This is a genomic window from Flavobacterium urumqiense (genome assembly GCF_900108015.1).
Classification (GTDB): Bacteria; Bacteroidota; Bacteroidia; order Flavobacteriales; family Flavobacteriaceae; genus Flavobacterium; species Flavobacterium urumqiense.
On record NZ_FNVP01000011.1, the window covers coordinates 1 to 57,671 of the forward strand.

46 protein-coding genes (1 of these 46 running past the window's edge) are annotated in these 57,671 nt (G+C 33.4%); 32 read left to right on the top strand and 14 right to left on the bottom strand.

Going from position 1 to position 57,671, the window contains the following annotated elements:
* Positions 1 to 183: 183 nt before the first annotated feature.
* The gene (locus C4S35_RS12495) at positions 184 to 462 is read right to left on the bottom strand and encodes a transposase (RefSeq protein ID WP_104000495.1); all 279 of its coding nucleotides are present in this window, start codon (positions 460 to 462) and stop codon (positions 184 to 186) included.
* A 94-nt stretch (positions 463 to 556) separates the two neighbouring features.
* Complete coding sequence (locus C4S35_RS12500; RefSeq protein WP_104000496.1) at positions 557 to 6,946, bottom strand: PAS domain S-box protein; 6,390 nt, start codon at positions 6,944 to 6,946, stop codon at positions 557 to 559.
* 176 nt (positions 6,947 to 7,122) lie between these two features.
* On the opposite strand from C4S35_RS12500, the gene C4S35_RS12505 reads away from it, so the two are divergent.
* The 5 genes from C4S35_RS12505 to C4S35_RS12525 all read left to right on the top strand — a co-directional run bounded on the left by C4S35_RS12505 (position 7,123) and on the right by C4S35_RS12525 (position 13,474).
* Entirely contained in the window at positions 7,123 to 8,436 is a 1,314-nt protein-coding gene (locus C4S35_RS12505; RefSeq protein WP_104000497.1) for a TolC family protein, read from the top strand.
* 4 nt (positions 8,437 to 8,440) lie between these two features.
* Entirely contained in the window at positions 8,441 to 9,523 is a 1,083-nt protein-coding gene (locus tag C4S35_RS12510; protein WP_104000498.1) for an efflux RND transporter periplasmic adaptor subunit, read from the top strand.
* Between the two features lie 180 nt (positions 9,524 to 9,703).
* Entirely contained in the window at positions 9,704 to 12,895 is a 3,192-nt protein-coding gene (locus tag C4S35_RS12515; protein WP_104000499.1) for an efflux RND transporter permease subunit, read from the top strand.
* 76 nt (positions 12,896 to 12,971) lie between these two features.
* Complete coding sequence (locus C4S35_RS12520) at positions 12,972 to 13,277, top strand: hypothetical protein (protein WP_104000500.1); 306 nt, start codon at positions 12,972 to 12,974, stop codon at positions 13,275 to 13,277.
* An 11-nt stretch (positions 13,278 to 13,288) separates the two neighbouring features.
* The gene (locus tag C4S35_RS12525; protein WP_104000501.1) at positions 13,289 to 13,474 is read left to right on the top strand and encodes a YgaP family membrane protein; all 186 of its coding nucleotides are present in this window, start codon (positions 13,289 to 13,291) and stop codon (positions 13,472 to 13,474) included.
* A 101-nt stretch (positions 13,475 to 13,575) separates the two neighbouring features.
* Here C4S35_RS12525 and C4S35_RS12530 read toward each other — a convergent pair whose 3' ends face one another.
* On the bottom strand, positions 13,576 to 15,729 hold the full coding sequence (locus C4S35_RS12530; protein ID WP_104000502.1) for a catalase: 2,154 nt from the start codon (positions 15,727 to 15,729) through the stop codon (positions 13,576 to 13,578).
* 790 nt (positions 15,730 to 16,519) lie between these two features.
* Between C4S35_RS12530 and C4S35_RS12535 the strand changes: the two genes are divergently transcribed.
* The 14 genes from C4S35_RS12535 (at position 16,520) to C4S35_RS12600 (ending at position 29,062) form a co-directional block, all read left to right on the top strand.
* Entirely contained in the window at positions 16,520 to 16,975 is a 456-nt protein-coding gene (locus C4S35_RS12535; protein WP_104000503.1) for a MarR family winged helix-turn-helix transcriptional regulator, read from the top strand.
* Positions 16,976 to 16,983: 8 nt separating this feature from the next.
* The gene (locus tag C4S35_RS12540; protein WP_104000504.1) at positions 16,984 to 17,616 is read left to right on the top strand and encodes an NAD(P)H-dependent oxidoreductase; all 633 of its coding nucleotides are present in this window, start codon (positions 16,984 to 16,986) and stop codon (positions 17,614 to 17,616) included.
* A 46-nt stretch (positions 17,617 to 17,662) separates the two neighbouring features.
* Positions 17,663 to 18,229, top strand: a complete 567-nt coding sequence (locus C4S35_RS12545; protein WP_104000505.1) for a YceI family protein — start codon at positions 17,663 to 17,665, stop codon at positions 18,227 to 18,229.
* 318 nt (positions 18,230 to 18,547) lie between these two features.
* Positions 18,548 to 19,948 carry an anthranilate synthase component I family protein gene (locus tag C4S35_RS12550; protein ID WP_104000506.1) on the top strand — a complete coding sequence of 467 codons (1,401 nt, stop codon included), beginning with the start codon at positions 18,548 to 18,550 and terminating at the stop codon, positions 19,946 to 19,948.
* A gap of 94 nt (positions 19,949 to 20,042) precedes the next feature.
* Positions 20,043 to 20,609 (top strand): anthranilate synthase component II, encoded by a 567-nt coding sequence (locus tag C4S35_RS12555; RefSeq protein ID WP_104000507.1) that lies wholly within the window; start codon positions 20,043 to 20,045, stop codon positions 20,607 to 20,609.
* A 103-nt stretch (positions 20,610 to 20,712) separates the two neighbouring features.
* The gene (gene trpD, locus C4S35_RS12560) at positions 20,713 to 21,699 is read left to right on the top strand and encodes an anthranilate phosphoribosyltransferase (protein WP_104000508.1); all 987 of its coding nucleotides are present in this window, start codon (positions 20,713 to 20,715) and stop codon (positions 21,697 to 21,699) included.
* A gap of 106 nt (positions 21,700 to 21,805) precedes the next feature.
* Entirely contained in the window at positions 21,806 to 22,594 is a 789-nt protein-coding gene (gene trpC / locus C4S35_RS12565) for an indole-3-glycerol phosphate synthase TrpC (protein WP_104000509.1), read from the top strand.
* Positions 22,595 to 22,900: 306 nt separating this feature from the next.
* Entirely contained in the window at positions 22,901 to 23,245 is a 345-nt protein-coding gene (locus tag C4S35_RS12570; RefSeq protein ID WP_104000510.1) for a hypothetical protein, read from the top strand.
* A 39-nt stretch (positions 23,246 to 23,284) separates the two neighbouring features.
* The gene (locus C4S35_RS12575; RefSeq protein WP_104000511.1) at positions 23,285 to 23,926 is read left to right on the top strand and encodes a phosphoribosylanthranilate isomerase; all 642 of its coding nucleotides are present in this window, start codon (positions 23,285 to 23,287) and stop codon (positions 23,924 to 23,926) included.
* 20 nt (positions 23,927 to 23,946) lie between these two features.
* A complete protein-coding gene (trpB, locus tag C4S35_RS12580; RefSeq protein WP_104000512.1) occupies positions 23,947 to 25,128 on the top strand; it encodes a tryptophan synthase subunit beta in 1,182 nt (393 codons plus the stop codon).
* Between the two features lie 236 nt (positions 25,129 to 25,364).
* On the top strand, positions 25,365 to 25,685 hold the full coding sequence (locus C4S35_RS12585) for a gamma-glutamylcyclotransferase family protein (RefSeq protein ID WP_104000513.1): 321 nt from the start codon (positions 25,365 to 25,367) through the stop codon (positions 25,683 to 25,685).
* 67 nt (positions 25,686 to 25,752) lie between these two features.
* Complete coding sequence (trpA, locus tag C4S35_RS12590) at positions 25,753 to 26,514, top strand: tryptophan synthase subunit alpha (protein WP_104000514.1); 762 nt, start codon at positions 25,753 to 25,755, stop codon at positions 26,512 to 26,514.
* 348 nt (positions 26,515 to 26,862) lie between these two features.
* On the top strand, positions 26,863 to 27,540 hold the full coding sequence (locus tag C4S35_RS12595) for a M949_0222 family glutamic-type intramembrane endopeptidase (RefSeq protein WP_104000515.1): 678 nt from the start codon (positions 26,863 to 26,865) through the stop codon (positions 27,538 to 27,540).
* Between the two features lie 331 nt (positions 27,541 to 27,871).
* Entirely contained in the window at positions 27,872 to 29,062 is a 1,191-nt protein-coding gene (locus C4S35_RS12600) for a BaiN/RdsA family NAD(P)/FAD-dependent oxidoreductase (RefSeq protein ID WP_104000516.1), read from the top strand.
* Positions 29,063 to 29,369: 307 nt separating this feature from the next.
* Here the strand turns inward: C4S35_RS12600 and C4S35_RS12605 are convergent, their stop codons facing one another.
* Together C4S35_RS12605 and C4S35_RS12610 are read right to left on the bottom strand one after the other, a co-directional pair.
* Positions 29,370 to 31,112 (bottom strand): adenylate/guanylate cyclase domain-containing protein, encoded by a 1,743-nt coding sequence (locus C4S35_RS12605; protein WP_244175277.1) that lies wholly within the window; start codon positions 31,110 to 31,112, stop codon positions 29,370 to 29,372.
* 86 nt (positions 31,113 to 31,198) lie between these two features.
* A complete protein-coding gene (locus C4S35_RS12610) occupies positions 31,199 to 31,597 on the bottom strand; it encodes a hypothetical protein (protein ID WP_104000518.1) in 399 nt (132 codons plus the stop codon).
* A 174-nt stretch (positions 31,598 to 31,771) separates the two neighbouring features.
* Here C4S35_RS12610 and C4S35_RS12615 point away from each other — a divergent pair, with 174 nt between their 5' ends.
* The 8 genes from C4S35_RS12615 (at position 31,772) to C4S35_RS12650 (ending at position 43,144) form a co-directional block, all read left to right on the top strand.
* On the top strand, positions 31,772 to 32,659 hold the full coding sequence (locus tag C4S35_RS12615) for a YitT family protein (RefSeq protein WP_104000519.1): 888 nt from the start codon (positions 31,772 to 31,774) through the stop codon (positions 32,657 to 32,659).
* An 89-nt stretch (positions 32,660 to 32,748) separates the two neighbouring features.
* Positions 32,749 to 33,348, top strand: a complete 600-nt coding sequence (locus C4S35_RS12620) for an HD domain-containing protein (protein WP_104000520.1) — start codon at positions 32,749 to 32,751, stop codon at positions 33,346 to 33,348.
* Positions 33,349 to 33,659: 311 nt separating this feature from the next.
* Positions 33,660 to 35,435, top strand: coding sequence for an AMP-dependent synthetase/ligase (locus tag C4S35_RS12625; RefSeq protein ID WP_104000521.1), 1,776 nt, complete (start codon positions 33,660 to 33,662; stop codon positions 35,433 to 35,435).
* A gap of 22 nt (positions 35,436 to 35,457) precedes the next feature.
* Entirely contained in the window at positions 35,458 to 36,543 is a 1,086-nt protein-coding gene (locus C4S35_RS12630; RefSeq protein WP_104000522.1) for a proline iminopeptidase-family hydrolase, read from the top strand.
* A 596-nt stretch (positions 36,544 to 37,139) separates the two neighbouring features.
* Positions 37,140 to 37,631, top strand: coding sequence for a MarR family winged helix-turn-helix transcriptional regulator (locus C4S35_RS12635; RefSeq protein ID WP_104000523.1), 492 nt, complete (start codon positions 37,140 to 37,142; stop codon positions 37,629 to 37,631).
* 62 nt (positions 37,632 to 37,693) lie between these two features.
* Positions 37,694 to 40,084: a 3-hydroxyacyl-CoA dehydrogenase/enoyl-CoA hydratase family protein gene (locus tag C4S35_RS12640; RefSeq protein ID WP_104000524.1), complete on the top strand. Its 2,391-nt coding sequence runs from the start codon at positions 37,694 to 37,696 to the stop codon at positions 40,082 to 40,084.
* Between the two features lie 4 nt (positions 40,085 to 40,088).
* The gene (locus tag C4S35_RS12645) at positions 40,089 to 41,270 is read left to right on the top strand and encodes an acetyl-CoA C-acyltransferase (RefSeq protein ID WP_104000525.1); all 1,182 of its coding nucleotides are present in this window, start codon (positions 40,089 to 40,091) and stop codon (positions 41,268 to 41,270) included.
* Positions 41,271 to 41,338: 68 nt separating this feature from the next.
* Positions 41,339 to 43,144 carry an acyl-CoA dehydrogenase family protein gene (locus tag C4S35_RS12650; RefSeq protein WP_104000526.1) on the top strand — a complete coding sequence of 602 codons (1,806 nt, stop codon included), beginning with the start codon at positions 41,339 to 41,341 and terminating at the stop codon, positions 43,142 to 43,144.
* A gap of 117 nt (positions 43,145 to 43,261) precedes the next feature.
* Here C4S35_RS12650 and C4S35_RS12655 read toward each other — a convergent pair whose 3' ends face one another.
* Both C4S35_RS12655 and C4S35_RS12660 read right to left on the bottom strand, forming a co-directional pair.
* Positions 43,262 to 43,441 (bottom strand): DUF4251 domain-containing protein, encoded by a 180-nt coding sequence (locus C4S35_RS12655; protein WP_104000527.1) that lies wholly within the window; start codon positions 43,439 to 43,441, stop codon positions 43,262 to 43,264.
* A 380-nt stretch (positions 43,442 to 43,821) separates the two neighbouring features.
* Positions 43,822 to 44,736, bottom strand: coding sequence for a YihY/virulence factor BrkB family protein (locus tag C4S35_RS12660; protein WP_104000528.1), 915 nt, complete (start codon positions 44,734 to 44,736; stop codon positions 43,822 to 43,824).
* 305 nt (positions 44,737 to 45,041) lie between these two features.
* Here C4S35_RS12660 and C4S35_RS12665 point away from each other — a divergent pair, with 305 nt between their 5' ends.
* Complete coding sequence (locus tag C4S35_RS12665; RefSeq protein WP_104000529.1) at positions 45,042 to 45,569, top strand: superoxide dismutase family protein; 528 nt, start codon at positions 45,042 to 45,044, stop codon at positions 45,567 to 45,569.
* A gap of 672 nt (positions 45,570 to 46,241) precedes the next feature.
* Positions 46,242 to 47,444, top strand: a complete 1,203-nt coding sequence (locus C4S35_RS12670; RefSeq protein WP_104000530.1) for an LETM1-related biofilm-associated protein — start codon at positions 46,242 to 46,244, stop codon at positions 47,442 to 47,444.
* Between the two features lie 32 nt (positions 47,445 to 47,476).
* Here C4S35_RS12670 and can read toward each other — a convergent pair whose 3' ends face one another.
* The 3 genes from can to C4S35_RS12690 all read right to left on the bottom strand — a co-directional run bounded on the left by can (position 47,477) and on the right by C4S35_RS12690 (position 50,833).
* The gene (gene can / locus C4S35_RS12675; protein WP_104000531.1) at positions 47,477 to 48,112 is read right to left on the bottom strand and encodes a carbonate dehydratase; all 636 of its coding nucleotides are present in this window, start codon (positions 48,110 to 48,112) and stop codon (positions 47,477 to 47,479) included.
* 97 nt (positions 48,113 to 48,209) lie between these two features.
* Positions 48,210 to 49,865 carry a SulP family inorganic anion transporter gene (locus C4S35_RS12680; protein WP_104000532.1) on the bottom strand — a complete coding sequence of 552 codons (1,656 nt, stop codon included), beginning with the start codon at positions 49,863 to 49,865 and terminating at the stop codon, positions 48,210 to 48,212.
* A 488-nt stretch (positions 49,866 to 50,353) separates the two neighbouring features.
* Positions 50,354 to 50,833: a Dps family protein gene (locus tag C4S35_RS12690; protein WP_104000534.1), complete on the bottom strand. Its 480-nt coding sequence runs from the start codon at positions 50,831 to 50,833 to the stop codon at positions 50,354 to 50,356.
* Between the two features lie 95 nt (positions 50,834 to 50,928).
* Between C4S35_RS12690 and C4S35_RS12695 the strand changes: the two genes are divergently transcribed.
* Positions 50,929 to 51,870, top strand: a complete 942-nt coding sequence (locus C4S35_RS12695) for a LysR substrate-binding domain-containing protein (protein WP_104000535.1) — start codon at positions 50,929 to 50,931, stop codon at positions 51,868 to 51,870.
* Positions 51,871 to 51,903: 33 nt separating this feature from the next.
* Here C4S35_RS12695 and C4S35_RS12700 read toward each other — a convergent pair whose 3' ends face one another.
* Together C4S35_RS12700 and mnmC2 are read right to left on the bottom strand one after the other, a co-directional pair.
* On the bottom strand, positions 51,904 to 52,101 hold the full coding sequence (locus tag C4S35_RS12700) for a hypothetical protein (protein ID WP_104000536.1): 198 nt from the start codon (positions 52,099 to 52,101) through the stop codon (positions 51,904 to 51,906).
* A 143-nt stretch (positions 52,102 to 52,244) separates the two neighbouring features.
* The gene (gene mnmC2, locus C4S35_RS12705) at positions 52,245 to 52,907 is read right to left on the bottom strand and encodes a tRNA (5-methylaminomethyl-2-thiouridine)(34)-methyltransferase MnmC2 (RefSeq protein ID WP_104000537.1); all 663 of its coding nucleotides are present in this window, start codon (positions 52,905 to 52,907) and stop codon (positions 52,245 to 52,247) included.
* A gap of 305 nt (positions 52,908 to 53,212) precedes the next feature.
* On the opposite strand from mnmC2, the gene C4S35_RS12710 reads away from it, so the two are divergent.
* Positions 53,213 to 54,280 (top strand): branched-chain amino acid aminotransferase, encoded by a 1,068-nt coding sequence (locus C4S35_RS12710; RefSeq protein WP_104000538.1) that lies wholly within the window; start codon positions 53,213 to 53,215, stop codon positions 54,278 to 54,280.
* A 141-nt stretch (positions 54,281 to 54,421) separates the two neighbouring features.
* On the opposite strand, the gene C4S35_RS12715 is transcribed toward C4S35_RS12710, so the two are convergent.
* Both C4S35_RS12715 and C4S35_RS12725 read right to left on the bottom strand, forming a co-directional pair.
* On the bottom strand, positions 54,422 to 54,808 hold the full coding sequence (locus C4S35_RS12715; RefSeq protein WP_104000539.1) for a pyrophosphohydrolase domain-containing protein: 387 nt from the start codon (positions 54,806 to 54,808) through the stop codon (positions 54,422 to 54,424).
* A gap of 335 nt (positions 54,809 to 55,143) precedes the next feature.
* Positions 55,144 to 57,180 carry a dipeptidyl-peptidase 3 family protein gene (locus tag C4S35_RS12725; RefSeq protein WP_104000540.1) on the bottom strand — a complete coding sequence of 679 codons (2,037 nt, stop codon included), beginning with the start codon at positions 57,178 to 57,180 and terminating at the stop codon, positions 55,144 to 55,146.
* A 314-nt stretch (positions 57,181 to 57,494) separates the two neighbouring features.
* Between C4S35_RS12725 and C4S35_RS12730 the strand changes: the two genes are divergently transcribed.
* Positions 57,495 to 57,671, top strand: the 5' end (the start) of a protein-coding gene (locus C4S35_RS12730) for an SRPBCC family protein (RefSeq protein ID WP_104000541.1). Its footprint extends 1,077 nt past the window's final position; only the first 177 of its 1,254 coding nucleotides appear in the window; it begins with the start codon at positions 57,495 to 57,497; its stop codon lies off the right edge, out of view.

A 57,671-nucleotide genomic window follows, 5' to 3' on the forward strand; every position in this document is an offset into this window, starting at 1 on the left:
AGCCATAAAATGGAGTATTAAAATACTGTTGGTCTAGTAATTGCATTATTTTCAAGTTCTCTAAACTTTCCTGTTTTGCTTTATAATAAAGACCGCCACGATGAATTTCTAATAATCGACATTGTTTGACAATGCTCAATTTATTTTGGGTATCGACCATTTTCAATCGCTCACTGATCGATACTAACCCAGACTTTTTTTTAAAAAGTCATTCTCCAAAGTCAACTGACCGATTCGAGCATAGAGTTTCTCTGTTGGAATTTCATCTTTGGCAACGACCGTTTTTTCTGCAGAAAAAACCGCAGAAAGATTCCGTATGGCTTCCGCCTTCCACATTGAAATTTGATTGGGCAGCAACTCGTATTTTTTTGCTAATACCTCGATGGTATCTTTCTCTTTTAAGGCTTCCAAAACAACTTTGGCTTTGAAGTCTTTTCCGAAGGTTCTTCTTGTTCTTGACATATTAGTGCTAATTTAAGGTTTTTATTCCTATCTAAATTAGTTGGGATATATTGTCCGAATTTTGGGGGTCAGCATAAAACAAAATTTAAATAAATTATTTAAATAACCATTTGTGCAATAACTTTTCTAAATCAACTTGAATAATTGGTTTTGGCAAATAATCATTCATTCCAACTTTTAGACATTTTTCTTTGTCACCTGTCATAATTCCGGCTGTAATTGCAATTATTGGAATATCTTCAGAATCTTTTAATTTCCTGATTTCGTCAGTCGCTTCATATCCATTTTTATTAGGCATTTGAATATCCATTAAAATAATATCAGGCTTCTCTTTTTTATATTGCTCAACAGCTTCGTTGCCGTTTTTCGCTTCAAAAATAATACAATTTAAAATTATTTTTTTGATCAGCGTTTTTGCTAAAAGCATATTAATCTTATTATCCTCAACAATTAAAACCTTTTTGTTACTTAGGATTTCTGAGGAAGTAAGGGCAAAACTATCTTCTGCAAGAATTACTTCTAAATTTAAAATTTTTTTATGTTTAGATTTTTTAAATTTAATTTCAAAGAAAAAATCGCTACCATAACCGTACTTGCTGATTAATTGCAATTTACTATCCATTAGTGCTAACAACTGATTAGAAATAGCGAGGCCTAATCCTGTACCCCCAAATTTTCGATTTGTGGAATTATCTTCTTGTACGAAAGAATTAAATATTTTTTCAGTATTAATTACTCTAATTCCAATACCGGTATCTTTTACAGAAAATCTTAAATTTGATAAATTATTCGTTGAATTGGCTACCTCAGTGATATCCAGTCGTATTTCACCAAAATGGGTAAACTTTAATGCATTACTCAATAAGTTTACCAATATTTGTTTTAATCTGACAGAATCGCCTAGTATATATTGAGGTACTTTTCCATCAATATTTAGTAACAAATCTATCTTTTTTAAAGTGGCTTGGTATTTGAATAAATCAACAACTTGACGAGCCAATTTACGCAAATTAATTTCCTCAATATCTAATTCTAATTTTCCAGATTCAATTTTAGAAAAATCCAAAACATCATTTACGATATGCATAAGTGAAGTAGCCGATTCATTAATAGTGGTCATATATTCCGCTTGAATTTTTTTAAGATCGGATTTCATCAACAAATGGGTAAATCCAATAATTCCATTTAATGGAGTTCTAATTTCGTGACTCATATTTGCCAGAAAATCCGTCTTCGCTCTATTTGCAGCTTCCGCTTGTTCTTTGGATTTCAGTAATTCAATTTCTAATAATTTACGTGTTGTTATATTCATGAAACTAATCACAATTTCAGTAATAGCACCTTTTTTATCCAAAACAGGAAAGCCGTTGCATAATAACCAGATAACATTCTGTTTTAAGGGTCTGTTTACACCAATAGTTACGTTTTTAAAAGCTTTTTTATCAGCAATAATTTGGTTAACGGGGTATTTTTCAACAGGCATTGCCGTAAAATCTTCATTCAAAAAGGACCAGGCAGGATCAAAAGCTTTTTTCCCTTTCATTTTATCAACATCCAATCCAAACAATTCAGCTGCGATACTATTACTGATAATTATTGATGTATCAGTCGCATGAACAACAATACCAGCCTCAAGGTTATTCAATAATCCTCGATAGTGTTCTTCACTTTTAAACAATGCTAAATCATTTTTTTTAGATTCACTAATATCTCTGGAAAGACATATAAAATGAATTCCATGATCTTCACTTTCTTTCATAGGAGCAATAGAAAGTTCAAACCAACGTATTCCATTCGGCAATTCCAAGGTATATTGCCTTCCATTTGAAAATCCTTTTACTGAAGCTTCATGTAATGCCGACATAATTAAATTTGAGGCCGCAGCGGGTAGTACTTCGGTAAAGGTTTTTCCCAAAAATGCATCTGGAGGCATCGCGTAAAAATCATTATTGGGGGAATGATAATTATAAATATGACCTTCAGCATCTACTTCAAATAACATATCAGGTATTGCCTCAAATACACTTTCGAGTTTTTCATGCATTTTCAGCAAATCCTCTTCCGCTTTTTTTAGGTTCGTAACATCTAACATTGAACCAATAAAACGGATTGGTTTTCCTGATTCATCTCGTACAATTGCTGCACGTTCATAGAAAAAACCATAACTTCCATCTCTTTTTTGAAAACGAAATTCATCTGTCCAGAAAATTGAATTTCCTAAATAGGCCTCTTCAATATTTTTTATAACTCTTTCGCTATCCATTGGATGAAGTCTGGATCTCCAAATAATTTTGTATTCATCGATTGAAAAATCATCGTCATCATCATAGGTATTTATAAGCTCCTTAAACACTTTATTGTGCCAACTTTTACCGGTTATGAAATCCAACTCAAATATTGCATCGTTCGTAGCCAATGAAATCATTTCGAATCGATCGTTTGCAACTTTAGTTTTTTCTTCTGCTCTTTTACGCTCTGTAATATCTAGCATAGATCCAATGTAGCGAATTGGTTTTCCTGACTCATCTCTAATAATGGCGGCACGATCATAAAAATCACCGTACGTTCCATCCGCTTTTTGAAAACGAAATTCATCTGACCATGCTGTGGCAGACCCTCTGTATGTTTCCTCTAACTTTTTGATAACGCGATCTCTGTCGTCAGGATGAAGCTTAGATCTCCACATGGCTTTGGAATCACTTTTATTGCGCTCATTATGATTACCAAAATTAAAAAGTTCTACAAATGTTTTATTGTTCCAACTCCATCCAGTCCGTAAATCAACTTCATATATGGCGTCGTTTGTTGCAATGGAGATTCGCTCAAATCGCTCACTAGCAATTTTAATAATTTCTTCGGCTTTTTTTCGCTCAGTAAGATCAATTCCCATTCCTAAAAGGCATTTTTTGCCTTCGTACTCTAATACTAATGAATTAATATAATAGGGAATTTTGTTATTATTTTTGGTCAAAAATTCAACTTCAATACCGAGTGAATTTGTTTTAAAAACACTTTTTATTCTTAATTTAACTTTTTGTTTTTCTTTTTCATCATAGAAATCTAAAGGATGCATTTGAGCGATTTCATTATGATCGTATCCTGTAACTTCTTCAAAGTGCTTATTCCATTTTACAAATTTCCCTGATTTATCATAGAGATAAAAGACACCCGGCAAATTATTGATTATGGTTTCTGAAAGCTGTTTTTCTTTTAAAATTAAACTTTCAGTAATTTTACGCTCTGTAATATCTGTAACAGTCCCAATGTAACCTATCGTCTCATTTTTAGAATTTTTTTCAGGAATAGCTTGTCCCATAACCCAAGCAATCGATCCATCATCATGAACAAAACGATATTCTGACAAGGAAATTTCTTGCAGAAAAGTTGCTTTTTCCCAATCATTAAAAAGTAATTTTTTATCATCATTATGAACAGCAGCAAGCCAACCGTTTCCCAAAGCCTCCTCAAAAGATAAACCCGAAATTTGACACCAACGGGGATTAACATAGGTGGTGAACCCATTTATATCAGCACGAAAAATTCCTACCGGAGATACTTCCGTAAGCGTATGATATCGCTCTTGACTTTCCAAAACGGCCTCCTCTGCCTTTTTGCGTAAAGCTTCTTTTTCAAAATTCTCTAACGCAAAAGCTACATCACTTGTTGCTTCTTCTAACAGTGCAATTTCTTCGGAATCAAAAAAGTTTTTTTCACTGGCATAAAAAGAAAAAATTCCAATAACCTTTCCGAACTTTTTTATTGGCACCGCAATTAACGAAAAGTAACCTCGTTCTAAAGCTTCTTTTTTCCAAAGCAACATCATTGGGTCATTCTCAATATCATTACATACCACATATCTGGCTTCCCTAACGGCAATCCCACAAGGACCTTTACCCTGCGAAACATCTTCTGTTGAAATCATTTTTATTTTAGCAAGATACCCCCTATCTTCGCCTACAATCATTCTTGGAACTACTTTTTTAGTATTTTCATCTACTAAGCCAATCCAAGCTAACTTAAATTTCCCTAATTCAACCGCTATTGTACAGGCCTCTTTAAAAAGAATTTGTTCATCAGTTGTACGAACAATCATTTGGTTTATCTGGCTAATAAATAAATAGAGTCGATTTGCTTTAATAAGTTTTTTTTCGGCCACAACCCTTTCGGTGATATCGGTAATTATTCCGTGACAAATTACAGTTCCTTCTGATTCTACTTCTGGTAAAGAATTAACATCATGCCAGACCAATCCTTTTATTGGATGCAGATAACGGTATTGAACTTTAAGTGGAACTAATTTAGATTTCGTTATTTTAATACTTTCCATCACATGACCAATATCATCTTGATGAATCAATGCGAAAATGGCATTTGAATCATTTTTAATGTCTTCATAAGTGAAACCGTAAATTTCTTCAATCGCATCACTAGCATAAGGATAACTCAATGAGTCGTCTTTATTTTGACGCATGGAATAAATTAAACCAGGTGAAGTAGCGGCAATTTTAATAAACTTATCTCTTTCTTCTCTTAAGATTTCAATGGCTTCTTTTTGTTCAGTGACCTCTCTTAAATTAGAAACAATGCCATTCACGCTGCTATTATCCAATAGGTTATTTATAACGCCTTCCAGCCAAATATAATGCCCTCTTTTATGTTGGACCCGAAATAAAACTGGATTTGGAACTTCAGGATTTTCAAATGTTTTTTGAATTGCCTTATCAATGTAATCTATATAATCTGGATGAAAATAGTCTTTATTAGAAATTTTTTTTAATTCTTCATTTGAATATCCGGTTATTCGCAACGAAGAGGGACTTCGAAATAAAGTCTTTAAATTTTTATCAAGTACACTAATAATTCCTTCATTGTTTTCAACTAATGCTCGAAAACGTTTTTCGCTTTGTTCAATTTTTTCCTCAGATCGCTTCTTATCTGATATATCCCTGAAAAAAATTGATAATCCATCATAAGAAGGGTAAATATGGTTTTCAAACCATCTGTCATTTGGTGCATAATACTCTTCTAAATTAATATATTGCTGCGTTTCTATTGCATGATAATATGCTTCAAAGAACGGGTGATTCACCTTCTCTGGAAATTCAGTCCAAATGTGTTTCCCTATCATTTCCTCCGGTTTTCGATTAAAAATCTCACCCGCTTTTTTATTCATGTACGTATAACACCAATTATTGTCCAATGCTACAAAAGCATCGGAGATGCGATCAAAGGTTTTGGTAAGTAAATCTTTTGTTTTTTTACTTTCTGTTATATCTTTTACAAATCCTAGAAAACGATTCTCGGAAAGTTGCACAGCCTCAACAGACCACCATTTAATCTCTCCATTTTTATGAATTGCTTTGATTTGTTTTTTTGCTATTCCATTATCTAAAAGATTCTGGAACTCTTTGAAATAATCTTCAACAGAATCTAACGTTGATAAATCCCCAAACTTCATTGTTAAGAGCTCCTCTTTTGAATATCCCGTCAATATAGTTGCACCGTGGTTAGCTTCTAAATAATTTCCTTTTTCATCCAAGACAAAAACTCCATCCGGTGCACATTCAATATAATTTTTAAATTTAGTATTACTTTCTTCATCAATCGCTTTTAGTCTATAATCAACTACTGCTTGCTCTTTCGCTTTAACCGCTACTTCAATTTGTTTTTTTAAAGTAAAATCTTGCGTATTACCCCTAATACCAAATACAATTCCATTATCATCTATTAGCGGAAAAATAGTTTGGTTCAACCACTTTACTTTTTTATTAAAAAAAGTGGCACTTTGTTCTATTTCAAAAGGTTTTTTATCAATGATTAATTGCGTTATTTTATTTTGAAATAACGTTTTATCTTCTTTAATAAAATTATTTAAATATTCTTGGAATAAATTTTGATATTTCTTTTTTTCAATTTCAAAAATAGCATACAATTCATTAGACCAAATTATTTCTTTTGTTCTAAAATTGAATTCCCAAGTGCCCATTTTTGCATTTTTTTGCACAAGGTTTACTAATTTTTTACTTTTAATTAATTTTTCTTGGGTATTTATTGTCTCTGAAACATCTCTTCCAATTGCATAAATATTTTCGGAAGACATACTGTTTGCAGTCCATTGAATAGTTACAAATTCACCATTCTTTTTTAGGAATCTATTCTCATAACTTATTGAATTCTGTCCCTGTGATAACCGCGCAATTTCCTGCGTGGTTTTATCGAAATCTTCTGTATGAATAAAGAAATTGAGTGGTGTAGTAAGTAATTCCTTTTCAGAGTAACCGAATTTTTTTATAAACTCTGGGTTTATTTCTTTGAAATAGCCATCAGTGCTTATTGTACACAACAGATCATTTGACTCCTTAATAAAAAACTTAAAACTAGCGAATGCCTCTTCTTTTTTTTGTAATCGAATTATTTCTAATTCTTGTTTTTCTGTTTTTTTGAGTAATTCATCATACGTTGGTTTAGCCTTATTTATACTCATAAAATTGTCAATAAATTTGTTGTACACGCTAAATATAATAAAATAAAACAAGAAATTGAATTAGGTGCATTATTATAAAAAAACATTTAAATCTTCAATATTATTCAACTGTGACTTTTGTTACTGTGTAAGGATTTATCACCTAATATCTTTGCTGTATTAATTAAAGAAAAATTATGAAGAAAATAAATTTAATACTGATCTTAGGAGCATTTTTGATTTCTACTTTAGGATTTGGTCAAGACACGTTGACTATTTCTAAAAAGGATATTTGGAAAAAGGCTTCTGATAAAAACCTGCTTATCAAAATAGCTAATCAGGACTTCAAATCGGCACAAGCAGATTACAGACAATCTAATTCGTTATTCCTACCAAGTATTTCGGCATCGCATACAGCTATTTCAACAACAAATCCTTTGATGGCTTTTGGTTCCAAATTGAATCAGGAAATTTTAACGCAATCGGATTTTAATCCAGACTTATTGAATAATCCAGCAAGAACGAAAAATTTCGCTACTAAAATTGAAATTTTACAACCGTTAATCAACGTAGATGGATATTACGGAAGACAAGCTGCAAAAGCAAAAATGCAGGCTTTTCAACTGCAAACGGAGCGCACCAAAGAATATTTGGAACTGGAAGTCAGTAAAGCTTTCATGGAATTGCAATTGGGTTATAAATCGGAAAAAGTTCTGGAAAAAGCCAATACGACTGCTACAGCCAATTTGAAATTGATAGAGAACTATTTTAAGCAAGGAATTCTTCAAAAAACAGATTTGCTTTCGGTTCAGGTTCGTGTAAATGAAATTAAAAATCACTTGCAATACGCCAAAAGTAATGTGCAAAACGCTTCGGATTATTTGGGGTTTCTTTTAAATGAAGATACAGCAAATAAAGTATATAAACCGATTGAAGAATTGGAAAATGCAATTGTTATTGAAACGTTCAACACGACACTTTCCAGTAATAGAAAAGACATTCAAGCAATAGATAAATCATCTGAAGCTTATGCAAAAATGGTACAATCAAGCAAAATGAATTTCTTACCAAGGTTAAATGCTTTTGGAAGTTATGAATTGTATGATAATAAACTTTTTGGAACCAATGCCAAAGGATATTTGATCGGAGCGCAATTGTCATTGAATGTTTTTGACGGTTATAAATCAATTGGAAAAATGGAGAAAGCGAAAGCGGATTTCCAAAAATCAGAAATGGAAAACCAACAATATAAATCCAAAAGCCAATTGGAATTAAGCAAAACCAACCGCCAGTTAAAAGATGCTGAAAACAAAGTAAATCTTTCCAAATTAGCATTAGAACAATCACAAGAAGCTTACAGAATCCGAAGCAATCGTTTTACGCAAGGACTGGAAAAAACGACTGATTTATTGCAAGCAGAAACCCAAATGTCTCAGAAAGAACTAGAATTCCTGCAAGCTGTTTTCGAATATAATTTTACTCAAGAATATTTACAATTTTTAACTAAATAAACACATGAAAAAAATATTTATCCCAATACTGACTGTAGCCCTGATCCTTTTAACTTCCTGTAACGGAGAAAAGAAAGAGGCTCCTGCCAAAGAACTTGCCATTGCCGTGAAAGTAAGCGGGATTTCGTCCAATGACAACAGTCCATTTGTAACGGCAAGCGGAAAAATTGAAGCCGAAAACAGTGCCAATCTCAGCACTAGAATGATGGGGTATGTCACCAAAATTCATGTACAGGTAGGACAAAAAGTAGGTGCCGGACAATTATTAGTCAGCATCAACAATACTGATTTGCAAGCCAAAAAAGCACAAGTCGATGCCAGTATTCATCAAGCGACTGCTGGTTACAGCAACGCTAAAAAAGATTACAATCGTTTTGTAAATTTATTCAAACAACAAAGTGCCTCTCAAAAAGAACTCGACGATATTACAGCACGTTACGAAATGGCGAAAGCAGGATTGGAAGGAGCCAGACAAATGCGAAACGAGATTTTAGCTCAGTTTTCGTATTCGAATATTACAGCTCCGTTCTCGGGAGTGGTGACCAATACTTTCGTAAAAGAAGGTGATATGGCGAATCCCGGAATGCCTCTAGTAAGTTTGGAAGGCGCTTCAAAATTACAAGTAACGGCGATGGTTTCTGAAAATGATATTGTAAGTATAAAAAAAGGAATGACTGTCAATGTTTTGGTAAAATCATCTAATGTCACACTGACCGGAAAAGTTAGCGAAGTGAGTATTTCGGCTGCGAATACTGGAGGCCAATATTTGGTGAAGGTAAATTTAGATAAAACAGATGCATCAGTTTTATCAGGAATGTTTGTAAATGTGCAATTTCCTGTTGCAAACAAAACTCAAACGGTTGAAACTAATAGAATTTTAGTGCCCGAAAATGCTTTGGTAAAACAAGGACAACTAAGCGGGATCTACACGATTGCAACTGGAAACATTGCCATTTTAAGATGGTTACGAATTGGGAAAACGTTTGGCAATCAAGTAGAAGTTTTATCTGGTTTATCCGCTAATGAGCAATACATTGTTTCAGCAGATGGAAAGTTGTATAACGGAGCTTTGGTTCGTGTTCAGTAATAAAGTTTAAGGTTTAAGGTTTAAACCAAAAAACTGAAAATCTATAAAATAAATGTCATTGTTAATTCCGCGTGAGGGATTGAGGCGGCATCCTTTTGTAAAGCGCAGCGGAACAAAAGATACAGCCGAAAGCCCGACCCGACCTTTTTGGGAGGGTCACGCCCAAATAAATAAAAGAAAATGCAAGAAGGTATTTCAGGTAAAATAGCCCAATTTTTTATTAACTCAAAACTGACCATTTTGCTGATGGTGGGTTTGATGATTATTGGAGTTTATAGTTCGTTTCTGATTCCGAGGGAAGAAGAACCGCAGATTAATGTTCCGATGGCCGATGTAATGGTGGGTTATCCGGGAGCGAGTCCTACTGAGGTGGAAAGTCGTGTGGCCAAACCATTGGAGAAAATTATTTCGAATATTAAAGGAGTGGAACACGTGCATACGATGGCGATGAACGGTCAGGCGATGCTGATTGTGCAGTTTTATGTAGGTCAGGATGTGGAGCGTTCATATGTTAAATTGTACGACGAATTAGCGAAACACGAAGATATGTTTCCGAAAGGAGTATATAAACCGATGGTGAAAACACGTTCTATTGATGATGTTCCTATGTTGGGAATTACGCTTTGGAGTGCTAAACAAGATAATTTTCAGCTGCGCCAAATAACCGAAGAAGTAACATCGGAGATTGAAAAAATAAAAGATGTGGCGATTACCAAAGAAATTGGTGGCAGCAATCGCGAACTGAAAATAATTCTCGACAAGGATAAAATGGCCGAAAATGGCGTGGATGCTTTGGGAATTATGCAAATGATACAAGCCAATAACGGAAGTTCACAATCAGGGAGTTTTGTACAAAATGACCAGGAATATTTGATTACTACAGGTCAGTTTTTATCGAATGCCGAAGATGTAGAAAATTTAGTGGTTGGTGTAAATAAAAACATGCCAGTATATCTGAAACAAGTGGCGAAAGTGCAAGACGGACCGGCTACGCCCAGAAGTTATGTGTCTTTTGGCTATGGCAAAGCCAATGAAAAATTCAAAACGGCAAAATCAGAATATCCTGCCGTCACTATATCAGTTGGTAAAGTTAAAGGGGCAGATGCAATGAAAATTTCGGAGAAAATAATTGCGAAAGTAGAACAGCTAAAGAAAAATTTAATCCCGACTGATGTTCATGTTGAAATCACCCGTAATTATGGGGAAACAGCCTCGGATAAAGTAGGCGAATTATTGTTGCATTTGGGAGTGGCGATAGTAGCAGTAACTATTTTGGTGATGTTAGCCATGGGATGGCGCGGTGGATTGGTCGTGTTTTTCTCGGTTCCATTGACATTTGCACTTACCTTGTTTGCTTATTATTTATTGGACTATACGTTGAATAGGATTACCCTTTTCGCTTTGGTTTTTGTTGTGGGAATTGTGGTCGATGACAGCATTATCATTGCCGAAAACATGCATCGACACTTCAAGATGAAGCGACTGCCCTTTAAACAAGCGGCTATTTATGCGATAAATGAGGTGGGAAATCCAACGATTTTAGCAACATTTACTGTTATTGCGGCTATTTTGCCAATGGCTTTCGTATCCGGAATGATGGGACCATATATGAGTCCGATGCCAATTGGTGCTTCGATTGCAATGATTTTGTCTTTGTTTGTGGCTTTGACTGTAACGCCTTATTTGGGATATCATTTGCTTCAGGAAAAAGACGATCAAAAACACAAAGAATCTGAAGGATTAGAAACCAGTCGTATTTATAAATTGTACAACAAACTGGAACGACCATTCTTAGAAAGCAGTACAAAAAGAAGAATACTACTTGCCGTTACTGTTGTGTTATTGTTTGGTTCTGTTTTGATGTTTTTCACGAAATCAGTAGTGGTAAAAATGTTGCCCTTTGATAACAAAAATGAATTTCAAGTCGTGATTGACATGCCCGAAGGAACAACATTGGAGCGAACTGCAGCGGTTACCAAAGAAATTGCTCAGTATTTATCCACCAGAGCAGAAGTAGTCAATTATCAGAATTATATTGGAACCTCTGCTCCTATTACATTCAACGGATTGGTACGTCATTATGATTTGCGTGGCGGAAGCAACATGGCGGACATTCAGGTGAATTTATTGCACAAAGAAAACCGTGATATACAAAGTCATGCAATTGCCAAAGCGATGCGTCCTGCCATCCAGAAAATTGCTAAGAAATATGGCGCAAACGTGAAATTAATTGAAGTACCACCAGGACCGCCTGTATTGTCAACCTTGGTTGCTGAGATTTATGGTCCAAATTATAAAGACCAGATAAAAGTAGCCCAACAGGTGAAAACTATTTTGGAAACTACTTCGGATGTTGTGGATATTGACTGGATGGTTGAAGACAATCAAACGGAGTATAAACTAGAAGTGGATAAAGAAAAAGCGATGCTGAATGGAATTGCTCCGCAGCAAGTGGTTGGGAATTTGACGTATTTACTCAAAGAATATCCAATTTCTAATTTGTATGATGAAAATTCGAATGATAATGTGGGAATTGTTCTTTCGCTTGACGATAAAGACAAAACGAGTTTACAGGACATTCAAAACCTAAAAATTAAAGGAAGCCAGGGAAATATGATTCCCGTAAGTGATTTGGTAAAAGTAAAAACGGATACATTACAAAAAACCATTTACAGAAAAGACCAGAAACGTGTGGTTTATGTAACAGCTGATATGGCTGGAGCATTAGAAAGTCCGGTATATGCGATTTTAGGAATGAGTGAAAAATTGACTAAAATGAAAGTCCCAAAAGGATACAAAGTCAATGAATTGTACATGGAGCAACCCACGGATGAAAGTGATTTTACTGTAAAATGGGATGGGGAATGGCAAATTACTTTGGAAGTATTCCGTGATTTAGGAGTTGCCTTTATGGTGGCCATCGTAATCATTTATATGTTGATTGTGGGCTGGTTCCAAAACTTTAAAACACCAATTGTGATGATGCTCGCTATTCCGCTATCCTTAATCGGGATTGTGTTTGGTCACTGGTTGTTAGGTGCTTATTTTACAGCTACTTCTTTCATTGGAATGATTGCATTAGCTGGTGTTATGGTAAGAAACTCGGTTTTACTGATTGACTTTATAGAAATCCGACTGAATGATGGTGTCGCATTAAAACAAGCGATAATCGAGGCTGGAGCTGTGAGAACCTCTCCTATTCTATTGACAACTGGTGCGGTGGTTATTGGAGCTTCCATCATATTATTTGATCCTTTGTTTCAGGGATTGGCTATTTCCTTGGTGTTTGGAGCAATAGTTTCCACTATTCTAACATTGATTGTGGTACCATTGATTTATTATATAACGGAGAGAAAGAAATGGGAAAAATAAAAAATGGTGCAACGTTTAAGGTTTAAAGTTGTAAAATCGGAACCTTAAATTTAAAAATTTTAAACAAAAAACAAACATGAAACTACTGATTATTACCGCAGTCATATCATTTGAAAAAGACATCAAACAAATGCTGAAACAAGCCCATGTAAAAACCTTCACCTACAAAGAAGTTAAAGGCTTTAATGATATTTCTGAAGAAGCAATTGAAAGCAATTGGTTTTCAACAGAATTAAATGAAACTGAATCGATATTATTTTATGCTTTCGTAAAAAAAGAGAATATAAATGCACTATTTGATTTGTTTACTGAATTCAATGAAAAGCTAAAAACGTCATCCAAAATACATGTTGCCGTTCTAAATATCGAAAAATCAAATTAAAATAAAGAATTATGAAAAACAGAATTGTAAGAGCCGTAGCCGGCAGTTTTATATTAATCAGTTTACTTTTGGCAATCTATGTCAACCAAAATTGGTTATGGTTTACCGCTTTTGTAGGAGCCAATTTATTACAGTCTTCTATTACCAAATGGTGTTTGATGGAACAAATACTCAATAAGTTGGGGGTAAAAGATTAATAATACACTTTAAATTTAAAATATAGAAAAACCGAAATGTAAGTTTCGGTTTTTCTGTATATAAATAATTTTTTTTTAATGGGAACCAAATCAAACTGCATTTATAATTCTGTTTCACGATTCCAGAAACGGTGATTTCCCATAGCATCTATAAATTCTTTTGTAAAATTTTTATCGTTAGTTTTTGAATTAATAATAATTCCATATTCTTCATTTTTATCTACTTTATCATCGATATGGGTTTTACCCAATATTTCAATTTCATCAGCACCTATGACTTTGCAATGCTTGTAAGCTTCATTGATAAATTCGATAGCTTCAACATTGGAATTTAAAAAACCAGCATTTTTTCCGCCGGGAATATATACAGCATCAAATAAAACAGAAGCGGCAATTAAGAAACTCTGATCAACCGCAAGTTCATTCCCTTCGCTAGTTTTTATAGTCCCTAAATGCGGTGCTATAATTTTTGCAGTGGCGCCCGCTTTTTCTAATGCGGTTTTCATTGCATTAATTGATGCTTGATGAACTCCTTCTGAGCATAAAAACGCCACTTGTCTTGTCGCAATTGTTTTAGACAATGTTTTGTTTTTAATCATACTCAATGCATCCGATGATTTCACACTTTGGGTAACTTTTTTTGGCTCATATTTTTGTTTGTCAGCATTCGCTCCAACACCATGATTTATTGGTTTCTCCGGGCTGCTCGGAACTTTAAGTCCCAGGCCTTGGGCAACTTTATCAGCTAATGTTTCATCAATTTGCGATAATAAACCTAACATTCGGGTTTTTATGGCAATGGTTTCTAATTTGCCCAGTTCAAAACGCAATGCTTTTATGATATGATTTTTTTCAACTTGCGTTTGGCTGTTAAAGAACAAGGTTGCCTGGCTAAAATGATCCGAAAAACTCTCGCTGCGGTCCCGTACTTTGTGAGCATCAATCCTTTCGTTGAAACTGGTAAAACCACCTTCATCAATTTTTGCCTGAAAAGGACAACCTCCACCAAGAGAATTGGGGTGATAGCTTACCCGACCTACATTAATTTCCTGACGCATGTGACCATCACGCTGATTATTGAACATAGGTGCAATAGTTCTGTTGATAGGAATTTCATGAAAATTAGGGCTTCCTAAACGTGATAATTGGGTATCGGTATAAGAAAATAAACGGCCTTGTAATAAAGGATCGTTTGTAAAATCGATTCCTGGCACAATATGACCCGGGTGAAAAGCGACTTGCTCCGTTTCTGCAAAAAAGTTGTCTGGATTGCGGTTGAGGACCATTTTTCCAATTAGGGTAACCGGAACTAATTCTTCAGGAACTATTTTAGTTGGGTCTAATAAATCAAATTCGAATTTATGTTCATCGGCTTCGGGAATAATTTGAACGCCTAATTCCCATTCCGGATAATTTCCATTTTCGATGGCTTCCCATAAATCCTGACGATGAAAATCCGAATTTTTTCCAGATATTCTTTGGGCTTCATCCCAAACTACGGCATGCGTTCCTAATTTTGGTTTCCAATGAAATTTCACAAAATGGGATTCATTTTTGGCATTTATAAAACGAAAAGTATGCACACCAAAACCTTCCATCATGCGCAAACTTCTTGGGATTGCCCGGTCTGACATTACCCACATAATAGTATGCATGGTTTCTGGCATCAAGGAAATAAAATCCCAAAAAGTATCGTGAGCAGAAGCCGCTTGTGGCATTTCGTTATTCGGTTCCGGTTTTACGGCATGAATTAAATCTGGGAATTTTATGGCATCCTGAATAAAAAACACAGGCACATTATTTCCAACTAGATCATAATTGCCTTGCTCTGTATAAAATTTAACTGCAAATCCTCTGATATCACGTGCTAAATCCGTAGAACCTCTTGATCCTGCAACAGTTGAAAAACGGGCGAAAACGGGCGTTTTAAGACTAGGATCCTGAAGGAATTCTGCTTTAGTATATTTCTCCATAGACTCATAAACCTGAAAATAACCATGCGCAGCTGAACCTCTTGCATGCACAATTCTTTCCGGAATTCTTTCATGATCAAAATGGGTTATTTTTTCTCTTAAGATAAAATCTTCCAATAACGAAGGTCCGCGTTCGCCTGCTTTAAGGGAATTAGTATCATCATTGATTTTTAAACCTTGGTCGGTTGTCATAAACTGATTAGTACCATCGGATTTATTTAATTTCAAATCCTGCTGTTTCTGATTTTCAGAATCATCTACGTTTTTTTTGGTGTTTTTCATTTTAATAGTTTATTGGTTTTTACACTTTCTAACTTTCAATAAATTTACATATAAAAGATAAAAAAAAATTACATAATTCTATTTTAAATTTATAACATTATTGAAATTTAAAATTGTAATAGTTTTATTTACAATAACTTATGTTTTTTATTTAGATTTTAAAATCCTTTTCTCAAGGAAAATTTAATGCCGAAAATAGTACTGCACTTCACAATAGAAATTACTTTGGCAACAAATGTTTTTAGATAAGAAATGAACTAAAAAACTGTGTCAATTTCATCGCATTGACTACCTCAGCAGTATTATTAAAATAGAAATAAACCTCTTTAATTATTTTGCATTTTTAATTAATATGAAATTACTATTTTTTAAGAAGATGTTGCATTTTATTATGGAATCAATTCCTTAGTTAATAAAAAGTAGACGGTTTTACCCGCTTTATTTAGCCGCATTTTCGTCTCAACATTCTGAAAAAATTCACTTATTTAGAAGTACTATTTTTTTTGAATTTAAAATCCCTGTTTTTACTTCCAAAATATTTACGATATCTATTATGACTTTTGTTATATGAACAGATTCGTACTTTGTAACCTGAATACTGGAATCTCAAAAATAAATCTAATTTTATATTTGTAACTAACAGTCAAGGAGCTGATTTACAGATTTAAAGCCTGAAAATTTAAATACTTTACAGTTTTACAAAGTTATTTTTTTGTTAAAACATATAACATTTGTATATACAAATAAAAAACATGTTACATTTGTATCGACAAATGAGATACGTAAAGGCATGAAAATTGAAGATGAAATAAAAAGTACGATTGCATTGGACATTTCAAAAAAAATTATTTTGAATGTTTTGTATACACAAAATGTAATTATTGATAATTTTAATGATATACTGAAACCGTATGATATATCTGGCGAACAATATAATGTTTTACGAATATTGAGAGGTCAGAAAGGCAGTCCTGCAAATATGTTTGTTATTCAAGAACGTATGTTGGCAAGAACGAGTAATACTACTCGATTGGTAGATAAATTATTACTAAAAAATCTTGTTACCAGAAATGTTTGCCCTGAAAACAGAAGAAAAATTGAAGTTTTAATTACACAAAAAGGCTTAGATGTTCTCAACGAATTAGATCCTAAAGTAATTGAACACGAAGAATTTTTTTCTAACAATTTGAGTTCACAAGAAGCTGAACAATTAAATAGTTTATTAGAAAAATACAGAAATAAATAACGATCATTATGAGTACATTTTTAGAACACCAAAACTGGCGTTACGCCACCAAAAAATTCGATACAACAAAAAAAATAACAACTGAAGATTTAACTGTATTAAAAGAAGCAATTCGTTTAAGTACCTCTTCCTACGGTTTACAGCCTTATAAAATTATTATTGTTGAAAATCCAGAATTAAGAGCGCAATTGCAGCCAGCGGCTTGGGGACAATCTCAAATTGTTGAGGCTTCTCACCTAATTATTTTTGCAAATGAAACTAACATTGGTGATGAAGCAATTGACAGTTTTTTGAAAAACGTAAGTGAAACAAGAAACACACCTGTTGAAGCATTGTCTGGTTATGGTGACTTTATGAAATCTAAAATTTCAACATTGCCTGCAGAAGAAAAAAATATTTGGACAGCTAAACAAACCTACTTAGCTTTGGGGAACTTGATGAATGCAGCCGCCGAACTGAAAATTGACGTTACTCCGATGGAAGGTTTTCTTCCCGCTCAAGTTAATGAAATTTTAGGATTAGACGAATTAGGTCTTAATGCTTGTCTAATAGCAACTTTAGGTTACAGGCATGCAGAAGATGCTACACAACATTACAAAAAAGTTAGAAAATCGAACGAAGACTTATTTATTACATTATAATTACTAATTCAAAATCAAATATTAATCCATTATCAAAATAAAAAAAATGAAAAATTTAAAATCAATTGCATTAGCATTAGTGGTAGTTTTATCAACTTTATCAGTAACAGCTCAAACGAAAAAAGTAGATGCTGCAAACAGTTCAATAAATTGGATTGGAAAAAAAGTAACAGGACAACATAATGGAACTGTTGACCTTAAATCAGGTACATTAGTTTTTAAAGGAAAAAAATTAGCAGGCGGAACTTTTGTTGTTGATATGACTTCATTAACTTCTACAGACCTTAAAGGGGAATACCAAGGAAAATTAAACGGTCACTTGAAATCAGAAGATTTTTTTGGAACTGAAAAATTCCCAACAGCAACATTAGTTTTCAAAAAAGTAACGGTAAAAGCTCCAAATGTTTACACTGTAACTGGTAATTTAACAATAAAAGGAATAACAAACCCTATTACTTTTGATCTTGCAACAACAAAAAATACTGCTGCAACTACATTTAAAGTGGATAGAACAAAATACGATATCAAATATAATTCTGCAAGTATCTTTAGTACTATTGGAGACAAAGCAATTTCTGATGATTTTGAATTAGCAGTAGCAATGAAATTCTAATATTTTTTTAAAAAAAATTTATGAAACCCCATCAAGAGATTGTTGGGGTTATTTTTTTAAAAAATTTATTTAACAAAAAAGAGCTAAATCAAATGTTTTTTTCGTTTTTTATATTTGAATAATCAAATTACATTTATATCTTTGTAGTAATGAAAACAATTACAAACAATACTTGGTGGTGGAACAATTTACGTCAGACGTCGTGAACAAAGCTTCCATAGTATTACTAACTATAAATATAAAAGGCTTGTCATCACGACAGGCCTTTTTTTTTGTGCCCATTTTATCACTATCACACAATACTAAAATATATATAAATTGAAGCCTTTTAAACTAAACACAAATTATAAGCAAATACTTGCCGATACCATTACTCCGGTGAGTGTATATCTCAAAATTCGCGATAAATTTCCTAATAGCTTATTGCTGGAAAGCAGTGATTATCATGGAAGTGACAACAGTTTTTCTTACATTTGTTGCAATCCGATTGCTTCTATAAAAATAGAAAATGAAATTATTCATAAAATATTCCCTGATGGAAGTTTTGAGAAAATTACAATTGATTCGACTACTGATATTCCAGCAGTTATTCAAGAGTTTTCGAGTCAATTTAAATCGGAGAAAAATGATTTCAAGTTTATCAATAATGGTTTATTTGGCTATATTTCCTATGATGCCGTTCGTTATTTTGAAACAGTAACTATTACTAAAAAAGACAATAGTATTTCTATTCCTGATGTTTATTATGCCGTTTACCAAAATATAATAGCCATCAATCATTTTAAAAATCAAGCGTATATCTTTTGTCATAGTTTAGATGGAAGAAACAACATTTCGGAAATTGAGCAGTTATTGCAATCAAGAAATATTGCTTCCTATAAATTCTCTAAAAAAGGAGACGGTTTTTCTAATTTGACAGATGACCAATTCATGCATAATGTGGCTTTAGCCAAAAAACATTGTTTCCGTGGTGATGTGTTTCAATTAGTTTTATCCAGAAGGTTTACCCAAGGTTTTAAAGGGGATGAATTTAATGTTTATAGAGCATTGCGAAGCATCAATCCTTCACCCTATTTATTCTTTTTTGATTATGGTGATTTTAAAATATTTGGTTCTTCGCCAGAAGCACAAATTATTGTAAAAGATCGTAAAGCTGAAATTCATCCTATAGCAGGAACTTTCAAAAGAACGGGCGATGACGAAAAAGATGCCGTTCTTGCCAAAGAATTAGCAATTGATAAAAAAGAGAACAGTGAGCATGTAATGTTGGTGGATTTAGCCAGAAATGATTTGAGTAGAAACGGACATAATGTAAATGTCGAAAAATATAGGGAAGTTCAATTTTTCTCGCATGTTATTCACTTGGTTTCTAAAGTAACGGGACATTTACATGAAAATGCAACAACGATGCAAGTGGTAGCCGATACTTTTCCTGCGGGAACATTAAGCGGCGCTCCCAAGCACAGAGCGATGCAACTGATTGAAGAATACGAAAAAACAAACCGTAGTTTTTACGGTGGAGCCATTGGTTTTATGGATTTTGAAGGCAATTTTAATCACGCTATTATGATTCGTACTTTTCTAAGTAAAAATCATCATTTACACTCTCAAGCTGGAGCAGGAATTGTTGCCGGCTCCGATGAAGAAAGCGAAATGCAGGAAGTCTATAATAAATTGAGAGCCTTGAATGCGGCTTTGGATTTAGCGGAAACAATATAAAATAATTTAAAAATTCAATAATTTTAGAATTTAAAGATTGCTGAAACGTTAGAATTTTTCAATCTTTAAATCTTTCAATTTTTCAATAATAAAAATGAAAAAAATACTAGTCATAGACAATTACGATAGTTTCACTTATAATTTAGTGCATTATCTCGAAGATTTAAATTGCGAAGTAACCGTTTACAGAAACGACGAATTTGATATTGATGAAATAGCTACATTTGATAAAATACTACTTTCTCCCGGACCTGGTATCCCTGATGAAGCAGGATTATTGAAAGATATAATTAGAAAATATGGTCCAACCAAAAGTATTTTTGGTGTTTGTTTGGGTCAACAAGCAATTGGCGAAGTTTACGGAGGAACACTTTCGAATTTAGATAAAGTATATCATGGTGTCGCAACGATAGTAAAAACAGTAGTAGATGACGAGCTTTTATTTGAAGGATTAGGAAATGAATTTGAAGTAGGACGTTATCATTCTTGGGTGGTTGACACCAATTTACCAGATGTTCTGGAAGCTACTTCATTCGACGAAAATGGACAAGTAATGTCGTTGCGTCACAAAACGTATGATGTTCGTGGTGTACAGTTCCACCCTGAAAGTGTTTTGACTCCGAATGGGAAAAAGATATTAGAAAACTGGATTAAATCTTAGTAGTCAGTGTTCAGTCGCAGTAATCAGTCGACTAAATTTAATTAACATTATTCAATACCAAATTTTGCGTCTTTGAGCCTTTGTGGCAAAAACAACCTAAAAAATGAAAAACATATTAAACAGATTAATTAATCACGAAATACTTTCGCAAGAAGAAGCAAAAAATGTATTGGTAAATATCTCTAACGGGAGTTATAACACTAGTCAGATTGCTTCATTTCTTACCGTATACATGATGCGAAGCGTTAGTATAGAAGAACTTTCTGGATTTCGGGAAGCGTTATTGGACTTGTGCATCCGAGTGGATTTATCCGCTTACAATACTATCGATTTATGTGGAACAGGCGGTGATGGAAAAGACACTTTCAATATTTCAACCTTGGCTTCATTTGTGGCTGCGGGAGCAGGAATAAAAGTAGCAAAACACGGAAATTACGGCGTTTCTTCTATTTCGGGTTCCAGTAATGTGATGGAGAAATTAGGAATCAAATTCAGCAATGACAATGATTTTCTGGAGAAATGTATCGATAAAGCAGGAATTTGTGTTTTACATGCGCCCTTATTTCATCCAGCCATGAAAAATGTAGGACCAATTAGAAAAGAATTGGCTGTAAAAACATTCTTCAATATGTTGGGACCAATGGTAAATCCTTCGTTTCCCAAAAACCAATTGGTAGGTGTTTTCAATTTGGAATTAGCCAGAATGTATGCGTATCTGTATCAAAATACAGCTGTGAATTTCACCATCTTACATTCGATTGACGGCTATGATGAAGTTTCCTTGACAGGACCTACAAAAACAATTACTAGTTCTATGGAAGGAATGCTAAATCCAGAAGATTTTGGTGTTCGTCTTTTGCTGCAAAGCGAAATAGAAGGTGGAACTACTATTGACGAATCCTCTCAAATGTTTACCAATATCATTTCTGGAAAAGGTACTGAAGCCCAAAATAATGTGGTTTGTGCCAATGCGGCCATGGCCATTGCAACGGTTACAAAATGTTCTCCTTTAGAAGGATTTCAAATAGCAAAGGAAAGTTTATTATCCGGAAAAGGACTTGTAGCTTTGAAGAAATTACAGAATATGTAAGCCCCCCAACCCCCGAAGGGAGAGTTAAAAAATAACAAAAAAGTATAATAAAGAACTCAATGAGGTCCAACAGTTCCCCCTTCGGGGGTTAGGGGGCTAATTAAAAATGAACATCCTAGATAAAATTATAGTTGACAAAAAAAGAGAAGTAATTCTCAAGAAATCTATCATTCCCGTTTCGCAATTGGAAGCTTCTGTTTTTTTTGAAAGAAAGACTATTTCTTTGAGCGATAATTTAAAAAACAGCACGTCAGGAATTATTGCTGAACACAAACGTCGTTCGCCGTCCAAAGCAGAAATAAATTATAGTTTTACGGTGGAAGAAGTAACTAAAGGCTACGAAAATGCTGGTGCTTGTGGAATTTCGGTATTGACGGACGGAAAATATTTTGGTGGTTCGCTAGACGATTTACTTTTAGCAAGAGCCACAGTAAACATTCCATTATTGAGAAAAGAATTCATTGTTGATGAATACCAAATCTTAGAAGCCAAAGCACATGGAGCCGATTTAATTCTACTTATTGCAGCAGTTTTAACGAGGGACGAAATCAAATCTTTATCTGAATTTGCTAAAAGTTTGGGATTGGAAGTATTGTTGGAAGTTCACAATCAGCAAGAATTGGAAAAATCAATTATGCCCACATTGGATATGATTGGTGTAAACAACAGAAACCTAAAAACATTCGAAGTGAGTTTGGATTTCAGCAAGCAATTAGCAGCACAAATTCCAGATGATTTTGTAAAAGTTTCCGAAAGCGGGATTTCATCTATTGAAGCTATTACTGAATTAAAACCATACGGATATAAAGGTTTTTTAATTGGAGAAAACTTTATGAAAACGGATAATGTCGGTAAAGCGGCAACGGAATTTATTTCGAAATTAATATTAAATTAATCTATTTACAGGTTAATTAATGAATAAAATAATAGTATGCAAAAATTACTTCTATTTCTTTTTTTTGTAAGTTTTACCTCATTTTAACAAATTAGGTATTATAAAATTAATTATGACGATTTACCCCAATCAATTGAACTTATAGAAAATGATAATGGCAAATTCATTGGAACTATAAATACGGAATTAGATAAGGGCAATTGGGATATTACTTGGTTAAATAGAACTTGGAGAAAGCTTTGGAAAATAGAAAACAAAAAAAAATCTATTGTTGATCCAATAAATGAAGAGTTAGTTAAAAATTTAATGAACCAATTAGAAAAAGACGGAATTGAAACAATTAAAAATTGTAAAGATGATGTCAATTGTAATAACATTGGTTTTCTTGATGGTTCAAGTACATCCTTTAAAATTAAAACTAAAAAAAATGACCGTGAATATTATTTCAGTGAAATATATCCAATTTTAAAAGATAACATAGAAACTAATGAGATTAGAAAAAAAGCACAAAATATCATAACTACATTGGACAAATTTATTAGCCAAAAAGAAAGTTTTTCCAATGCAATTAAACAATTACCAAGGGGTAAATACTACTATTTTAGTGGTATCTCCATTTGCCGAATAAATAATAATAAAAAGAGGAAATAAGTAACATTATTGAGAAATACATATACTAAAATTCAAAAGATGAAACTCAAAATCTGCGGCATGAAATATCCCGATAATATACTCGAAGTAGGTTCGCTTCTACCCGATTATATGGGATTTATATTCTGGGAGAAATCAGCGCGGTATTTTAATGGTAGCATTCCGGACTTACCAAAATCAATCAAGAAAGTAGGAGTTTTTGTCAACGCTACACAAGAGGATATTCTTGAAAAAATAGCAAAATACGATTTGCAGGCCGTTCAATTACACGGACAGGAATCGGTTGAATTTTGTTTAGATTTGAAACAAGTTTTAAAAGATGACAATGGAAAACAAATTCAAATTGAAATCATAAAAGTATTCTCTGTTGATGATTCTTTTGATTTTGAAGTATTGAAACCCTTTGAAACCGTTTGTGATTATTTTCTTTTTGATACCAAAGGAAAATTACCCGGCGGAAACGGAACCACATTCAATTGGAAAGTATTAGAAAAGTATTCTTCAAACAAGCCATTTTTCCTAAGTGGCGGAATTGGTTTAGAAGAAATCGATTTAACAAAAGAAATTTTAACAACAAATTTACCAATTCATGCTTTGGATTTAAATAGCAAATTTGAAATCGAGCCAGGATTAAAAGATAAAAAAATATTGAAAAAGTTTCAGAACAATTTGAAACTTTAAACTTTTAAACTTTAAACAAAATGAGTTACAACGTCAACGAAAAAGGCTACTACGGAGAATTTGGAGGCGCTTACATTCCTGAAATGTTATATCCAAATGTCGAAGAATTACGTCAAAATTATTTAAAAATTACGGCTGAACCAGAATTTCAAGCTGAATTTGATGCCTTGTTAAAAGATTACGCAGGTCGCCCTACGCCTCTTTATTTTGCAAAACGACTATCGCAACAATACAATACTAAAGTTTATCTGAAAAGAGAAGATTTGTGTCACACTGGCGCCCATAAAATCAACAATACTATCGGACAAATTCTTTTGGCAAAACGTTTAGGCAAAACCAGAATCATAGCTGAAACAGGTGCTGGACAACATGGTGTCGCTACAGCAACTGTCTGTGCGCTAATGGGATTAGAATGTATCGTTTATATGGGAGAAATCGACATCAAGCGTCAAGCGCCAAATGTAGCTCGTATGAAAATGTTAGGTGCTGAAGTTCGTCCCGCTCTTTCAGGATCTCGTACACTAAAAGACGCAACTAATGAAGCCATTCGCGATTGGATCAACAATCCCGTTGACACCTATTATATCATAGGATCTGTAGTGGGACCGCATCCTTATCCAGATATGGTAGCGCGTTTTCAAAGTGTTATTTCTAAGGAAATCAAGGAACAATTACTGGAAAAAGAAGGACGTGAAAATCCAGATTACGTAATCGCTTGTGTAGGTGGCGGAAGCAACGCTGCCGGAGCTTACTATCATTTTCTTGATGAATCGTCCGTGAATATTATCGCTGTTGAAGCCGCAGGATTAGGAGTAGATTCGGGCGAAAGTGCCGCTACCTCCGTCTTAGGTAAGATTGGCGTCATTCATGGCAGCAAAACCTTGCTAATGCAATCTGTTGACGGCCAGATTACCGAACCATATTCCATTTCTGCAGGTTTGGATTACCCAGGAGTTGGTCCTATGCATGCGCATCTGTTCGCTTCAAAAAGAGCACAATTCATTTCCATCACAGATCAGCAAGCCATGGATTGGGGTTTAAAATTATCTAAAATGGAAGGTCTGATTCCTGCAATTGAAAGCGCGCATGCCTTTGCTGTGCTCGACGAAATGAAATTCAAGCCAGAAGATATCGTAGTCATCAACCTTTCTGGTCGTGGCGACAAAGATTTGAATACCTACATCGATTATTTTAAATTATAAGTTGGGTTTATCCCGTATTTATTTCGGGGCGTTACCTCGCTTTCACTAGCGTTTCAGCGCGGTCAGGCTTTCCGTTGCAATCTTTTTTATCTCGTTAAAAAACGAGATAAAAAAGGATTTCCACTTCAAACGAAGTTCACTGAACTCCAATAAAAAATAAGAGTTTAGTGAAGTAATCCTTAACGAAAACCCAGCACTAAAATAACGTTCAATTCACATTTTTCAAAATAGAAATTATGGAAAAATTATTTGCTTACGGCAGCTTACAAAATGAGGACATACAAAAAGATCTTTTTGGGCGTATTCTTGAGGGAACTCCCGAAACGTTAATTGGTTATGTAATAAAAGAAATTCAAATCGAAGAAGAATTTGGATTAGTACACTATCCCATTATTACGGAAACCAATAAGCCGGAAGACACTATCAACGGAATGGTATATTCCATTTCACTACAAGAACTTCGCCAAACAGATCTTTACGAAGGATTGCATTACAAACGCGTTGAAGTGCATTTAAAATCGGACCAAAAAGCTTGGGCCTACAGTGCGGCAATTTAAACTAGTAAACTACAACTAAAACTACAAGGTCAAAAAAGACCTTGTAAACGGAATAAAAAATATAAAAATGAACCGAATAAATCAAAAATTACAAGAGACTAAAAAGATACTTTCCATCTATTTCTCCGCAGGATATCCAAACGGCAACGATACCGTACAAATCATTCAGGATTTGGAAAAAAGTGGCGTTGACATGATCGAAATCGGATTGCCGTTCAGCGATCCATTGGCCGATGGACCAACAATTCAAGCCAGTTCCACACAAGCCTTGCACAACGGAATGACAACACAAGTTTTGTTTGACCAATTAAAGGACATTCGTAAATCAGTTTCTATTCCTTTAGTAATAATGGGTTATTTCAACCCGATGTTGCAGTACGGAGTAGAGAATTTCTGCCAGAAATGTGCGGAGATTGGTATCGACGGATTAATCATTCCTGATCTTCCCGTTGATGTGTATGCCGATGAATACAAAGCTACTTTTGAAAAATACGGATTGAAAAATATATTCTTGATTACACCACAAACTTCTGACGAGCGCATCCATTTTATTGACAGCGTATCTGATGGTTTTATCTATATGGTAAGTTCGGCGAGCGTTACAGGGTCCCAAACCGGTTTTGGAAGCATTCAAGAAGATTATTTCAAACGCATTGCTGACATGAATCTAAAAAATCCACAAGTAATAGGTTTTGGAATCAACAATAAAGAAACTTTTAACCAAGCCACACAATTTGCCAAAGGAGCCATTATAGGTAGTGCCTTCATCCAGCATTTAACCGAAAACGGAACAGGAAAAATCGAAGAATTTGTGAAAGCGATTCGATAATAAAAATATCATTTTATATAAATCAAACGGCGTTTAAAGTTCATTTAAACGCCGTTTTTTTGTGATTTAAACAATTTTACATCTTGTCATTTATAAGATTATTTTTATATATTAGCGAAACCAATAAGACTGAGGATTATCAGACCTATCTACCCAAATTTGGGGTGATAGGTCGCATAACGTCAGACCTACACACTAGTTGGCGGTAATTCCTCCAAACTACCACCAGAAATAGGCAAGCTAACCACAGAAAAGTGAAAAATAGTAGAAATCAATAAGAAAAAAAAATGCTGATTTACAAAACACTAATTAAGATTTGGTTAGGGTTTTAAAAATATAATGTGATAAATGAACAAAATTTTTAAGAACCTTTTAAGTAAAGATTTTATATGTTTTATAAAAAATCCTAATCAAGTTTTTCATAGTAATTTCAAACAGGATTTTATAATATTCGTAATACTGACATTTTTGAATTTTTTTGGTTTATTTGTAAAAGGAATAGTCACTAAAGAACCATTTATAGAGTCGAGTGACTTGCCTAATTTTACTTTTTCAAAAATTTTCCCATTTATTTTCTTAATTCCTTTAATTGAAGAATTTGCTTTTAGAGGTTTTTTGCAATTCAGATCAAAATTAATATTTATTATTAGTTTGATTTCTCATATAATTTTATTGATAACTTTTGTTAGTAATTACAAGATAAAAGCAACTATGGTAATAATGATGATAATTATTGGATTATTATTCCTATTATTTAAAAATTGGTATCCACTACTAATTGATTTTATTACAAATAATTTAAAAATTTTAGTTTTTATTTCGTCAATATGCTTTGGAATTATGCATTTGACAAATTTTGAAAATTTTGAATGGATTAATTTGATAAGTATTTTTGAGAAAATAATCACTGGAATATTCTTTTGCTATATCACTCGAAAATATAATATTTGGCATTCATATTTTTTTCATATTTTAAATAACTCCATACCTTTTATATTAGTTATGATTTATATTTTATCTCAATAAAGAACTACCGCCAACAGCTAGGGTTTCGTTGCGTGCGCAGCACCAACAATGAAACTCGGGTTGAACGGAACCGAGTACCTGTAGTCAAAACTATGGAGTTACCTGCCCGCTCGAATAAATCACATAGCGTAGCGGAATTGTATTACGAATCTGCAAAGTCAAGAGAATTTATTTTGAAGCAAAGTACTATTGGCTCAGATTGCAAGTTTGCATTTTCTTTATATAAGATTAACAAAATCCCAGTGGATTAGTTTGCATTCTATCATAGAAAAATAGCTAATAAAAAACCCTATTAGCCGTTTAATCCTTAAACATAGCTTATTTTTGCCGGGTGAAGAAATCAGTCTCAATTATTGGAGGAGGACCTGCGGCACTTTTACTCGCCGCATTTCTCGATCCGCAGCAATTTAATGTTACCATTTACGAGAAAAACAAAACGCTTGGAAGAAAGTTTCTTGTGGCTGGAAAAGGCGGATTTAATCTTACGCATTCCGAACCAATTGCGCAATTGATAGAACGCTACACTCCATCTCATTTTTTACAAGAAGCCTTACTCGATTTTGACAACCTCGATTTTCAAAAATGGATTGATCTCATGGGTATCCCAACCTACATAGGCAGTAGTAAAAGGGTATATCCGGTAAGCGGCATCAAACCTATCGAAGTGCTTAATGCCATTCTTGATGTACTCAATAAGCGTGGTGTTAATATTCAATATCAACATACTTGGACGGGCTGGAATACTAACAAAGATCTTGTTTTTAATACTGACCAAGCAGTCAAATCAGATTATTCCATTTTTGCTTTGGGCGGAGGCAGCTGGAAAGTAACTGGATCTGACGGGACTTGGCTTGATCTATTCAAAACAGAAGGAATAGATGTCGTTCCTTTTAAAGCATCTAATTGTGCTTATGGTGTACACTGGCCCGATGATTTTATTGACCTATATGAAGGAAATCCACTTAAAAATATAGCCATTAGCTGCGGCGATAAAAGTCAAAAAGGCGAAGTGGTTATTACGCGTTTTGGTTTAGAAGGAAATGCCATTTATGCAATCAGCCCGCAAATTCGGGAGGAGCTTAGTGCCAAGCAAACGGCTACTATATACTTAGATTTAAAACCAACGTTAAGTCATAATGATTTGCATCAAAAAATCAAAAAATCAAACCTAAAAAAAACGAGCGAAAAATTACAAAAAGAGCTTAAAATGAATTCTGCACAAATTGGACTTTTGAAAACCTATCTTTCAAAAGAAACCTATCTGAATTCGGAACTTTTGGCACAAAACATCAAAAAGCTTCGTATAGAAATCACCAGTTCTGCCCTATTAGACGAAGCTATATCTACAACCGGGGGAGTTAAATTGAGCGCCTTGGATGAAAATTTTGAATTAAAAATGATGAAGCATCATTATTGCATTGGCGAAATGATAGACTTGGATGCACCTACTGGTGGCTATCTTCTTCAATCTTGTTTTAGTATGGGTGTTTTTCTTGCCCGTCACCTGAATGTTATTTATTAATTTTTTTTTCTCAGGGAGCTATATATTCCATTAATTTTAATTCAGATAAAAAAATTCTGTTTAGAAATACCATTTTATAAACTAATCAATGGGTATCAAACTCGTGTACCATTTCGTTGGTCATAGACGGAAGGTTGGAAAACCTCTATGTATTTGATGCCATTGTGCCAACCTATCAAATTAGTAAAGGCACTGCTAAACAGAATTTATACATTACAAAAATACGATATATTAAGCATCTGACTTTTATATAGTTTTTCAATTTATTTACAAAATTCACAGTTCGTAAAAGTAAAAGAGAGTTATGTTAGATCATTTTATTCTTGTTATCATTTACGAAGTACATTTTCATCATTCCTCTATTTTTAACTTCAATTTCTCCTCTATAATCACAATCAAAGGCGTCTTTAATTAACTCATAAGTATTTTCAGATACATTAATTTTCCCCGGCTCTGAATTAGATTCCATTCTAGATGCAATGTTGACCGTATCGCCCCAAATATCATAAGCAAATTTCTTAGTTCCAACTACTCCAGCTACAACCGGTCCAGAATTAATTCCGATGCGAATTTCAAAACGAGTATGCTCCAGAGGATTATTATTTTTTGAATGTGTAACAAATTCGGCAATTTCAAAAGCGGCATGCATCATTTTAAAAGCATGATCTTCTATTGGAAAAGGCAATCCTCCCGCACACATATAGCAATCACCTACCGTTTTGATTTTTTCTAAATCATATTTTTCCATGATTTCATCAAATTTAGAAAAATAATAATCTACGCTTTCTACTAATTTTTCTGGCGATAGCTTTTCTGCATAATGAGTAAATCCTTCAAAATCGGTAAACAATACGGTAACCGATTCAAACTTTTTAGCGAGTACTTTCCCGTTTTGTTTTAACTCATTAGCTGTTTCCGCAGGAAGAATATTTAGCAGCAAGCTGTCTGACCTATTCTTTTCTTCTTCAATAATGACATTAGTTCTCTTTATAAATTTATAGCGTCTGTACATTCCGAAAGCAAGTAAAAAAACAAGTGCCGCTGAAACAGCGGATGAAACGGCCATAATCTGACGGTTTTTTTTTCCTTGGTTTAGTAAATCGACTTCGGACTGTTTTTGGGAGACTTCATAATCCGTTCTCAAATCGGCCATTTGCTGTACTGCTTTTAGGTTGGTAACACTATCCCGGTAAGCAATATGATTCTTATAATACCTAAAAGATTCGGCAGTATTCCCAGCTTTTTGATACAGTTCAGAAAGTTTAAGATTTGAGTTACTGATTTGATCTTTCAATCCATATCGTATGGCTAATTCCAGACTTCTGCGTGCATAATTAAGTGCGGTAGTCCAATCATTCTGCTTTAAATAAATATCTGACATATAGGTTAGGTAATCTGAAATCGCATAATAATCCTTTAATTCTTCGAGCATTTTTATGGCTTCACTTATATAGTTCTTTGCCAAGACATCCTTTCCCTGCTCCGCATATACCATTCCTATATTTCCCAGGTTATAGGCTGTACCGCTTAAATATTTAGCTTTATTGAAAATTTCACCTGATTCTTTAAAATAGCGTAATGCTAAATCATATTTTTTATTTTTCGAATATTCATCTCCCGCGTTTAATAAAGTAGATGCTAAAGCAACAGAATTATCCGTTTTTCTTAATAATTTGATTGCTTTGCTGTAGTATATTTGGGCATTTTTAGAATTTCCCATCATCGAATATACATCTGCAATCGAGGAATATGCAGTCCCCTGGCCAATACTATATTTTGCTTTGGTTGCTGCCTCTTCACTTTTGAAAAAAGCATCTAAAGATTTATTCAAATCTCCTATAATTCTGAGTTTATTCCCTTTTTGAAAATAACCCCTGTGTAGATATAAATTGTTTTTTTCTAACTTTGATAATGCAATAAGTTCCTCAGCATATTTTAAGGATAACTTGAGATTATTTACTTCATTAAAAGATAAATTCCGAAGTAATTCTAATTTTTCAGAATTTTCAAGATTCTCTTTCTGATAAATCTTCACAAGACTATCCGCCACTTTTTGCTCTTGTGCTAAAATACTTATGTGTATAAAAAAAACAAAAAGGGAGACTCTAAAAGAATATTTAAAAAAGCTCAAGCCCATTATTGGTTAACCTGTATTTTTGGGTCAATGCTAAATAGGCCCGGTCGTCTTGTTCCGTTATTAAAAACATTAAACTGAATGGTATATTTTTCTGTTTCTCCTTTAGCGTTGTTTCGAACAGCACCGGAAACTTTTTCGGGATGAAGTCCATTTCCGGGTAAATTGTCATGACTAAAAACACTACTGCCGCCACTATGATTAATATTGATAATATTGACCGTATCTGATGGTGTTACACTGGATACTCCCTGCCAGATGACAGTATCTCCAGCATTTACCCGGGTTAAAAAATCTTCATTGCTAATTCCTGGTCCTTGACCAAAATTACTATTGGAATCAACATTTTGTACTGAAATTTGACTTGTGTCAACATTTAGTGTAACGATTACATCTGCCATGATTTTTATATTTAAAGGTTTATAAATTCTAATTTAAAAAACTATTAATTTAAAAATGGCTGGGGAACCAAGTAATTGATATTTTATGTAACAATCTAATTACAAGGTAAATATAATGATATTTTATTAAAATAAAGTGGTATATTTAATGGATTTTAATCCAAATTCATCCTTATGAATATTGACGATCAACCAATTGACTGGAAGGAAATATTTCATCCTAAAAATATTGTTTTAAATTTAGTAGGTGTCGCATTTATTACATTGGCACTAAAGGGATTTATGATACCCAATAAATTTTTGGATGGAGGGATTATAGGTATTTCAATATTAATCCATGAAATTACCCATTTGCCATTTGGACTTCTGGTGCTCGCGTTAAATATACCATTCTTGTTCTTAGGAAAAAGGTTGCTGGGAAAAACGTTTGCCATACAAAGTTTGATGACTTTTTTATTGATAGCTGCCAGTATGACCTTTACTCACATCGATGCCGTTACAACAGATCGTCTTTTAATTGCTGTGTTCGGCGGTTGTCTAATTGGCATTGGAATGGGGTTGTGCATTCGAAGCGGTTCGGCCGCTGACGGTGTAGAAATTCTGGCTTTATTAACTACCCGAAAAATCGGACTCAATGTATCAGAAGTCATTTTTGGAGTGAATACCTTGTTGTTTCTGGCCGCAGCTTGGTCTTTTGGTATTGGGACAGCATTATATTCTATTGTCACTTATTTTTCGGCTATAAAATCACTAGATTATATTACACACGGTCTGGAACAATATATTTCCTTAAATATAATTTCCTCCAAAAGTGACGCTATTAAAGCTCTAATTGTAAAAAGATTTGGAAAAGGAATTACAGTAATTAAAGGGGAACGTGGCTATCTGCCCGAAACTTTCGATATGAAAACAGAATGTGATATCATCGTAACGGTAGTAACACGACTTGAATTACTCAGAATCAAAGATGAAGTACGGAAGTTAGATCCCCACGCTTTTATGTTTATTCAGTACATCAAAGAAGCGAGCGGCGGAATATTAAGGAATAAGCAAAAACATTAGTAAATAAAATAGCTGTGATAAGGACAGCAAATCTTAAAAATGAGCCTTCCGGCCCTGCTCTATTTTTAAAAATTAAATAGCATTTAAATATGAAAAACTGGACTGCATTGTATATTAATGTGATGGATTGTTTACAAGAAAAATTATCTCCATTTCTTATTTATCACCATTGGAAACATACAGAACATGTATTGAAAATAGCAGAATATATTGCACGACAAGAGCATATAATTGAGGAGAATATAGTGCTCATTAAAACCGCAGCATTATTTCATGATGCTGGATTTATCAATGACAATAATGAAGGGCACGAAGAAGAAGGAGTTCTTCTGGCGGAAAAAAAATTACCGAACTTTGGATACACCAAAAAAGAAATTGAAATCATTGTCGGAATGATAAGAGCCACTGAAATTCCTCAAAAACCAAAAACCAAATTAGAATGCATCCTTGCCGATGCTGATCTCGAATATTTGGGAACGGATAATTTTGTGCACTTAGGAAATAAGCTGTATCTGGAATTGAAGCATTACAATTCCAATCTCAGTTTGGAGGAATGGAACGAGATGCAAATAAATTTCCTTCAATCCCACTTTTATCATACTGACTATTGCCTTCAAAATAGAGCTAATGGAAAAGAAAAGAATATGAAAGAATTGATTCAAAAACAAAAAAGCCTAGAAAAATTTTAAAAATTGACTTAGTTTTAAGCAAATCAATTATGTGTGTGAAAATTATTTTTTGTCGTATAAATTAAAGCTGAGATATTAAACAAAATGATGCACCTAACTTATAAAAAAAGTAGATTGCAAACGATTATAAAGCTTACTTAGATGCTCTTATGTATGATTTTTTTGTATCACACGCATTACATAAATCGTATTTAAAGAAATCGATTTCGCTGAATATCAGCTCCATCGTTTAATTTTTCCAATTAATTTTTGAAAAACAAAAAATATCGTTAAATTTTATTTAATTTGCGGCAAAATTCAATTATTTTATAATGATAACTATCACTCGCCTTTTTGATTTCCCTTATTATCAGCAAGAAAAATACACAAACATTCCGGATGCCTTAGCAAGTAAGCAGAACGGTGTTTGGGTAAAAACTTCTACTCAGGAATATATAGCCAAAGCCAATGCGGTTTCCAGGGCACTGCTGCGGATGGGCATTCAAAAAGACGATAAAATTGCCATCATTTCGTCTAATAACAGAACTGAATGGAATATCATGGATATTGGTGCTTTGCAAACCGGAGCGCAAACTGTTCCTATCTATCCAACCATTTCTGAAGAAGATTATGAATACATACTGAATCATTCGGGTGCGATTTATTGTTTTGTATCGGATGCTGAAGTACTTCGAAAAGTAAATTTAATTAGAGCTAAAGTTCCCAGTATAAAAGAAGTGTACTCATTCAACGAAATTGAAGGGTGTAAAAACTGGAATGAATTATTGATTCTTGGTGTAGACACCAGCAATCAGAATGATGTTGAAGACCGAAAAAGCAATGTTAAAACGGAGGATTTAGCGACAATCATTTATACTTCAGGAACAACAGGAAGACCAAAAGGCGTAATGCTTTCACATAAAAATATTGTATCTAATGTTATTGATAGCGCGGCAAGAATTCCTTTTGAAGCAGGAAAAAGCCGTGCTTTAAGTTTCCTGCCTGTCTGCCATATTTTTGAGAGAATGATTTTATATTTATACCAATATTACGGTGTTTCGGTATATTTTGGAGAATCAATTGATAAAGTCAGTGACAATCTTAAAGAAGTAAAACCAACGGTAATTACCGCTGTGCCAAGGCTTCTTGAGAAAGTATATGATAAAATATATGCCAAAGGAACCGAACTAACAGGAATTAAAAAGAATCTTTTCTTTTGGGCTATTGATTTAGGGCTAAGATATGAGCCTTATGGAGCAAATGGTTTTTGGTATGAAATGCAACTTAAAATTGCCCGAAAATTAATTTTCAGTAAATGGAAAGAAGGTTTAGGAGGAAATCTTGATTTAATGGTTTCGGGAAGTGCTGCTTTACAGCCCAGATTAGCCAGAATTTTTGCAGCAGCAGAAATCCCAGTAATGGAAGGTTACGGTTTGACGGAAACATCTCCTGTAATATCCGTAAACGACATGAGAAACAAAGGTTTCAGAGTGGGAACCGTAGGGAAAGTAATTGATAATGTAGAGGTAATAATTGCCGAAGACGGTGAAATCCTTTGCAAAGGACCTAACGTGATGATGGGTTATTTTAAAGATGAAAAATTAACAAGCGAAGTAATCACAGACGGTTATTTCCACACTGGTGATATTGGAATTTTTGATGCTGACGGTTTCTTGAAAATTACCGATCGCAAGAAAGAAATGTTTAAAACGTCAGGTGGAAAATACATTGCACCACAATTGATTGAAAATACGATGAAGCAATCCCGTTTCATTGAGCAAATCATGGTTATTGGTGACGGACAGAAAATGCCGGCAGCCTTCATTCAACCTAATTTTGAGTTTCTAAAAGAATGGGCTGTTATTCACGGACTAGATATTGGAAAAAGCAATAAAGAAATTATCTCAAACGAAAAAGTTATCGAACGAATTCAAGGAGAGATTGATACTTTTAATAAAAAATTCGGGAATTGGGAGAAAATCAAACGTTTTGAATTGACTCCGGATGTTTGGTCTATAGAGGGCGGACAATTGACTCCAACTTTAAAACTAAAACGAAAAATAGTAATGGAAAAATACATTGATTTATTCCATAAAATATACAACTAACATTTTGTAAAACAATCTCGTTATGAAACTAAAAGTTCTAATTTGTTCCGTTATAAGTGTATTCTTTTTCTCTAATTGCCAAGAAAAAACAAAGGTAGATTCGATAAAAGCAAATTATTTAGATTTCTCTAAACGTGACGATCAGTTGACTGGCGGAATTAAAATGATTCCGATAAAAACGGCGAAAGGCACTTTTAAAGTCTGGACAAAAACTGTTGGTAATAATCCAAAAATAAAAGTGTTATTGCTTCATGGCGGTCCTGGATTGACGCATGAATTGTATGAATGCTTCGACGGATATTTCCCTAACGAAAGTATTGAATACATTTATTACGATCAGTTGGGTTCGTATTACAGCGACCAACCCAACGACAACAGTTTATGGACAAACGAACGTTTTGTGGAGGAAGTGGAACAGGTCCGAAAAGCTTTAGGCTGTGATAATACCAACTTTTATATTTTGGGACAATCGTGGGGCGGAATCCTCGCGATGGAATACGCATTGAAATACCAAAAAAACCTGAAAGGACTGATTATTTCAAATATGATGGCTAGCGCACCTGCTTACAACAAATATGCAGAAGAAGTGCTGGGTCCAAAACTTCCAAAAGCAGTTTTTGATCAAATAAAAACATTTGAAAAAAACAAAGATTATACCAATCCAAAATACACAGAACTGCTTTTTAAATACTATTATACGGAACACATTTTAAGAATGCCTGTTGATCAATGGCCAGAATCTATAAACAGAGCTTTCAAACACATCAACCCAAATGTGTATGTTTATATGCAAGGGCCAAGTGAATTTGGAATTACAGGAAATGCTTCTTTAAAGAATTGGGATGTCACTGCCAGACTTAAAACGATTAGCGTTCCCACTCTGGTTATTGGTGCCAAATATGACACTATGGATCCCAAGCACATGGAATGGATGTCTAAAGAAGTTCAAAACGGACGCTTCTTGTTGTGCCCTAACGGAAGCCATCTTTCACAATACGATGATCCGAAAAACTATTTTCCAGGTGTGATCAAATTCTTGAAAGATGTGGATAATGGGGAGTTTAAGAAGGCATACCCAAAATACATATTACAAAAAACCACGAATTGATGTGAGGGCACTGAATAACTTCCTATAAATAAAAAGGCTTAAACTTTAAATCAGTTTAAGCCTTTCTCTTTTTTATATTTTTGAATCAACTATTTTTAATCTCACTTAAGTGATTCTCACCGCGTTTATTTCATTTTTTTACCATGATTTTGTCTCTATTTTTTATTTGAGGATTTTTTCAGTGCCCTCATTGCTGTTCGTGGTTTTTTTATTTTTAGAATTCAAAATGATAAAATTAAAAATCAAATACAATTATAATAAACCACTTACAATTACGAAAACCTATAATCCTACAAAACAAACTTCATAACTCCATTATTCCTCCTCTGCAGGATTTGCACGAGAGATGGAAGTGGCATCCTTTTATAAAGCTTCGCGGAATAAAAGATACAACGAACAGCTCGACCCGGAGTTGCGAGGAGGAACGACGAAGCTAAAACCGAGGGGCGTGCCCAAAAAAATACGTTAAAAAACCATTCAGTTTACTCAAATTCAGTGGTATTTATTTATATTTAGTGCTTTTTAACAAAAAAATATTTTAATTTATTATGCGTGCATAGTATTTTTTATTATATTTGAAATCGATATAGTACCTTATGAAAGACAAAACAATAGATTACATATTACGAGCTACCTGGCAAGCGGTCGCCAGAATGTATAATGAAGAAGCTTCTAAATATGATGCGAGTATGGCAACGGGTTTTGCTTTATTGAGTATTGACAAGGATGGCGGAACGCCCTCAACGGCTTTGGGTCCAAAAATGGGAATGGAAGCCACAAGCCTGACCAGAACCTTGAAATCTATGGAGGAAAAGGAATTGATTATTAGAAAGAAAAACCCTGAAGATGGCCGTGGTGTTTTGATTTACCTTACTGATTTTGGTAAAGAAAAAAGAGAGTTATCTAAGAATACGGTTTTGAAATTTAATGAAACCGTCAAACAACACATCTCTGAGGAGAAGCTGCAACATTTTATTGAAGTGGCTGAAATCATCAACGAATTAATTTTGGACAAAAATATTTTTAATCACGCGAGCGTCAGCGAACTGATGGAGCAAACTGAAAAAACAGAAAATGATATCGCCTGATTCAAAAAATAATTCAGAATGGCGATACCATATTCAAATAAAAAAATAAATATTAACTACGTATGAAACGCACAATTAAAAAAGTTGCAGTAATTGGATCCGGAATTATGGGTTCAGGAATTGCCTGTCATTTTGCTAACATTGGTGTTGAGGTTTTACTTTTGGACATTGTTCCAAGAGAACTTACCGAAGCAGAAGCCAAAAAAGGGCTTACTTTAGAAAGCAAAATTGTAAGAAACCGATTAGTGAATGAGCATTTAGCTAATTCACTGAAATCGAAGCCCTCTCCTATTTACAGCCAGAAATTCGCAAGCAGAATTACAACTGGAAATACTACCGATGACATGGCGAAAATTGCTGCTGTTGATTGGATTATTGAGGTTGTAGTGGAACGTTTGGACATAAAGAAAATGGTTTTTGAACAAATTGAAAAATTTAGAAAACCGGGAACTTTAGTAACTTCAAATACTTCTGGAATTCCGATTCACTTTATGAGTGAAGGAAGAAGCGACGATTTTCAAAAGCATTTCTGTGGGACACACTTTTTTAATCCTGCGCGTTATTTAAAATTATTCGAAATCATTCCTGGCCCACAAACTTCAACAGAAGTGTTGGACTTCCTTACTATATACGGCGAGAAATTCTTGGGAAAAACTTCGGTTGTTGCAAAAGATACTCCAGCATTTATTGGAAATAGAGTTGGGATTTATGGGATTCAGAGTTTGTTTCATTTGGTTAAAGAATTGGGACTTACAATTGAAGAAGTGGATAAATTGACTGGTCCGGTTATTGGACGACCAAAATCGGCTACTTTCAGAACCGTTGACGTAGTTGGATTAGATACTTTGGTACATGTAGCCAACGGAATCTACGAAAACTGCCCGAATGACGAGCAACACGAATTGTTCAAATTACCGGATTTCGTCAACAAAATGATGGAAAACAAATGGTTGGGTAGCAAAACTGGTCAAGGTTTTTATAAAAAAGTAGACAAGGATATTTTGTCTTTGGATTTGGACACTTTAGAATACCGTCCGGCTAAAAGAGCTTCTTTTGCAACTTTAGAACTGACAAAAACGATTGATAAACCAATTAACCGTTTTAAAGTTTTGGTGAAAGGAAAAGATAAAGCAGGAGAATTCTACAGAAAAAGTTTTGCTGGAATGTTTGCTTACGTTTCGAACAGAATTCCTGAAATTTCAGATGAATTATATAAGATTGACGATGCGATGAAAGCCGGTTTCGGATGGGAAAATGGTCCTTTCGAAATTTGGGATGCTATTGGTGTTGCAAAAGGAATCGAAATGATGAAAGCAGAAGGTCTTGAACCAGCTGCTTGGGTAAATGATATGTTGGCTTCTGGAAGTTCTAGTTTTTATTCTATTAAAGAAGGAGCAACTTTTTTCTACAATATCCCAACAAAATCACAAACTAAAGTTCCGGGTCAGGATTCCTTTATTATCCTGAACAACATACGCGAAAGCAAAAAAGTGTGGAGCAATAGCGGAGCGATTATACAAGACTTAGGAGACGGAATCTTGAATTTAGAATTCCAATCTAAAATGAATACTATTGGTGGTGATGTTTTGGCCGCTATCAATAAAGCAATTGATTTATCTGAAAAAGAATATCAGGGTTTGGTTATTGGAAATCAATCAGCGAATTTCTCTGTTGGAGCTAACATCGGAATGATTTTCATGATGGCTGTGGAGCAAGAATACGATGAGTTGAACATGGCTATCAAAATGTTCCAAGACACGATGATGCGTGTGCGTTATTCTGGAATTCCAGTAATAGTTGCACCACACGGAATGACTTTTGGTGGTGGTTGCGAAATGAGCTTACATGCTGATAAAGTAGTCGCTGCAGCGGAAACGTATATGGGATTAGTGGAGTTTGGTGTTGGAGTAATTCCAGGTGGTGGTGGTTCAAAAGAATTGGCATTGCGTGCATCCGATTTATTCCATAAAAATGATGTTGAGTTGAACGTATTGCAAGAATATTTCTTGACTATTGCTATGGCAAAAGTGTCCACTTCTGGATACGAAGCTTTTGATACCGGACTTTTACAACAAGGGAAAGATATTATTGTGGTAAACAAAGACCGTCAGATAGCTGAAGCAAAAAAACACGCTTTACTAATGGCCGAAGCCGGTTACACACAACCGATTCGCAGAAGCGATGTGAAAGTTTTAGGAAAACAAGCTCTGGGAATGTTCCTAGTAGGAACGGACCAAATGGAAGCCGGAAAATACATCTCGGAACACGACAAAAAAATCGCTAACAAACTGGCTTATGTTATGGCTGGTGGAGATTTATCTGAACCAACATTAGTAACCGAACAATATTTATTGGATTTGGAACGTGAAGCTTTCTTGTCACTTTGTACAGAAAGAAAAACATTGGAGAGAATCCAATTTATGTTAACCAAAGGAAAACCTTTAAGAAACTAAAAAAATGAAAACAGCCTATATAGTAAAAGCATACAGAACAGCCGTGGGGAAAGCCCCAAAAGGGGTGTTTAGATTTAAACGTCCTGATGAATTGGCAGCAGAAACGATTCAGTTTATGATGAATGAGTTGCCTGATTTCGACAAAAAGCGTATTGATGACGTGATGGTAGGAAATGCGATGCCGGAAGCGGAACAAGGATTAAACGTGGGACGATTGATTTCCTTAATGGGATTGAAAATCGAAGATGTTCCTGGTGTAACCGTAAACCGTTATTGCGCGTCAGGATTAGAAACAATTGGTATGGCTACAGCCAAAATTCAGTCTGGAATGGCGGATTGTATCATTGCCGGTGGAGCAGAAAGCATGAGTTTTATTCCAATGGGAGGTTACAAACCGACTCCTGATTATGCTGTTGCAAAAGCTGGAAACGAAGATTACTATTGGGGAATGGGACTAACTGCTGAAGCGGTTGCCAAACAATTTAATGTATCTCGTGCGGACCAAGATGAGTTTGCTTACCAATCGCACATGAAAGCCTTGAAAGCGCAAGCTGAAGGTAAATTTGACAAACAAATAGTTCCTATTACTGTGGAACAAACGTTTATCAACGAGAACGGTAAAAAAGAAACCAAATCCTATATCGTAAATAAAGATGAAGGTCCAAGAGCTGGAACTTCTGTAGAAGCTTTGGCAGGTTTAAGACCCGTTTTTGAAGCTGGTGGAAGTGTAACTGCAGGAAACTCTTCTCAAATGAGTGATGGAGCAGCTTTTGTTCTAATCATGAGCGAAGAAATGGTAAAAGAATTGAATCTTACTCCTATCGCCCGTTTGGTAAACTTCGCTTCGGCTGGAGTGGAGCCAAGAATCATGGGAATTGGACCTGTAAAAGCGATTCCAAAAGCATTAAAACAAGCTGGTTTAACGTTGAATGATATTGATTTAATTGAGTTAAACGAAGCTTTTGCGTCACAAGCATTAGCTGTAACAAGAGAATTAAACCTAAATCCTGATATCATCAATGTCAATGGTGGAGCAATTGCATTAGGACACCCATTAGGTTGTACCGGAGCAAAATTGTCTGTTCAATTATTCGACGAAATGAAACGTAGAGGAAGCAAATACGGAATTGTGAGTATGTGTGTTGGAACTGGGCAAGGTTCTGCAGGGATTTACGAACTTTTGTAGTTAAAGATTTACATCCATATATTGAGGATTTAGATAATAAATAAAAACATATTAAAAAATAACAAGAAATGGCAGATACAATTGAAAAAAACGTAACCCGTGGCGGTCAGTTTTTGGTTAAAGAAACAAAGTGCGAAGATGTCTTCACTCCTGAAGACTTCAATGAAGAACAATTAATGATGCGTGACTCTGTAAAAGAGTTCGTAGACAAAGAATTATGGCCTAATAAAGACCGTTTTGAAAAGAAAGATTATGCCTTAACTGAAGAATCCATGCGCAAAGCGGGAGACCTAGGTTTCTTAAGCGTAGCAGTTCCTGAAGCTTACGGTGGAATGGGAATGGGATTTGTAAACACCGTTTTGGTTTGTGATTATATCTCTGGAGCAACGGGTTCATTCTCAACTGCTTTTGGAGCACATACAGGAATTGGAACTATGCCAATCACTTTATACGGAACAGAAGAGCAAAAACAAAAATACGTACCTAAATTAGCTTCTGGTGAGTGGTTTGGTGCTTACTGTTTGACTGAGCCAGGTGCTGGATCAGATGCTAACTCTGGAAAAACAAAAGCTGTTTTATCAGAAGATGGAAAAACATACTCTATTACAGGACAAAAAATGTGGATTTCGAATGCAGGATTTTGTTCCATGTTTATCGTTTTTGCACGTATTGGTGATGATAAAAACATTACTGGTTTCATTGTAGAAAATGCTGCTGATAACGGTATTTCAATGGGTGAAGAAGAGCACAAATTAGGAATTAGAGCTTCTTCTACTCGTCAGGTTTTCTTTAACGAAACAAAAGTTCCTGCTGAGAACATGTTATCTGAAAGAGGAAACGGATTCAAAATTGCCATGAATGCTTTAAACGTTGGACGTATCAAACTGGCTGCAGCTTGTCTTGACGCACAACGTAGAGTAATTACAAATGCAACTGCTTACGCAAACGAAAGAATGCAGTTTAACACCGCTATTTCTCAATTTGGAGCTATTCGTTCTAAATTAGCTGATATGGCGACTAACTGTTATGCTGGTGAAAGTGCTACTTATAGAGCAGCAAAAGACATTGAAGACAGAATTACTGCACGTGAAGCAGAAGGTATTTCTCATCAAGAAGCAGAATTAAAAGGTGTTGAAGAATATGCTATCGAGTGTTCTATCTTGAAAGTAGCTGTTTCTGAAGACGTTCAAAGCTGTTCTGATGAAGGTATTCAAATCTATGGAGGAATGGGATTCTCTGAAGATACTCCGATGGAGAGTGCTTGGAGAGATGCTCGTATAGCACGTATCTATGAAGGTACAAACGAAATCAACAGAATGCTATCAGTAGGTATGTTGATTAAAAAAGCAATGAAAGGTCATGTTGACTTATTAGGACCTGCAACAAAAGTTGGCGAGGAATTATTAGGTATTCCATCATTTGACACACCAGATTACTCTGAGTTATTTGCTGAGGAAAAAGAAATTGTTAAGAATTTAAAAAAAGCATTCTTAATGGTAGCTGGTAGCGCAATACAAAAATTCGGAACTGATTTAGACGCTCACCAACAAATTTTGATGGCTGCTTCGGATATGCTGATAGAAGTATACATGGCGGAAAGTACTATTCTTAGAACGGAAAAATTAGCTAAAAAAGAAGGTGAAGCTAAAGTACAAGAGCAAATTGCTATGGCAAAATTATACTTGTATCAAGCAGTAGACATCGTTACTCAAAAAGGAAAAGAAAGTGTTATTTCTTTTGCTGAAGGAGACGAACAACGTATGATGTTAATGGGATTACGTCGTTTTACAAAATACACTAACATGCCAAATGTTGTTGCATTAAGAGAAACAATTACATCAAAATTAGTAGCTGAAAATGGATATTGTTTTTAATTAGAAGATAGTTTTTAGTTGATTTATTTGTTAAAAAACCGTCAAGTTGAAATAACTGACGGTTTTTTTTATAGCTTAAATTTAAAAATTATTTAATTTCCTTCTTTTCTATGGGACTTATTTCTCGATTACAGGAAATACACTGCGATTACTTGAATTAATGGAAAGTGAAGCGCTGCCATCAAAAAAAATGGAAATATACATCGTATACACATTATATTGTCCTTTAACTACCGCCGTAATTTGATATGCTTTCTTTTCTTTTTTTAAAAGTATATTCTTGTCTTTTTCCTTCAAAATTTAATCCGCCATCACCACGATAGGCAACACCAATATAAGTTCTACTAAAAAAAGGCCTTTCGCTTATGATAAAATTCGTTTATAATTTCTGTACGAAGAAAGGGAGATAGTGCACTGTAATGTAATTCAATTCCGAAGTTCCTTCAAACGTAGCTGTTTTAACATGATGAATTTTAATTAAATTGCACGAAATAAATGCTAATCATAAGACAGTTAGCGATAAAATTATTTTTTTATGAGTTTTGTTTTTAGTTTAAATAAAATATTGAAAAAGCATCATCAATAATATTATCAAAAACTTAAGATTTACATAAAATTATAATTGCTAAAAAAGTCAGTTTACAACTTTCTTACCCTGAAATAATCAAAAAAACATACTATTTTTTCACTTCTATAACCTCTACTTTTATTCCAACAGCGTAGGCATTGGGAATAATTTTATCTCCATGCACGTTGGCATAAACCTTGGTAAATTCAGCTCCAAAATACAAAATAATAGCTGAATAATATACCCATATTAAAATGATAATTACAGAACCAGCAGCTCCATAAACAGTCGCAACAGTTGAACTTCCTAAATAAAACCCAATGGCAAACTTACCAAACATAAAGAAAAATGAAGTAAAACTAGACCCAACTAATGCGTCTTTCCAAGCGATATAACCGTCTGGCAGTGTTTTAAAAATAATTGAGAATAATATAGTGGTTGTGGAAAATAAAATTAAAATATTAATAATGTAAAACAAATAAATAGTCAAGTCTGGAAAATATAGCAACAACCTTTCGTTAATAACATCCATAACTGTATTAACCATGAGACTTACCAGCAATAAAAATCCAACAGACGCAATCATTGAAAAAGACATAATTCGATTTTTGATGAATTTCATAATTCCTTTATTCGGTTTTGCTTTTAATCCCCAAATAAAGTTAATGGAACTTTGTATTTCGGCAAAAACCCCAGAAGCTCCTATCAATAGCATAATTCCTCCAAAAATTGCAGCAAAGGTATTGCTATCCGTTAACTCTATATTTTTAATAGTTTCCTGAATTTGAATCGCAGCTTCATTGCCAACCATTCCATTGATTTGACCAAAAAATCTGCCGGTAACAGCCTCCCGCCCGAAGAAAAAACTAAAAATTGATAAAATAATAATTAGCAATGGAGGCAAGGAAAATATGGTGTAGTAGGATAACGAAGCACTTAATTTAATAGCGTTATCCTCATCAAATTCCTTATATGTTCGTTTTAACAATTCCCAACCTGATTTTGCTGCTTCTTTACGATTCATAACTACAAAAATATTTACTTTCTGATAAAACAAAAAAACAATTTAGGTTTTCTTTTTCAATCTGTATTCTGTGGCAAATTATATTCTAATCAATTACGAATGAACATAGAGCATACCAATATCAAAATTACAAAGTTATTTTCTTGAAATTTACAAAATATTTTACAAAATTCACACCAACAAGCGGCGTTGTACAATAATTAAAAAGTAATAAACTTAAATTCAAATTTTCATCTTTTCATTGTAATATTTTAAAGAAAATAGAGTAACTTTACGTAATAAATTTATTATAATTGACACTCAATATGAAAAAAATAACCCTTAGCATTGCTCTAATTTTATCTGTTATCATTGGATGCAAAACGAGTAGTAGTTCAAATGATACTAAAAAATTAGCACTTACATTTGAGCCAAAAAGTAATAGTACTGTTTCTGGTACAGCAATTTTCACTAAAAAAAACGGTAAAGTCACTTTCGTTGCCACATTGGCAGGGCTTAATCCCGGAGTTCATGCTATACATATTCATGAAAAATCAGATTGTTCAGCAGCTGATGGAAGTTCAGCAGGAGGACATTGGAACCCAACATTCAAAAAACACGGGAAATGGGGAGTTGGCGAACATCATAAAGGCGATATCGGGAACTTTACCGCTGATGAAAAAGGAAATGGAACCATTACTTTAACAACAGATGAATGGTGTATTGGTTGTGGAGACGCGACTAAAGATATCATAGGAAAAGGACTGATTGTTCATCAAGGTACTGATGATTTTGTTACACAACCAACAGGAAATGCCGGTGGAAGAGTAGCATGCTCTGCTATAATTAAGTAGTTTTTTTAAAAGAAATTTATTGCAATAAAAAGAACACCGTTATTTTAAAAAAATAAAAGAATGGCGTGAGTGGTTGACCGAAAATCATTACTGCCCAAAGATCATATATGTAATTTTCTACATAGTAGGTAGTGAATTTCAAAATATGTGATAGGAAGAAGCGATTAAAGTTGCCATATATTTTGTTAGATTAATTTAACAATAAAAAAAATAGACGAAATGCGTCGGAAATAGTTTTTTTTACCAAGAAAAGATAAAAGTGTTTGGAGTAGACTCAGTAAAACATATATTGAAAACTCATTGAATAAAATCTGATGTACGAAAGTGGATTAGCAAAAATCTAAACAGGTAAAAAAAACGGTTCTTGGATTTTATTAGATGCTGTAGAGGATTTGATTATGCAAGCAAATCTAGGAATGGCTTTTAACAAAAATAGTTTTGCATTTGAAAACTGTGAAAATCTTATTGCCTCCTGTATAAAAAGTCATCTCATTGGCACAATCAAGTTAAAAGAGAACAAATAAGAAACAATCGGATAATGAAAATTATAGATTTCTGTACCCAAAATAAAAAATATCGAGATTAATATTTTCTACTAAATAATTAAAACTTATCCTAAACTTTTCTGCAAAACCATGATAAAACATAGCTCTGTAGCTTCAAATTAAAGCAATGATTAACCCTTCGGCATCCGGTTGGATAGATAAATTTTTTACAGAACAAAAATTTTCAAAAGAGACTGTTTCTAATACTCCTGATACCTTTTATCATCAAGTTAGAGAGACAGGGTTTATATATGGACATATAATTTCTTTTAAAACTAGAAGTCCAATTGAGACTAAAGGCTGGTTTAAGGGAGAGATTTCTAAAGTTGCTTTATTAAATACACTATATGCTATTTTTTGTTTGACAGAAAAAGAAATTAATCCTGAAAATTTCATCAAACAAACCGTTGCTTTTTACAATCAAATGAATCCTCAAGGATTTAGTTTATTAAAAAAAATTCTCCCTAAAAATTCTCCTTCTTTAACTTTAGAAAAAATAATTGATGAACGTGTTCAAACCAATGATACAGTCATCAGTAAAAACTTTTCCCATCTGGTGACAAACGCCTTACTATTTATCGATGTACTTGCTTTTCGCCAATATTTAATACACGGGTTAATTCCTGAAAAATATCTAAAAAAAATTGAAGAGACCGTTGTTAATATAGTGACATTAGCATTGAAAATAAAGTCCAATAAAACACAATATGATGATTTGCTGATTAAACTTTTTGAAGCTTCCATTCGTTATAGCAAATTTTCTAAAAATTCAGTTCAAAATTTAGAAACCATTCAATTGGATTATTTTACTAATGATCTTGAGAAATACTATCTTATTGATATTGCCGGAATGGCTTTATGGAGTGATGGTAAAATCGAAAATAATGAAGCCTATTTTTTACATTCTTTGGCTGAAGTTTTATCCGTTTCAGATCATTTTGTCAATGATAGTATTAGTAGCACCAATGACTTTATTACAAAACATAAAAAAGAAATTCCGTATTTTAATTATTCTAATCCTGTCAAGCATTTCTACGACCAAACAACTCAAAGTGTTATCACATTAGTAAGTCGCAATAAAAAGCGATTAGTAAAGGAAATAGTCCAAAGCAAAGAATTAATGGTACTACTTGCCTATTCTACCCGTAGAGATTTAAACGAAAAAGAAAAGAAAAAAGTTAAGAAACAGTTATTGGATATTTGCAAAACTATCCCTTCACTGACAATATTCTTACTTCCCGGGGGAACTTTATTATTGCCCATTTTAATTAAATTTATTCCCACACTTTTACCTTCTGCCTTTAATGAAAATCTGGAAGAAATAGAATAATAAGAAAGCCGCTCTCGAGCGGCTTTCTTTATTTAGAATTTCAATTGGTAAACTTCATCCAAATCTTTATTTGAACTAATATTGACTTCTAAGTCCGTAACAAAACCTGAATTTAAACCATAAGCCCATCCGTGTAAAGTCAATTCTTGATTATTTTTCCATGCCGATTGCACTATCGAAGTTTTAGCCAAATTGAATACTTGTTCTTTTACACTAATTTCAACAAAGGTGTTAAAACGTTCCGTTTCGTCTTCGATAGAATCTAAGTAGGAACTATGCAAACGATAAACATCTTTTATATGACGAATCCAGTTATCTATAATTCCAATAGAATCATTTCCCATAGCCGCTTTTACACCACCACAACCGTAATGACCACAAACTAAGACATGTTTTACTTTCAAAACATTCACAGCATAATCCAGAACGCTCAACATATTCATATCAGAATGCACGACCATATTGGCAATATTTCTGTGAACAAAAACTTCACCGGGTTTAGCACCCACTATTTCGTTAGCTGGAACTCTACTATCTGAACAACCTATCCATAATAAAGGTGGTGTTTGACCTTTGGCTAAATCTTGAAAATAATTTGGATCGCTCGCTAATGAAGTTTCGACCCATTGCTTATTATTATCTAATATTTTTTTATAAAAATCATTCATAATTTTAGTTTTTAATATTTTGCAAAACTTTAAAAATCGTCTTTTAACAATGTAAAGTAACAGTATTTATACATTTATACATAATTAGTTTGCTTTTTTATTCTGGAAAAACTTCTGTCTTAATTTCCTTTTTCACCAACGTTCTTTTAGCAACATCATAATAATGTTCAATACTAACATGGTTTTGTATCTCCAAACTATTTTCTAATTGATATGCTTTTTTAAAACCTTTAAGTTTGACTTTTATATTTTCATCAATAGCCCTTGTGGTTTTAAATTCATGGATTAAATCTAAAATATCATGAGCAATATAAACGGTATCTTTTGCATCGATAACTACTTTTGAATTTTGTGGAATATCTTTTAAAGTTAATTTTATGGCTGCTTTGTTTAAAAATGAAACTTCTTGAGCCAAGTCTATATGAATTACATCACCATCTGCATATTCTTCTTTTCGAAAACTATAAGCACGCTTAAGATTTCCTTTTAAAACGAAAATAATACTGATAACAATTCCTAAGGCCACCCCTTTCAATAAATCAGTAAATACAATAGCTAATAATGTTGCAATAAAAGGAACAAATTGGTATTTTCCTTTTTCCCAAAAATGTTTAAATGTTGCCGGCTTGGCTAATTTATATCCAACCAATAAAAGAATTGCCGCTAAGGTAGCCAATGGTATTTTATTCAAAACTAACGGAATTGTAACCACACTTATCAGTAAAAGAAAACCGTGAATAATCGTTGACATTTTTGATTTAGCACCACTATTACTATTTGCTGACGTACGTACAATTACTGATGTCAGCGGTAAACCTCCTAACAGAGAACTTATCATATTTCCAATTCCTTGGGCTTTCAGTTCCACATTGGTATCTGTATATCGTTTTTGGGCATCCATTCTATCGGCAGCTTCAATACTCAATAAAGTTTCAATCGAAGCAACAATGGCAATAGTAAAGGCAACGACCCATACTTTAGGATTTGTTATTCCTGAGAAATTCGGCGTAACTATAATGGTTTTAAATTCTTCAAAACTAGTAGGTACCGGCAATGAAACTAAATGCTCTTTTGCAATAACTAATGGACTTTGTGTAGCAGTGAAAATTTCATTTAAAATTACCCCAACGATTACCGCTACAAGAGCCCCGGGAATTAATTTTAATTTTTTCAAGAAAGGAATTTTATCCCACGCAATCAGTATTACTAGTGATACTATTGTAATAATTATTGACCCGAACTGAATATAATTAAAAATGCCCAGTAATGAAGATAATGTATCGCTCCCATTCAACTGCAAAAAAGATTGATCCCCTTCAAAATCGCTATCATAACCAAAAGCATGAGGCAATTGTTTCATAATAATAATAATTCCTATACCGGCTAACATTCCTTCAATAACATTCGTTGGAAAATAATTAGAAATACTTCCTGCTTTGATATATCCTAAGGCTAATTGTATAAAACCTGCAATAAAAACTGCTGTCAGAAAAACATCAAAAGCACCTAAATCAGTAATTGCTGTTAATACAATTGCTGTTAAACCCGCTGCTGGACCAGAAACACTTAAATGCGATTTACTTAAATATCCAACCACTATTCCCCCAATAATTCCTGCAATAATTCCAGAAAATAAAGGAGCACCTGAAGCCATTGCAATACCTAAACACAATGGAAGAGCCACCAAAAAAACCACTAAACCAGATGCGAAATCGGATTTAAGGTTAGCAAAAAGATTCGTTTTTTTTGTCATAATACCTTACTAAAATTTAATACAGAAACTTGTCACATTGAAGAATGTAAAGATTTGATTTTATAATAAAAATCAAGATTGTATTAAACCTGGTTAGGCGGGGGAATAAATATCTTCGAGGTTATTTTATCTTGTTTTGATAAATTCTCAGAAAAAATAAGACTTGAATTATAATTCAAATAAGGTTCAACTTCAAATGAAACATTGGAAATAAAAACGGCCTTAATTTCTTTATGTGATTTCTCCTCTTCAGAAAACTTACCCAAGATAGACGTATCGTTATCGTCCGCTATTAAACTCACAATTGTGGGTGTTAAAAGAAAGCTGATAAAAACGAATAGTAATATGTGAGCAGTTATTTTCATTAACGCAAAAATAGATTAAAGTTTAAGAAAAGAGTAAAAGCACTACTGAATTTAAAAAAAAATTAACAAAAAAAAACCAGAATAAATTGCTTCATCTGGTTTTCCATTTAAAATCTAAACGTTTTACAAACCCTCTTCCAACCAAGCTTGCATCATCCATATTACTTTTTCTTGTTCTGCAATAAAATCGCTCATCATTGAATTGGTTCCCTCATCACTAATTTCTGAAGCTTTATATAGAATTTCCCTTTCAATTTTTAATAGATGAGCTAATGAATTTACAATAAGGTGAATTGCTTTTTCATCAATAGAAATGTTTTTACCCACTGGTAACTGACTATTTTTAATATAATCCTCAAAAGTATGAAACGGCGTACCCCCCAAAGTAAGCACTCGTTCTGCAATCATATCAATTTTTAACTGGGAATCATTATACAATTCTTCAAACTTTACATGCAAGTCAAAGAAACGCTTTCCACGAATATTCCAATGAATTCCGCGCAGATTTTGGTAGTAAACTTGAAAATTTGATAATAATATGTTTAATTCTTTTACAATTAATTCTGATTCTTTTACTGGTAATCCTAGAATATTAATTTTCATATTTTTTTATTTCTTACAAATTTATGGAAAAAATAAAAATTGCACTATAAATTAAATTGATTGTTTTTATCTTTACATTAGAAAATACTATAAAAATGACAATCACTCAACTAAAATATGTTTTGGCTGTCGCCGAACACAAAAATTTCACACTTGCCGCCGAAAAATGTTTTGTAACTCAACCAACGTTGAGTATGCAAATTCAAAAAATAGAAGAAGAATTAAGTATTCAGATATTCGATCGATCCAAAAAACCAATTCAACTTACTGATATTGGACAAAAAATTGTAAATCAAGCCAAAAATATTGTCAATGAAGCGGATAGAATTCAAGATATTGTTGAACAGCAAAAAGGATTTATAGGAGGCGAATTTCGGTTAGGAATTATTCCTACCATTATGCCTACATTGTTACCTATGTTTTTGAATAATTTCATAAAAAAATATCCAAAAGTCAAACTCATAATCGAAGAGTTAAACACGGAAGAGATTATAATAAAACTCAATAACGGTCACTTGGATGCTGCAATTGCAGCAACTCCATTATTGGAAGAAAAAATCAAAGAAATTGTTTTGTACTTTGAACCCTTTGTAGCTTATATACCAGAAAGTCATCAAAATTTTCAGAAAGAAGAAATTGAAGTCTCTGATTTAAATCTGGATGACATTCTGTTACTACAAGACGGACACTGTTTCCGGGATGGAATTTTGAATTTATGCAAAAGTCAGGGGAAAAATGAATTCAATCATTTTCAAATTGAAAGTGGCAGTTTTGAAACATTAATAAAACTAGCTGATGAAGGATTGGGAACTACACTATTACCCTATCTGCACACTTTAGATTTGAAAGAGTCCGATAAAATTAAATTACGCCATTTTAAGGAACCTAAACCAGCTCGCGAAGTCAGTTTAATTTTTCCGAAGAATGAATTAAAAATCCAGATTATTGATGCGCTTAGAAGCACAATTGCCGGAGTTATTAAAGGAGCAATTGTTTTCCAAAATGTTCAAATTGTGAGCCCAGTTCAGAAAAAATAAAAAAAGGAACCGATTAAGGTTCCTTTTTTTTTATTATGAATTTACGATAAGTAAACATTGTTTCAACTCTGGTTTTTCAATTGTGAAATTTAATAACCATTCTCGTAATTGTTCTATTTCAAACGGTAACAAGGTTCTTATAGCTTTTTCTAATTCTTTACAAAAAAGTATTGGATCAAAACTTACTCTTTCTAGTATTGATTTTGTGTAATCAAACATGATTTTTGACATATTAAAATAATATTATAGGTTAGGTCTTGATTTTTATCTCTTGTAAAAATACATTTTATATAGATTGAATTTTATTTATTAACGTTCTTTTGTATATTTTATTTTTAAAAAAGAAAGTCTATTAAAATTAAGTTTACAATTTTTTATTTTTTACGAGCACGAAACATTTCTCGTTTACCAGGAGGACCAGCGAGCTTTTCGACAGTAAAACCCACTTCTATCATGCTTCGTTTCACTACTCCTCTTGCGGCATAAGTAACAAGAACGCTATTAGGCTTAAGTGCTTTATACATGCTATCGAAAATTTCAGTGCTCCATAATTCTGGTTGTACTCTATAACCAAAGGCATCAAAGTAAATTAAATCAAATTTTTCAATATCATCAATTGCTTCAAAAAATTGCTTTCTTTTTGTCAATGAAAAATCTGTACTTAAATTGCTCTTTTCCTCCCAATTACTCTCATGCATGGTTTTGAAAATGGAACTTTCGGTTATTGCATTCAACTCCTCAACATAATTCATCGAAAGAACTTCGTCAGCAGAGATCGGATACGCCTCTACTCCAACATAGTCAATCGTCTGATTTAGTTTTTTTGCTTCTAAAAAAGTGATAAATGCATTTAATCCAGTTCCAAAACCAATTTCTAAAATAGAAATATGCTTATTCTCAAATAAGGACAATCCATTTTTTATAAAAACGTGTTGTGCTTCTTGAATTGCTCCGTGTTTAGAATGATAACATTCGTCCCATTCCCCTAAATGAATAGTCGTAGAACCATCAAGAGTTTGGATTATTTCTCTTTTCAAAATTATAAATTGAGTTTATTAGTAGTTTTTATGCGCTATGATCAGGTCAAATTTAGTCAAAACTAAAACGTATCCCCCATAAAAATCTATATTTTTTATCTATTTGATATAAATTTAAGTCATTTTTTTCGATTTTTTAAAAGATAAATAAATCACAATTAAATCGTATAATTAATAGTTTTATCACAAGGATTTCGATGATTTTTATTTAATTTTGCAAATAAAAATGCTCTCCTTGTGAAAAAATCAAAGATTTTAATATTCCTGTTTATCAATTATAAAAATATAAAAAATAATCCCTTATTATGAGTACAACTCAAACTAATAAAATTGAAATAATTAAAGCAGCCACTTCAAAAATTAATGAAGTAGACTTTGAAAACTTAAGCTTTGGTTCTATTTTTACAGATCATTTATTTGAATGTGATTTTAAAAATGGAGAATGGCAAAAACCTGTCATTAAGCCTTACGCGCCCTTTTTGTTAGACCCTTCGTCAAGAGTTTTTCATTATGGTCAAGCAATTTTTGAAGGTATGAAGGCCTACAAAGATGAGGATGATGCAATCTGGCTATTTAGACCTGATGAGAACTACAAACGTTTCAACAAATCAGCAGTTAGAATGGCAATGCAGGAAGTACCGGAAGACATATTTATGAATGGTTTGAAGGAATTACTGAAATTAGATGAAGCATGGATAAAAAGAGGTAAAGGAAATTCCATGTATATTAGACCATTTATGATTGCTACGGGAACTGGTGTCATTGCGAACCCATCTGATAATTACAAATTTATGATCATTTTATCACCAGTAAGCGCTTACTACGCAGGTGAAGTAAAGGTTCTTATCGCGGAGCATTATAGTAGAGCTGCAAATGGAGGAATAGGAGCTGCAAAAGCTGCCGGAAATTATGCAGCACAATTTTACCCTACTAGTTTGGCTAACAAACAAGGTTTCCAACAAGTGATTTGGACAGATGATGCCACACATACTAAACTGGAAGAAGCAGGGACAATGAACGTATTTTTTAGAATAAACGATACGTTATTTACTGCTCCCGTTAGTGAAAGAATTCTTGATGGCGTGACTAGAAAGACTTTAATCGATTTAGCCAAAAGTGAAGGCATAAATGTAGATGTACGCCCTGTTTTAGTTTCTGAACTTGTTGAAGCCTCTAAAAATGGAACATTGAAAGAAATTTTTGGTGCTGGAACGGCTGCTGTCGTTAGTCCTATTTCTGGATTTTCTTATCAAGATGTTTATCATGAATTACCTAACAATGAAGATTCAATGGCATTAAAACTGAAAGATAAATTAACTAATATCCAAAACAAAATAGCTGAAGATACCTTTGGTTGGACTGTTAAAGTATAGATTTTAGATTTCAATTACAAAAAAAGCGGTTTTCATTACGAAAACCGCTTTTTTTATATTCTGCCTGAACTTTTGTAATCTGATTTGAATATTAAATATCGTATTGCTTTTACCTACTACAAGCGATCTGAAACCCACTACTCATTCACCTAATATTTTAGAAAAATTAGGTTTGAAATAATTAGGTCCTTTCATCACTTTGCCGTCTTCACGATAAATTGGATTTCCATCTTCGTCTAATTTACTCATATTACTGCGTTGAATTTCGTCGAAAACCGCTTCAATTTTATGTTGCAAACCATGTTCAATGATAGTTCCGCAAAGAATATACATCATATCGCCGAGTGCATCAGCAATTGCTACTAAATCATTATTTTGAACTGCTTCAAGATATTCCTCATTTTCTTCTTTCATCAAATTGTAACGAAGGGTATGTTTGCTTTCTCCCAAATCAGCTGTTGGAATTTCGCTATGTCCTATTTTAAATGCAGTATGAAATACTTTAACTGAATCAATTTGTTTTTGCATCTTTTTTATTTTTTAAATGAAAAGGCAAATTAGCAACTATTTCTAAACTATTAACTATTTTTGTTGCAAATAATTTAAACTATGTTTAGTCAAGGACAATTGATATTTGCGGGCTGTTTTTTTGTTGCTTTTGTTATTGCAATGGTAATTGCTTACCGAAAGGATGTAAAAATGCACAAAATATTTTACGAGGGAAATTACAAGATATTAATCGGTTTTTTAATTTTTATTGGAATTCTGTTTATGATAAAAATATTTTTCAAACGTTAGCATCTTTATTTTTTGGAATAAAAAAATGCCCACTAAAAGTGGACATTTTTTTTTACACTATACTTCTAATTTTCCGAAGGCAAAAACCCAAAGTTTTTAGAATATTTCAGCATTTGTTCAGCAAATGTTTTTGGTTGTTTTACTTCTATAGAAATAATATTCCCTTTTTTATCCAATTTTGGAACTAATACCGGGTTAACAAAACCACTATATGCTGCCGAAGCAAATTGTTTATTGCGTTCTAAAACTTCAACATGTAATTTCTGATCTACTTTTACACCGTAATTTTCCACTAATGCTTTTCCAGCGTTAAAATCTCCTTCCGATTTAATTCGTTGCACTTCTCTTAATAATTGCCCGAATAAATCGTGTAATTTTTCATAATTGGTAATATTGAAATAGGTTTTTCCATCACGAGTTATTTTCTCAATTACATTGTCTTTTTTCCCTTTTTCGAAAACCCATGAACTTACCCATTGACGATTTCTCATGTGTGCTTCCTCAATATTTGCACCCAATTCTAAACGAACTAACTGGGTCATTAATCCATTTCTGATATAACTGTCATAAGATTCCATTCCTAGTTTTTTCCAATCGTCAACTAATCCTAATTCTTGTAGTTTAGGATTGTATGAATAGTATAAACCCACTAAATCAGCTCTACCTTCCTCGAGAGTAGAAGCATAACTTTTTAATGATTCTTTTGGAGTACCAACACCTGGATTTATCTGTCCAGAGGCATGACCAACTACTTCATGTAAGGCGGTATGCATCTTATCCCCTAATTCACTATATTTTTGAGCCAATGCAATTTCTTCTTCATCATTTGCAAATTCCTGCAATTTTCCTTTTCCGGCAGCTTTAGCATAAGAATCTATAATATTTCCTAAAGAAACTGATTTAGAACCATGTTCTGCACGAATCCAATCCGCGTTTGGAAGGTTTACTCCGATGGGCGTAGCAGGAGAAGAATCTCCAGATTCACCCGCAACAATTACTGTTTTATAAGAAACACCTACAACATTTTTCTTTTTATGTTCTGGCATTAATGGTGAATTATCTTCAAACCACTGGGCATTTTTTGAAACAACTTCCATTTTTGCCGACATATCAAAATCTTTTATCTGAACAATTCCTTCATAAGAACCTCGGTATCCTAATGGGTCATTGTATACTTCTATAAAACCATTTATGTAATCAATATTTCCTTCAGTTGCAACAAGCCACGCAATATTATAATCATCCCAAGTTTTTAAACTTCCGGTTTTATAATAGCTAATAAGCAAAACTAATGCATCCCCTTGTTTCTTATTTTCGGCTACATCTTTGGCCTTTTCTAACCAGTAAATAATTTTATCAATAGCTGGACCATACATTCCTTTGCTTTTCCATACTTTTTCTACTAATTGTCCTTTTGCATTTCGAACCAATTTAGAATTCAAACCATAAGAGTAGGGCTTTTTAGAATCTGGACTTGTTTTTTTAGCGTAAAAATCTTCAGCTTCTTTTAAGGTAATTCCTTTTTCGTAAAAATTAATAGAAGAACCTTCTAATAAGCCTTTTGATTCATCAAGATTAACTCTTTTTGTATCCACATCATTAAAAATAATTGCAGTAACAGAAGGTGATAAAGTTGTTTTAGTAGCTTTCATCAAACTGCTTAGGTATGAAGCAGAAAAACCTGGCTTTATTTTTTCGCTCGAATAATGGTGGTGAATTCCATTTGAAAACCAAACTCTCTTTAGGTATATTTCAAAATTTTTCCAGTCATTAGAAGTTTTATTCCCTGAATAATTTTGGTAAATATGTTCTAATGCTTTTCTAATTTTAAGATTGTATTTATAATGTTGATCCCACATTATATCACGACCTGATGTTCCGGCTTGCGTTAAATAATAAACTAATTTTTGTTCTTTAAGAGTTAAATTTTCCCAACCTGGAATTTGGTAGCGTAATACTTTAATATCAGCAAATTGCTCTACAACGTAATCAAAAGGAGCTTTCTCTGTAATTTTTGCTTCGGCAGTTTTTGCTATTTGTCCGTTAGAGATAACAGATACTGCAAGAGTCATAAATAATCCAACAATTTTAAGTAATTTCATTATTAATGATATTTAAGAGTTTAATAAATAATTGTGCAACAAATATACGTCTTCTTAAAATAAAACATAAAAAACACGATTTATCTTCTGTTAAATTAAAACTAAAAAACAGCACCCATCAATTTGGATTATGCTTTTTCTCAAATGACTCGCTAAATTAGAATTAAATCTTATTTCAATAATGTTGCCAATTTTAAAATAGTACTAAACCTGAATTATCGTTATTTCGAAATAAGAATTTTATTATTATTTTATTGTTCCTTTACTTTATTAATAAAATTTATAACTTTACGGGATATAACACCCAATATATTATGAAGATTTTAAAATATTTATTTCTTTTACTTTTACTGAGTTTAGTGGCATTGTCAATTTTTGTAGCAACACAAAAAGGTGATTTTACAGTAGAAAGAAGTAAAGTTATTAATTCGCCTAAATCTGCTGTTTTTAACTATGTAAATGATTATAAAAATTGGGCAGATTTCGGGTCA

Bases quoted from the DNA above. Each gene is read 5' to 3' on its own strand.
- C4S35_RS12665 (WP_104000529.1), top strand. From the start codon at position 45,042: ATGAAAAAAATAACCCTTAGCATTGCTCTAATTTTATCTGTTATCATT.
- C4S35_RS12710 (WP_104000538.1), top strand. From the start codon at position 53,213: ATGAGTACAACTCAAACTAATAAAATTGAAATAATTAAAGCAGCCACT.
- C4S35_RS12545 (WP_104000505.1), top strand. From the start codon at position 17,663: ATGAAAAATTTAAAATCAATTGCATTAGCATTAGTGGTAGTTTTATCA.
- C4S35_RS12635 (WP_104000523.1), top strand. From the start codon at position 37,140: ATGAAAGACAAAACAATAGATTACATATTACGAGCTACCTGGCAAGCG.
- C4S35_RS12530 (WP_104000502.1), bottom strand. From the start codon at position 15,729: ATGAAAAACACCAAAAAAAACGTAGATGATTCTGAAAATCAGAAACAG.
- trpA (WP_104000514.1), top strand. From the start codon at position 25,753: ATGAACCGAATAAATCAAAAATTACAAGAGACTAAAAAGATACTTTCC.
- C4S35_RS12725 (WP_104000540.1), bottom strand. From the start codon at position 57,180: ATGAAATTACTTAAAATTGTTGGATTATTTATGACTCTTGCAGTATCT.
- C4S35_RS12625 (WP_104000521.1), top strand. From the start codon at position 33,660: ATGATAACTATCACTCGCCTTTTTGATTTCCCTTATTATCAGCAAGAA.
- C4S35_RS12660 (WP_104000528.1), bottom strand. From the start codon at position 44,736: ATGAATCGTAAAGAAGCAGCAAAATCAGGTTGGGAATTGTTAAAACGA.
- C4S35_RS12510 (WP_104000498.1), top strand. From the start codon at position 8,441: ATGAAAAAAATATTTATCCCAATACTGACTGTAGCCCTGATCCTTTTA.
- C4S35_RS12620 (WP_104000520.1), top strand. From the start codon at position 32,749: ATGAAAAACTGGACTGCATTGTATATTAATGTGATGGATTGTTTACAA.
- C4S35_RS12650 (WP_104000526.1), top strand. From the start codon at position 41,339: ATGGCAGATACAATTGAAAAAAACGTAACCCGTGGCGGTCAGTTTTTG.
- C4S35_RS12505 (WP_104000497.1), top strand. From the start codon at position 7,123: ATGAAGAAAATAAATTTAATACTGATCTTAGGAGCATTTTTGATTTCT.
- C4S35_RS12690 (WP_104000534.1), bottom strand. From the start codon at position 50,833: ATGAAAATTAATATTCTAGGATTACCAGTAAAAGAATCAGAATTAATT.
- C4S35_RS12700 (WP_104000536.1), bottom strand. From the start codon at position 52,101: ATGTCAAAAATCATGTTTGATTACACAAAATCAATACTAGAAAGAGTA.
- C4S35_RS12495 (WP_104000495.1), bottom strand. From the start codon at position 462: ATGTCAAGAACAAGAAGAACCTTCGGAAAAGACTTCAAAGCCAAAGTT.
- C4S35_RS12535 (WP_104000503.1), top strand. From the start codon at position 16,520: ATGAAAATTGAAGATGAAATAAAAAGTACGATTGCATTGGACATTTCA.
- can (WP_104000531.1), bottom strand. From the start codon at position 48,112: ATGAATGATTTTTATAAAAAAATATTAGATAATAATAAGCAATGGGTC.
- C4S35_RS12525 (WP_104000501.1), top strand. From the start codon at position 13,289: ATGAAAAACAGAATTGTAAGAGCCGTAGCCGGCAGTTTTATATTAATC.
- trpB (WP_104000512.1), top strand. From the start codon at position 23,947: ATGAGTTACAACGTCAACGAAAAAGGCTACTACGGAGAATTTGGAGGC.
- C4S35_RS12680 (WP_104000532.1), bottom strand. From the start codon at position 49,865: ATGACAAAAAAAACGAATCTTTTTGCTAACCTTAAATCCGATTTCGCA.
- C4S35_RS12615 (WP_104000519.1), top strand. From the start codon at position 31,772: ATGAATATTGACGATCAACCAATTGACTGGAAGGAAATATTTCATCCT.
- C4S35_RS12630 (WP_104000522.1), top strand. From the start codon at position 35,458: ATGAAACTAAAAGTTCTAATTTGTTCCGTTATAAGTGTATTCTTTTTC.
- C4S35_RS12715 (WP_104000539.1), bottom strand. From the start codon at position 54,808: ATGCAAAAACAAATTGATTCAGTTAAAGTATTTCATACTGCATTTAAA.
- C4S35_RS12520 (WP_104000500.1), top strand. From the start codon at position 12,972: ATGAAACTACTGATTATTACCGCAGTCATATCATTTGAAAAAGACATC.
- trpC (WP_104000509.1), top strand. From the start codon at position 21,806: ATGAACATCCTAGATAAAATTATAGTTGACAAAAAAAGAGAAGTAATT.
- C4S35_RS12645 (WP_104000525.1), top strand. From the start codon at position 40,089: ATGAAAACAGCCTATATAGTAAAAGCATACAGAACAGCCGTGGGGAAA.
- C4S35_RS12540 (WP_104000504.1), top strand. From the start codon at position 16,984: ATGAGTACATTTTTAGAACACCAAAACTGGCGTTACGCCACCAAAAAA.
- C4S35_RS12640 (WP_104000524.1), top strand. From the start codon at position 37,694: ATGAAACGCACAATTAAAAAAGTTGCAGTAATTGGATCCGGAATTATG.
- C4S35_RS12670 (WP_104000530.1), top strand. From the start codon at position 46,242: ATGATTAACCCTTCGGCATCCGGTTGGATAGATAAATTTTTTACAGAA.
- C4S35_RS12610 (WP_104000518.1), bottom strand. From the start codon at position 31,597: ATGGCAGATGTAATCGTTACACTAAATGTTGACACAAGTCAAATTTCA.
- C4S35_RS12515 (WP_104000499.1), top strand. From the start codon at position 9,704: ATGCAAGAAGGTATTTCAGGTAAAATAGCCCAATTTTTTATTAACTCA.
- C4S35_RS12695 (WP_104000535.1), top strand. From the start codon at position 50,929: ATGACAATCACTCAACTAAAATATGTTTTGGCTGTCGCCGAACACAAA.
- C4S35_RS12555 (WP_104000507.1), top strand. From the start codon at position 20,043: ATGAAAAAAATACTAGTCATAGACAATTACGATAGTTTCACTTATAAT.
- C4S35_RS12500 (WP_104000496.1), bottom strand. From the start codon at position 6,946: ATGAGTATAAATAAGGCTAAACCAACGTATGATGAATTACTCAAAAAA.
- C4S35_RS12575 (WP_104000511.1), top strand. From the start codon at position 23,285: ATGAAACTCAAAATCTGCGGCATGAAATATCCCGATAATATACTCGAA.
- trpD (WP_104000508.1), top strand. From the start codon at position 20,713: ATGAAAAACATATTAAACAGATTAATTAATCACGAAATACTTTCGCAA.
- C4S35_RS12585 (WP_104000513.1), top strand. From the start codon at position 25,365: ATGGAAAAATTATTTGCTTACGGCAGCTTACAAAATGAGGACATACAA.
- C4S35_RS12570 (WP_104000510.1), top strand. From the start codon at position 22,901: ATGAACCAATTAGAAAAAGACGGAATTGAAACAATTAAAAATTGTAAA.
- C4S35_RS12595 (WP_104000515.1), top strand. From the start codon at position 26,863: ATGAACAAAATTTTTAAGAACCTTTTAAGTAAAGATTTTATATGTTTT.